Origin of the sequence: Paraburkholderia sp. J67 (assembly GCF_905220265.1) — a bacterium.
Taxonomy (GTDB): domain Bacteria; phylum Pseudomonadota; class Gammaproteobacteria; order Burkholderiales; family Burkholderiaceae; genus Paraburkholderia.
In genome coordinates this window covers 228,658-279,499 of record NZ_CAJMZK010000009.1, presented here as the reverse complement: position 1 = coordinate 279,499, position 50,842 = coordinate 228,658, and the positions used below count along the sequence as shown (strand labels likewise).

At 63.3% G+C, this 50,842-nt stretch carries 47 protein-coding genes (1 of these 47 cut by a window edge); 22 read left to right on the top strand and 25 right to left on the bottom strand.

Features of this window, described 5'->3' with window-relative positions:
• Positions 1–24 precede the first annotated feature (24 nt).
• Positions 25–1,098 carry a sugar ABC transporter substrate-binding protein gene (locus U5782_RS19300; protein ID WP_322045460.1) on the bottom strand — a complete coding sequence of 358 codons (1,074 nt, stop codon included), beginning with the start codon at positions 1,096–1,098 and terminating at the stop codon, positions 25–27.
• A 143-nt stretch (positions 1,099–1,241) separates the two neighbouring features.
• On the opposite strand from U5782_RS19300, the gene U5782_RS19295 reads away from it, so the two are divergent.
• The 4 genes from U5782_RS19295 to groL all read left to right on the top strand — a co-directional run bounded on the left by U5782_RS19295 (position 1,242) and on the right by groL (position 5,213).
• Entirely contained in the window at positions 1,242–2,273 is a 1,032-nt protein-coding gene (locus U5782_RS19295) for a LacI family DNA-binding transcriptional regulator (RefSeq protein ID WP_322045459.1), read from the top strand.
• A gap of 44 nt (positions 2,274–2,317) precedes the next feature.
• Entirely contained in the window at positions 2,318–3,130 is an 813-nt protein-coding gene (locus tag U5782_RS19290) for a hypothetical protein (protein WP_322045458.1), read from the top strand.
• A gap of 132 nt (positions 3,131–3,262) precedes the next feature.
• Positions 3,263–3,553, top strand: a complete 291-nt coding sequence (locus tag U5782_RS19285; RefSeq protein WP_322045457.1) for a co-chaperone GroES — start codon at positions 3,263–3,265, stop codon at positions 3,551–3,553.
• Between the two features lie 31 nt (positions 3,554–3,584).
• Positions 3,585–5,213 (top strand): chaperonin GroEL, encoded by a 1,629-nt coding sequence (groL, locus tag U5782_RS19280; RefSeq protein WP_322045456.1) that lies wholly within the window; start codon positions 3,585–3,587, stop codon positions 5,211–5,213.
• 74 nt (positions 5,214–5,287) lie between these two features.
• Here the strand turns inward: groL and U5782_RS19275 are convergent, their stop codons facing one another.
• The 6 genes from U5782_RS19275 to U5782_RS19250 all read right to left on the bottom strand — a co-directional run bounded on the left by U5782_RS19275 (position 5,288) and on the right by U5782_RS19250 (position 11,444).
• Positions 5,288–6,112 carry a VOC family protein gene (locus U5782_RS19275; RefSeq protein ID WP_322045455.1) on the bottom strand — a complete coding sequence of 275 codons (825 nt, stop codon included), beginning with the start codon at positions 6,110–6,112 and terminating at the stop codon, positions 5,288–5,290.
• Between the two features lie 139 nt (positions 6,113–6,251).
• Entirely contained in the window at positions 6,252–7,124 is an 873-nt protein-coding gene (tauC, locus tag U5782_RS19270) for a taurine ABC transporter permease TauC (protein ID WP_322045454.1), read from the bottom strand.
• A gap of 1 nt (position 7,125) precedes the next feature.
• Entirely contained in the window at positions 7,126–7,908 is a 783-nt protein-coding gene (locus U5782_RS19265; RefSeq protein WP_322045453.1) for a taurine ABC transporter ATP-binding protein, read from the bottom strand.
• Between the two features lie 51 nt (positions 7,909–7,959).
• Positions 7,960–8,961, bottom strand: a complete 1,002-nt coding sequence (gene tauA / locus U5782_RS19260) for a taurine ABC transporter substrate-binding protein (RefSeq protein ID WP_322045452.1) — start codon at positions 8,959–8,961, stop codon at positions 7,960–7,962.
• 115 nt (positions 8,962–9,076) lie between these two features.
• Entirely contained in the window at positions 9,077–10,234 is a 1,158-nt protein-coding gene (locus tag U5782_RS19255) for a porin (RefSeq protein ID WP_322045451.1), read from the bottom strand.
• Between the two features lie 235 nt (positions 10,235–10,469).
• Positions 10,470–11,444, bottom strand: a complete 975-nt coding sequence (locus tag U5782_RS19250) for a choline sulfate utilization transcriptional regulator (RefSeq protein ID WP_415914366.1) — start codon at positions 11,442–11,444, stop codon at positions 10,470–10,472.
• Positions 11,445–11,597: 153 nt separating this feature from the next.
• Here U5782_RS19250 and betC point away from each other — a divergent pair, with 153 nt between their 5' ends.
• Complete coding sequence (gene betC, locus U5782_RS19245; RefSeq protein WP_322045450.1) at positions 11,598–13,133, top strand: choline-sulfatase; 1,536 nt, start codon at positions 11,598–11,600, stop codon at positions 13,131–13,133.
• Between the two features lie 7 nt (positions 13,134–13,140).
• Here betC and U5782_RS19240 read toward each other — a convergent pair whose 3' ends face one another.
• The 4 genes from U5782_RS19240 to U5782_RS19225 all read right to left on the bottom strand — a co-directional run bounded on the left by U5782_RS19240 (position 13,141) and on the right by U5782_RS19225 (position 16,818).
• The gene (locus tag U5782_RS19240; protein WP_322045449.1) at positions 13,141–14,154 is read right to left on the bottom strand and encodes a sulfonate ABC transporter substrate-binding protein; all 1,014 of its coding nucleotides are present in this window, start codon (positions 14,152–14,154) and stop codon (positions 13,141–13,143) included.
• Between the two features lie 160 nt (positions 14,155–14,314).
• The gene (locus U5782_RS19235; RefSeq protein WP_322045448.1) at positions 14,315–14,848 is read right to left on the bottom strand and encodes a methylated-DNA--[protein]-cysteine S-methyltransferase; all 534 of its coding nucleotides are present in this window, start codon (positions 14,846–14,848) and stop codon (positions 14,315–14,317) included.
• 39 nt (positions 14,849–14,887) lie between these two features.
• The gene (locus U5782_RS19230) at positions 14,888–15,274 is read right to left on the bottom strand and encodes a VOC family protein (protein ID WP_322045475.1); all 387 of its coding nucleotides are present in this window, start codon (positions 15,272–15,274) and stop codon (positions 14,888–14,890) included.
• 302 nt (positions 15,275–15,576) lie between these two features.
• The gene (locus U5782_RS19225) at positions 15,577–16,818 is read right to left on the bottom strand and encodes a cystathionine gamma-synthase family protein (protein ID WP_322045447.1); all 1,242 of its coding nucleotides are present in this window, start codon (positions 16,816–16,818) and stop codon (positions 15,577–15,579) included.
• A gap of 260 nt (positions 16,819–17,078) precedes the next feature.
• Between U5782_RS19225 and U5782_RS19220 the strand changes: the two genes are divergently transcribed.
• The 3 genes from U5782_RS19220 (at position 17,079) to U5782_RS19210 (ending at position 21,458) form a co-directional block, all read left to right on the top strand.
• Entirely contained in the window at positions 17,079–18,173 is a 1,095-nt protein-coding gene (locus tag U5782_RS19220; protein ID WP_322045446.1) for a hypothetical protein, read from the top strand.
• A gap of 127 nt (positions 18,174–18,300) precedes the next feature.
• Complete coding sequence (locus U5782_RS19215) at positions 18,301–20,739, top strand: TonB-dependent siderophore receptor (protein ID WP_322045445.1); 2,439 nt, start codon at positions 18,301–18,303, stop codon at positions 20,737–20,739.
• A 38-nt stretch (positions 20,740–20,777) separates the two neighbouring features.
• A complete protein-coding gene (locus tag U5782_RS19210; RefSeq protein WP_322045444.1) occupies positions 20,778–21,458 on the top strand; it encodes a Fe2+-dependent dioxygenase in 681 nt (226 codons plus the stop codon).
• A gap of 18 nt (positions 21,459–21,476) precedes the next feature.
• Here U5782_RS19210 and U5782_RS19205 read toward each other — a convergent pair whose 3' ends face one another.
• The 3 genes from U5782_RS19205 to U5782_RS19195 form a co-directional block, all read right to left on the bottom strand.
• Positions 21,477–22,769: a HAMP domain-containing sensor histidine kinase gene (locus tag U5782_RS19205; protein WP_322045443.1), complete on the bottom strand. Its 1,293-nt coding sequence runs from the start codon at positions 22,767–22,769 to the stop codon at positions 21,477–21,479.
• The gene (locus tag U5782_RS19200; protein ID WP_322045442.1) at positions 22,759–23,448 is read right to left on the bottom strand and encodes a response regulator transcription factor; all 690 of its coding nucleotides are present in this window, start codon (positions 23,446–23,448) and stop codon (positions 22,759–22,761) included. The genes U5782_RS19205 and U5782_RS19200 overlap by 11 nt, the downstream gene beginning before the upstream one ends.
• Before the next feature lie 312 nt (positions 23,449–23,760).
• Positions 23,761–25,161, bottom strand: coding sequence for a DHA2 family efflux MFS transporter permease subunit (locus tag U5782_RS19195; protein WP_322045441.1), 1,401 nt, complete (start codon positions 25,159–25,161; stop codon positions 23,761–23,763).
• A gap of 195 nt (positions 25,162–25,356) precedes the next feature.
• Here U5782_RS19195 and U5782_RS19190 point away from each other — a divergent pair, with 195 nt between their 5' ends.
• Entirely contained in the window at positions 25,357–26,574 is a 1,218-nt protein-coding gene (locus tag U5782_RS19190; RefSeq protein ID WP_322045440.1) for an SfnB family sulfur acquisition oxidoreductase, read from the top strand.
• An 80-nt stretch (positions 26,575–26,654) separates the two neighbouring features.
• Here the strand turns inward: U5782_RS19190 and U5782_RS19185 are convergent, their stop codons facing one another.
• Both U5782_RS19185 and U5782_RS19180 read right to left on the bottom strand, forming a co-directional pair.
• Complete coding sequence (locus tag U5782_RS19185; RefSeq protein ID WP_322045439.1) at positions 26,655–27,674, bottom strand: sulfate ABC transporter substrate-binding protein; 1,020 nt, start codon at positions 27,672–27,674, stop codon at positions 26,655–26,657.
• A 254-nt stretch (positions 27,675–27,928) separates the two neighbouring features.
• Complete coding sequence (locus tag U5782_RS19180; protein ID WP_322045438.1) at positions 27,929–28,753, bottom strand: phosphate/phosphite/phosphonate ABC transporter substrate-binding protein; 825 nt, start codon at positions 28,751–28,753, stop codon at positions 27,929–27,931.
• Positions 28,754–28,800: 47 nt separating this feature from the next.
• Between U5782_RS19180 and U5782_RS19175 the strand changes: the two genes are divergently transcribed.
• Positions 28,801–29,799, top strand: a complete 999-nt coding sequence (locus U5782_RS19175; RefSeq protein WP_322045437.1) for a fatty acid desaturase — start codon at positions 28,801–28,803, stop codon at positions 29,797–29,799.
• Between the two features lie 12 nt (positions 29,800–29,811).
• Here U5782_RS19175 and U5782_RS19170 read toward each other — a convergent pair whose 3' ends face one another.
• The 3 genes from U5782_RS19170 to U5782_RS19160 all read right to left on the bottom strand — a co-directional run bounded on the left by U5782_RS19170 (position 29,812) and on the right by U5782_RS19160 (position 34,037).
• The gene (locus U5782_RS19170) at positions 29,812–31,293 is read right to left on the bottom strand and encodes an APC family permease (RefSeq protein WP_322045436.1); all 1,482 of its coding nucleotides are present in this window, start codon (positions 31,291–31,293) and stop codon (positions 29,812–29,814) included.
• A gap of 72 nt (positions 31,294–31,365) precedes the next feature.
• Positions 31,366–32,787 carry an LLM class flavin-dependent oxidoreductase gene (locus U5782_RS19165; RefSeq protein WP_322045435.1) on the bottom strand — a complete coding sequence of 474 codons (1,422 nt, stop codon included), beginning with the start codon at positions 32,785–32,787 and terminating at the stop codon, positions 31,366–31,368.
• Positions 32,788–32,792: 5 nt separating this feature from the next.
• Complete coding sequence (locus tag U5782_RS19160; RefSeq protein WP_322045434.1) at positions 32,793–34,037, bottom strand: acyl-CoA dehydrogenase family protein; 1,245 nt, start codon at positions 34,035–34,037, stop codon at positions 32,793–32,795.
• Between the two features lie 297 nt (positions 34,038–34,334).
• Here U5782_RS19160 and U5782_RS19155 point away from each other — a divergent pair, with 297 nt between their 5' ends.
• The 5 genes from U5782_RS19155 to U5782_RS19135 all read left to right on the top strand — a co-directional run bounded on the left by U5782_RS19155 (position 34,335) and on the right by U5782_RS19135 (position 37,978).
• Complete coding sequence (locus U5782_RS19155; RefSeq protein ID WP_322045433.1) at positions 34,335–35,369, top strand: aliphatic sulfonate ABC transporter substrate-binding protein; 1,035 nt, start codon at positions 34,335–34,337, stop codon at positions 35,367–35,369.
• A 12-nt stretch (positions 35,370–35,381) separates the two neighbouring features.
• Positions 35,382–36,263: an ABC transporter permease gene (locus U5782_RS19150; protein ID WP_322045432.1), complete on the top strand. Its 882-nt coding sequence runs from the start codon at positions 35,382–35,384 to the stop codon at positions 36,261–36,263.
• The gene (locus U5782_RS19145) at positions 36,260–37,024 is read left to right on the top strand and encodes an ABC transporter ATP-binding protein (protein WP_322045431.1); all 765 of its coding nucleotides are present in this window, start codon (positions 36,260–36,262) and stop codon (positions 37,022–37,024) included. Before U5782_RS19150 ends, U5782_RS19145 begins: the two co-directional genes overlap by 4 nt.
• Before the next feature lie 216 nt (positions 37,025–37,240).
• On the top strand, positions 37,241–37,492 hold the full coding sequence (locus U5782_RS19140; protein ID WP_322045430.1) for a hypothetical protein: 252 nt from the start codon (positions 37,241–37,243) through the stop codon (positions 37,490–37,492).
• 258 nt (positions 37,493–37,750) lie between these two features.
• Positions 37,751–37,978, top strand: a complete 228-nt coding sequence (locus tag U5782_RS19135) for a hypothetical protein (protein ID WP_322045429.1) — start codon at positions 37,751–37,753, stop codon at positions 37,976–37,978.
• 175 nt (positions 37,979–38,153) lie between these two features.
• Here U5782_RS19135 and U5782_RS19130 read toward each other — a convergent pair whose 3' ends face one another.
• Positions 38,154–38,864 carry a FadR/GntR family transcriptional regulator gene (locus U5782_RS19130; RefSeq protein WP_322045428.1) on the bottom strand — a complete coding sequence of 237 codons (711 nt, stop codon included), beginning with the start codon at positions 38,862–38,864 and terminating at the stop codon, positions 38,154–38,156.
• Positions 38,865–39,177: 313 nt separating this feature from the next.
• Between U5782_RS19130 and U5782_RS19125 the strand changes: the two genes are divergently transcribed.
• The 7 genes from U5782_RS19125 (at position 39,178) to U5782_RS19095 (ending at position 45,346) form a co-directional block, all read left to right on the top strand.
• Positions 39,178–40,512, top strand: coding sequence for a C4-dicarboxylate transporter DctA (locus U5782_RS19125; protein ID WP_415914365.1), 1,335 nt, complete (start codon positions 39,178–39,180; stop codon positions 40,510–40,512).
• Between the two features lie 62 nt (positions 40,513–40,574).
• On the top strand, positions 40,575–41,591 hold the full coding sequence (gene alc / locus U5782_RS19120) for an allantoicase (RefSeq protein WP_322045427.1): 1,017 nt from the start codon (positions 40,575–40,577) through the stop codon (positions 41,589–41,591).
• 13 nt (positions 41,592–41,604) lie between these two features.
• Complete coding sequence (locus U5782_RS19115) at positions 41,605–42,126, top strand: ureidoglycolate lyase (protein WP_322045426.1); 522 nt, start codon at positions 41,605–41,607, stop codon at positions 42,124–42,126.
• A 114-nt stretch (positions 42,127–42,240) separates the two neighbouring features.
• Positions 42,241–42,810: a TetR/AcrR family transcriptional regulator gene (locus U5782_RS19110; RefSeq protein WP_322045425.1), complete on the top strand. Its 570-nt coding sequence runs from the start codon at positions 42,241–42,243 to the stop codon at positions 42,808–42,810.
• 59 nt (positions 42,811–42,869) lie between these two features.
• On the top strand, positions 42,870–43,715 hold the full coding sequence (locus U5782_RS19105) for an SDR family NAD(P)-dependent oxidoreductase (protein ID WP_322045424.1): 846 nt from the start codon (positions 42,870–42,872) through the stop codon (positions 43,713–43,715).
• Between the two features lie 91 nt (positions 43,716–43,806).
• Complete coding sequence (locus tag U5782_RS19100; protein WP_322045423.1) at positions 43,807–44,664, top strand: SDR family NAD(P)-dependent oxidoreductase; 858 nt, start codon at positions 43,807–43,809, stop codon at positions 44,662–44,664.
• Between the two features lie 4 nt (positions 44,665–44,668).
• A complete protein-coding gene (locus U5782_RS19095) occupies positions 44,669–45,346 on the top strand; it encodes an NAD-dependent epimerase/dehydratase family protein (RefSeq protein WP_322045422.1) in 678 nt (225 codons plus the stop codon).
• Positions 45,347–45,350: 4 nt separating this feature from the next.
• Here U5782_RS19095 and U5782_RS19090 read toward each other — a convergent pair whose 3' ends face one another.
• The 5 genes from U5782_RS19090 to U5782_RS19070 all read right to left on the bottom strand — a co-directional run.
• Entirely contained in the window at positions 45,351–46,133 is a 783-nt protein-coding gene (locus tag U5782_RS19090; protein WP_322045421.1) for a substrate-binding domain-containing protein, read from the bottom strand.
• 81 nt (positions 46,134–46,214) lie between these two features.
• Positions 46,215–47,531 (bottom strand): MFS transporter, encoded by a 1,317-nt coding sequence (locus U5782_RS19085; protein ID WP_322045420.1) that lies wholly within the window; start codon positions 47,529–47,531, stop codon positions 46,215–46,217.
• Between the two features lie 60 nt (positions 47,532–47,591).
• A complete protein-coding gene (gene tcuB / locus U5782_RS19080) occupies positions 47,592–48,806 on the bottom strand; it encodes a tricarballylate utilization 4Fe-4S protein TcuB (protein WP_322045419.1) in 1,215 nt (404 codons plus the stop codon).
• Positions 48,793–50,202, bottom strand: a complete 1,410-nt coding sequence (gene tcuA, locus U5782_RS19075) for an FAD-dependent tricarballylate dehydrogenase TcuA (RefSeq protein WP_322045418.1) — start codon at positions 50,200–50,202, stop codon at positions 48,793–48,795. Before tcuA ends, tcuB begins: the two co-directional genes overlap by 14 nt.
• Positions 50,203–50,276: 74 nt before the next feature.
• A protein-coding gene (locus tag U5782_RS19070; protein ID WP_322045417.1) for a LysR substrate-binding domain-containing protein crosses the window boundary here: on the bottom strand, positions 50,277–50,842 show its 3' portion. It continues 376 nt past the right edge of the window; only the last 566 of its 942 coding nucleotides appear in the window; its start codon lies beyond the right edge, outside the window; its stop codon occupies positions 50,277–50,279.

The window sequence follows — 50,842 nt, the reverse complement described above, 5'->3', positions numbered from 1 at the left end:
TGCCAGAACCACGAAAAAAAGCGCTTACCGATAAGACCCAGCAAACTGCTGCACAACAGCAAGATTCTCACGAGTAACAAAGCTAGGCCCAGAACTCACACTAGAACCGGTATACACGGGCTTAAGCCCATACTTATCGAGCCGCGCAGCGACCTTCTTATCGCCCTTGAGCGCAGCGACAATCCGCACAGGATCATGAGTCTTATCGCGTACGGCAATAGCCATAGCGGCCACAGAAAGATAGCCTTGCAAATAAGGCTGCTGATCGATAGCAAAAGCGATCTGCCCAGACTGAATGGCTTTAAGAATATCGGGCGAGAGATCGAAAGTGGCGAGATAGATCTTGCCGGCCTTGCCAGAATCAGCCACACCGCGTAGCACCCCGATCGCCTGATCGGGCCCAAGAGCGAGAATCGCCTGCGTATCCGGATGCGACCGCAGATAAGCGGCCACCTTGCTTTGAATAATGGTGGGATCTTCCCCACTATCCATCGTGGACTTCTTGTAGTCCACCCCAATAGCGTCAGCGAACCCTTTACACCGATCCCACAGCGCCTGAATATCGGCGCCATGATTGACGCACAGGAAGTTGTGCACGCCGGCCGCCTTGGCCCGCTCGCCAGCGGCCTTGCCAGCTTCATACTCAGGCTGTCCCACATGCAGGATTGCCCCAAGCTTCATGCCATCGGTGGGGCCGCCATTGATCGTCATGAGTGGAATATGTTTGGCCTTCACGCCGCCCAAACCCTTCTGGATCATCTCGAAGTTGGGCACTGTGGTAATGACACCCGCGTAGTTGCGCGCGGCAGCCTGCTCGAGAATGCGCACCATGTCGCCCGTATCGCCAGTGGGCGGATTACGGTAATCAACCTGCACGTTGAAATCCTCGCTCGCGTCTCGCATGCCGTTCTTGACGGTATTCCACCAGACGTTCGAATCCGAGCCGTGACTCACCATCACGAAGCGCTCTTCGGCGGCTGCGCTGCCCGCGCCCAAAGCCGTAGCCAGTGTGAGCGCTGCCGTAAGCGCACTGATCGTACTAAAGCGGCTTAGTGCCAGGAACGCGCGCCGTGCCCGGCCAGAATCTGTCTTCTCCATGTTGCTGCCTCCTTTGTGAATGCTCGTGTGCCCAGCGCGTTTTTCTTGCAGCGTCGTGGCGCCAATGACGAATAGAATGTAGTTGATGGAATCCCGGCTCTCAAACGGAATCTTGAGGACTTTTCCTCATCAACGAGGTGCGCATGACAGCGAGAAAAAAGCCCACGATGGAGGACGTCGCCCAGGCGGCGGGCGTGAGCTATGCGACCGTGGAGCGGGTGTTGAATGGGCGCGGCGGCGTCTCGCGCGCGAAAGAGGCAAGCGTGCTGCAAGCGGCGCGCTCGCTCAAGATCGACCGTGCGCTGCATGAGGTCTCGGTGCGCTGGCTGCGTATCGCCATCGTCACGCAGAACCCGGCTTCGCCCTACTATGCGGCGCTTCAGCAAGGGTTCGAGCTGGCGCAGAAGTCGTTCGAGACTTATCGCGTCCTATGCAGCGTGACCTTCTTCGATGACCTCGAACCGCAGTCGCTCGCGAAAGTCATCGAGCGCGCCGCGCAAAAGGCCGATGCGATGATCGTTGTCGCCTATGAGCATCCGCTAGTGGTCGATGCGGTCTCGCGCGTCGCGAAGAAGATGCCTGTGGTGACGCTGGCAAGCGATTTGCCCGATAGCGGGCGGCTCGCGTACGTGGGCATCGACAACCGCTGTGCCGGACGTATCGCAGGCGAGTTGATGGGGCGCTTCGTCGGCCGCGAGGGCGGGCAGATCATGGTGATCGCGGGGCTGCGCACGTATCTCGGCCACGAGGAGCGCGATGGCGCGTTTCGCTCGGTGCTGCGCCGCCGCTTTCCGGCCTGCGAAGTCGTGGCGACCGTCGAGAGTCGCGAGGACGCGCGTTCGACCGAGCGGCTCACGCGCGATGCATTCAAAAAGTATCCCGATCTGCGCGGAATCTACAACATCTCCGTGGGCGATGAGGGCGTCGTGCGCGCGCTCAAGGCCATGAAGCGGGAGCATGAGATCGTCTTGATCGGCCACGAACTCACGCCGGTGAGCCGTGCGCTGCTTATAGAAGGCGTGATGGACGCAGTGCTCGATCAGAGTCCGTTCGTCGAGGCCGTGCGCGCGGTCGAAGTCATACTCGGACACTACAATCGCGGCACGCCTTCCGGGCTGCCATTGCAGACGCCGATTTCGATTTATATGCAGGAAAATCTGCCGATGCAATTTTGATCGGCCATGTTCGTCGTTACAGGATCAGATAAAGGAACGCAGCGATGAAACGTCTTTTCTGCACGCTGGCTGTGAGTCTCTTGATGGCGAATGCGCAGGCCAATCCGCTCGAACAGGGCGATCTCGTGACGTTCCCCACCCGCGAGGGCGTCACGCAAAGCCTTTTCATCGCCACGCCTGCGCAGCAGCCCGCCTGGGTGGTCGTGCTGTTCGGCGGCACGCCGGGCGCTTTGCATCTTGGGGCCGGCGGCGCCACGACGCTCAAGAGCAATTTTCTGATTCGTTCAGCGCAGCACTGGATCGACGCGGGCGACGCCGTCGTGCTGGTCGATACACCGTCCGATCATCCGGAAGGCGTCGATGACGATTTCCGCCACGGCAAGGATTCGTTTGCCGATACCCAGGCAATCCTGAAGATCGTGCGCGAGCGTTTTCCCAACGCGAAGATCGCGCTCGTTGGCACGAGTTCGGGCACGGTCTCGGTGGGCAACGCGCTGGCGCGCGACGCAAAGATCGCCGATGCATTCGTGCTGACATCGCCCGTGACCGTTTCGCGCAAGCACGAAGCGACTATCGCCGATCTCGACGTGGACGGCACGCAAAACCGCGTGCTGGTGGTCTCGAATGTGCGCGATCAATGCCAGGCATCGCCTGCCGATATTGCTAAACGGCTCGCGTCGAATCGCCACTACGAGTACATCGAATTCGATTCGAGCGAAGGTGAAGACAATCGTGCGCAACGCTGTGGCGCCGAGTCACCGCACGGGTTTCTCGGCATCGAACCCGCCGTGCTCAAGGCGATTCAAAATTGGTTGACGACGCAGCGAGCGTCGGCCAGTGCATCTACGCCTCAGTGATATCCATAGCCCGTGATTGATTCATATCGATCTGCCAATCCGTTATTGGAGCGCCGCGCAGCGTCTTTCTATACTCGGTTTCCATCAGCACTCGCATGAGGCGAGTGCCAGAAACCGCCAAGGAATACGCTCATGAGCCTGCGCCCATTGCACGATCGCGTGATCGTCAAACGACTCGATCAGGAAACCCGCACCGCATCGGGCATCGTGATTCCCGATAGCGCCGCCGAAAAACCCGACCAGGGCGAGGTGCTCGCCGTGGGTCCGGGCCGGCGCGACAACGACGGCCGCCGCATTGCGCCCGATCTGAACGTGGGCGATCGCGTGCTGTTCGGCAAATATTCTGGCCAGACCGTCAAGGTCAACGGCGACGAACTCCTCGTACTGCGCGAAGAAGACATCGTCGCAGTCGTCAATCAATAATCCGGCTTAGCGCCTGAGAGAGAAACGCATCATGGCATCCAAAGACATCGTATTTGGCGACATCGCCCGCACGAAACTGATCGAAGGCGTGAACATTCTCGCCGACGCCGTCAAGGTCACGCTCGGTCCCAAGGGCCGCAACGTCGTGCTCGAACGCAGCTTCGGCGCGCCCGTCGTCACCAAGGACGGCGTGTCGGTAGCGAAGGAAGTGGAACTGGCCGACAAGCTTCAGAACATCGGCGCACAGATCGTGAAGGAAGTCGCCTCGAAGACCAGCGACGCGGCTGGCGACGGCACCACCACGGCCACCGTGCTCGCCCAGGCCATCGTGCGCGAAGGGCAGAAGTACGTGGCGGCGGGCCTCAATCCGCTCGATCTGAAGCGCGGTATCGACAAGGCCGTGACGGCTGCGGTCGAGGAACTCAGGAAGATCAGCAAGCCGACCACCACGAGCAAGGAGATCGCCCAGGTGGCGACCATCTCGGCCAACGGCGAAGAGTCGATTGGCCAGCGCATTGCGGAAGCCATCGACCGCGTGGGCAAGGAAGGCGTCATCACAGTGGAAGATGGCAAATCGCTCGCCGATGAACTCGACGTGGTGGAAGGCCTGCAATTCGATCGCGGTTACCTCTCGCCTTACTTCATCAACAATCAGGAAAAGCAGATTGCGGAACTCGACAATCCGTTCATCCTGCTGTTCGACAAGAAGATCTCGAACATCCGCGATCTGCTGCCGGTGCTGGAGCAGGTGGCGAAGGCCGGGCGTCCGCTGCTGCTGATCGCCGAGGATATCGAAGGCGAGGCGCTCGCCACGCTGGTCGTCAACAATATTCGCGGGGTGCTAAAGACCGTTGCGGTGAAGGCACCGGGCTTCGGCGATCGTCGCCGTGCGCTGCTCGAAGATATCGCCATCCTCACGGGTGGCCAGGTGATCGCCGAGGAAACCGGTCTCACGCTCGAAAAGGCCACGCTTGCTGAACTGGGCCAGGCCAAGCGCATCGAGGTGGGCAAGGAGAACACCACGGTGATCGACGGCGCGGGCGAAGCAGTGGCCATCGAGGCGCGCGTCAAGCAGATCCGTCTGCAGATCGAGGAAGCCACTTCCGATTACGACCGCGAAAAGCTTCAGGAGCGCGTGGCGAAACTCGCGGGCGGCGTGGCCGTCATCAAGGTGGGCGGCGCGACTGAAATCGAAGTGAAGGAGAAGAAGGACCGCGTGGACGACGCGCTGCACGCTACGCGCGCGGCCGTGGAAGAAGGCATCGTGCCGGGCGGCGGCGTGGCGCTGATCCGCGTGCGCGGTGCGATTCTCGACCTCAAGGGCAATAACGCCGACCAGACCGCCGGGGTGAAGATCGTGCTGCGGGCGCTCGAAGAACCGCTGCGCCAGATCGTGACCAATGCGGGCGAGGAAGCGAGCGTGGTGGCGGCAAAGGTGGCGGAAGGCACGGGTAATTTCGGCTACGACGCGGCGACCGGGCAGTATGGTGACCTGGTGGAGAAGGGCGTGCTCGACCCGACCAAGGTGACGCGCACGGCGTTGCAGAATGCGGCTTCGGTGGCGGGCTTGCTGCTCACGACCGATGCGACCGTGCACGAGTCGCCGAAGGCAGCGGCTGCGCCCGCAGGCGCGCCGGGTGGGCCGGATCTGGGGTTCTGATCGGGGCTTACCGAAGTGAACAAAAGCCGGGAGGTTTCCCGGCTTTTTTTATTGTGCAGTACGATAAGGCATCCTTATCGTACTGCCAGCTCAAGCCGTGATCCGTGAGTGAGTACGGAAGGCAGCACTCTTGCATTGCTCGCGTGCGAGGTGGCAAGCGTCACGCCGAATAGGCCTTCGCCTTGCGTGGAAAGATGCGCGTAGAGGTCTGAGGTCAGCGCGTTCACGCCATTGGGCGTGCCGGTGTCGTGCGGGGATAGCAGCGTTAGAGTCGTTGTTCCGCTAGAAAAGGTCGCGAGTCGTACCGCGTGGCCGGGTAGCTCAGCCCGGTGAACGCCGAACGGATTGCCATAGAGCGCGCGATAGCGCTCCACACTGGCTTCAAGATCTTTCACGACGATTGCCACACTCGCGATCCCTTGCGCGCCATTCGCATGCCGCTGCGCATCGCCAGCCGCCGAGCGCAGAAATCGTGGCGTGAGATCGCTGCACAGCAAAGGGAGATCGCGCGTGATGGGCAGCGCGCTTTGCCATTCGATACGCGTACCGTCTGGCCGGATGCGTCCGCCGGGAGTCGGGCCTTCGTAATGCAGTCCGCGCGTGCGTGCCGTGTCGATTGAATCCGGCACCGCTTGCGTGAGCAGCGCAAAAGCGCCAAATCCTTTGCCTGAGCTTTGGACGCTGTGCGGCCAGCGCGGCTCGCGTACTGCGCGAGCGTCTGGCAATGAGGCTGTGAGATCGATAAAGCTGCCGTCGGCGAAGCCGATCACCGCATGATGGGTGGTGCCGTCCGCATGGATGCCGCCGCGCTGCACCGTAAAGCCGGTCTCGCTGAAATCGGCAATGGCCTGTTCGAGATCTTCAACGCGAATGACGACGTGGTCGAGCGGCAAGGACATGGTCGGGTCTCTCCAGAAGGGTGAAAGACCAGACTAGATTTCGCCGCGCAAGGAGGCAACGAAGCAATGGTGGGAACGATATGAAGCGAAACGCGCGCGACTTTCACATCGCGCGCGCAAGAGCAATGAGGAGGGAGATTCAGCCTTCAGCGTGCCAAGGCGTCAGCTTGCGTTGCAGTGCGCGCAAACCGAGTTCAAGCACGAGTGCGATGGCGCCGATCAGCAGGATCCCGGCAATCACGACATCGGTGACGAGAAAGCGCGAAGCCGAATACACCATGAAACCCAGACCGCGTGTGGCCGCGATCAACTCGGCCGCGACGAGCGTGGACCAGCCCGCGCCCAGCGCGATGCGCACGCCGGTGAGGATCTCGGGCAGCGCGCTCGGCAGCACCACATGAACGAGCAATTGCAGACGCGTTGCGCCCAGCGATGCAGCCGCCAGCAGCCGGGTTTTCGCCACGCGGCTCGCACCCGATGCGGTCGCGATGGTCAGCGGCGCGAAGATCGTGAGGTAAATCAGTAGCACCTTCGAGAGTTCGCCGATGCCGAACCAGATCACCATCAGCGGCAGATAGGCGAGCGGCGGCACCGGGCGATAGAACTCGATGATGGGGTCGAGTATCCCGCGTGCGATGCGGCTCGTGGCGATGGCGATGCCCGCCGGAATTGCGGTCACCAGCGCGAGCGAAAAAGCCAGCGCGATGCGTGTAAGGCTGGCGGCCAGATGCTGCGTGAGCGTGGCGTCGTCGAAGCCGTCGGTGTAGAGGCGCCCGAGCTTGCGCACGACCGCTTCGGGCGTGGGCAGCAGCACGGGCGGCAGCCATTGCAGATGGCTCGCGAGCCACCAGAGCGCGAGCAGTGAGCCGAGCGTCGCCGCGCTTGCCGCATGGCCTGCGTGAAAGCGCGGGGCGTCGCTGCGCGCGCGTGGTGCGGCGCTGCTGTCATTGGGCGCATTCGTAGTGGCGTCAGGGGCCGAAAGCGTCGCGGCGGTGGTGTCGTTGAACGCCATATCAGGCTCCTTCGGTTTCGCGCATGAGTTGGTCGAGCAACTCCAGATGGATCGCGGTGAATGCGGGATCGCTGCGGATCGAGCGCAGCGATTCGCCTTGCGCGTAACGGCGCGCGAAGTCGAGCCGATGGCGCGCCACCACGCGCCCGGGGCGCGGCGAGAGAATCAGCAATTCGGTCGAGAGCAGCACGGCTTCCTCGATGCTGTGCGTGATGAGGAAGATGCCTTTGCTGGTTTGCTTCCACACATCGAGCAGCAGACTCTGCATACGCTCGCGCGTCAGCGCGTCGAGCGCGCCAAGCGGTTCGTCCATCAGCAGAAAGGCGGGGTCGGCTGCGAGCGCGCGCGCGAGTCCCACGCGCTGACGCATGCCGCCGGAAATCTCGCCGATGCGATGATGCTCGAAGCCGCCGAGCTTCACGAGATCGAGCACCTCGGCCGCGCGTTTCTCGCGTTGAGCACGGCTCGCGCCCTGCATGCGCAGGCCGAACGAGACGTTGTCGATCACGTTGAGCCACGGCATCAGCGCATCGTCCTGGAACACCACGCCGCGGCTCGCGTGCGGCCCGTTCACAACGACGCCGTCGAGCGTCACAGTGCCCGACGTGGGCTGCTGAAACCCGGCGAGCAGCGAGAGCAAGGTGCTCTTGCCGCAACCCGATGCGCCGAGCGCCACGACAATCTCGCCGCTTTGCACCGACACCGACACGTCCTGCAGCGCGGTGAGCGCGCCGCGCGCGCTTTCATAAATGACGCTGACGCGTTCTGCTTTCAGCTCAGCCATATTCGACTCCCCGGGCGCACACGAGGTGCGCCCTTCATGCATTGCATCCAGTTACTTGGCGGCCGCAACGAAACGCGGCGTGATCGCGGCGCTGTAATCGGGCAGCGCCTGATCGATCTTCTTCTGCTCTTCGAGGAAACGCGCCGTTGCGCCCACGGCCTTCGCCGTGCCGCCGCCAAGGAGAGTCGGCGAACGCTGTTGCGCCGCGTCGGGATACTCGTTGCCGGCGAGCAATTGCGGTACGTCGGCGGGGCTCGCACCGGAGAGTTTCGAAATCGCGGCCACCTGCGGGGACGAAGCCGTCCACGCCTTGCCATTCGCACGATAGTCGGAAATCGCGTTGAGCGTCACGCCCACGAACTTCTGCACGAACTCGGGATGCGCCTGTGCGAAGTCCTTGCGCACGGCCCACAGGTCGAACGTGGGTGAACCCCATTTGCCGACCTGCGCCGAATCGACCAGCACGTGGCCGCTTTCCTTCGCCTTGCCGAGCGCGGGGTCCCACGTATAGGCCGCGTCGATTTCGCCGCGCGCCCATGCGGCGACCGTCTCCGTCGGCCCGAGGTTGACGATATGCACCTGATCCGGCTTGATGCCCCAGTGCTTGAGCGCGGCGAGCAGACTGTAGTGCGCCGTGGACACATAGGGCGTAGCGATGGTCTTGCCGATCAGATCCTGCGGCTTGTCGATATGCGCGCCATTACGCACGACGAGCGCTTCCGAGCCGCCCGTGAGCGCGTTGAGCACGACGGCTTCGACCGGCACGCCGCGGCTCACCGCAGCGGCAAACGGGCTCGACCCCACATCGCCGATCTGGATATCGCCCGAAGCCAGCGCGGCGACGATATCGGCGCCCGTGTCGAAGCGACGCCAGTTGATGGTCCAGCCTGTCGCCTTCTCGTAGGCGGCGCTTGCTTGTGCGAGCTTGGCCGGATCGGCGCCATATTGATAGGCGATATTGACGGTTTCCGCGCGGGCAGCCGTGCCGTGCACGACGACGAACGCGAGTGCCGCAGGCGCGGCGATAGTCTGGAGGAGTCGCTTGAGTTTCATGTTCTTTCTGCCCCGGTGTGTCGTTCGATGAGAGATGGTGTCAGCTTAGCGTCGGCGGTGCAGGGCACGAACGAAGCAAACGTGCATTGCATATGCCTGCGCGCGTCAGAACGAATCAGAAGGAATGGCGCATGCCGATACGCACGTCTGTCTGCGTTGTCGTGCTCGATGGCGCGAAACTATAGCCGATCACGGCGTCCACGCCTTGCGAGGCTTTGAGCCAGTCGCCGGAAATATAGACATCGGTGCGTTTGGACAACAGATAGTGCAAGCCCGCCGAAAGCTGGTTCCAGTGATGACCCTCGAAATGGGTGTACTGGTAGCCGCCGATCGCGCTGAATGCCGGGGTGATCTGCCAGTCGGCGCCGCCTTCGGCGACCTGCATATGCGAGCTGTTGCCGAAGGCCTTGATGGTCGTGTAGGTGTAGTTGCCCATCAGCGTGACGGTGCCGATCGCGTAGCTCGTGCCTACGCCGAAGGTGCCCTGGCGGTCCACGGGGAAGCTCGTATTCGCGTAGAGATCCGTGACGGCGCCCGTGGTGGGATTCACGCTGACGGTGGGTTGGCCCAGAAACGTGCGGGTGCCGATCATCGCGTAAGGGTCGAAAGCGTAAATGCCGCTGGGGTTATTCAATTGCGTGTAAGCCGCGCCAATGGTGAAACTGCCGCGCACGAAATGCGCGCCTACGCTATAGGCGCTGTCCTTATGGAAATCGCCGGCGACATTGCCGAACGACCACATGCCGCCGAACGTAAAGCCGCCGAAATCTTTCGAAAGGAATTTGACCGAATTGGGCAGGCGGTCGCCGTTGAAGCGGTCGAAGTCCCCTTGGTGGATCGCGTAGCCGCTGCCCCACGCGGAAATATTGTAGGCGTAGACCATTTCCTCGGTCATGTCGAGCTGGTCGCCGAACGAGAGTGTGCCCCATTGATTCGAGAGGCCCACATAGGCTTGACGGCCGAATTCGGCGCCGCCGAAGCCCAGTTGGCCATTGCCCAGATGAAAGCCGCTTTCCAGCACGAATACGGCGGACAGACCCCCGCCCAGGTCTTCGGTGCCCTTGACGCCCCAGCGATTACCGTAGGAGACGCCGTCGCCGAATTCGACCAGATGCGAGCCGCCGCTATTGCTGACGTAGGTGACACCCGCGTCGAGGATGCCGTAGAGCGTCACGCTGCTTTGTGCGTGAGCGAGCGGTGCGGCGGCGAGCGCGAGCGCGGCGGCGATGCCGCGCAGGGTCGGTGAGGAAGCTATCGTTTTTCTTGTTTGCATGATGTGGGCGCGTGGAGTGGCGAGGATGGCATCGCGCAAGATCGAGACGCCTTATCAGCCGGCGGAATAAGCGTATATCGCCAGGTGATTTGGAATCCGAACTATCGCAGCGTGCCGGGAAGTGACCGAGCCGCCACTATCGCCGACGCACATCGCACCCGTGAAGACACCGCCCCGTTATTCGGTCATAAGACGCGCTTATGCGGGGCGTGCTTCACATCGGCACTTCACATCGTCATACCGTGGCCTCGTTTTCGCACACGCTGAAGAGCCAGCGCCGAAAGCGCTGCACGGCGGGCGCTTCGGGGCGTGCGGGCGGGCGCACGAGGAAGTAGCCGCGTTCGGTGGTCACGGGCGCGTCGAGCAGGCGCACCAGCAAACCTTTGCCGATCAGATCGTCCACGAGCGGCGTCCAGCCCAGCGCCACGCCGTGACCGAGCAGCGCCGCCTGAATGACGAGCGAATAGCTGTTGAAAGTGGCGCTGCTCGCGGATTCGGGCGGCGGAAGACCGTGCGCCGCGAACCACGAATCCCACGCGAGCCAGCGCGCGGGTTGCGGCGCATTCACATGCAGCAACGGCAGCGTGGCCAGATCGTGCGGCTGGGCGATAGCGCGATGCGCGTCGAGAAAGGCGGGCGAGCAGACCGGCGTGACCTGTTCGGCGAACAGGCGCGTGGACGTGCAAGGCTTCCAGTTGCCATCGCCGAATGCAATGGCCACGTCTGCCTGATCGCGCTGCGGATCGTAGGCCGCCTGCGAAGTCACGATATTGACGTCGAGCGTGGGCATCGCATGTTTGAGCGAGGCGAGGCGCGGCATCAGCCAGTAGGCGGCGAAACCCGGATCGGTGAGGATCGTGAGCGCCTTGTCCGCGCGGCTCGTGCGGATGTCGGCCGCGGTCGCGCGGATCGTTTCCAGACTCGTGCGCACAGTATCGAAGAGCCGCTCGCCTTCGGGCGTGAGCGTGACGCCGCGATGGCCGCGCGCAAACAGCGGCGCGCCCAGATCGGCTTCGAGTTGCACGATGCGCTGGCTCACGGCGGGCTGCGTGGTGCCCAGCTCGCGCGCGGCGGCGGTAAAGCTTTTCAGGCGCGCCGCCGATTCGAAGGCGAGCAGCGCCTGCATCGGCGGCAGACGGTCTTGAGCCGTGTCGCGTGCGGTGCGCGAGGGCCGGGCGAGATTCGCGGTCATGTCGATGGCGGTAGTCATGGGGCTGACGAGAAGGCACAAGGGGGCACGCCGTGCTTATGCACTCATAAGCGCGCGAGGGGTTCACGCAGCCGTACCTGCTCGTTAAGGTGCAATGAGTCGGGGTGACGGCGCCGCTGCACCCGCATTCGTTCATTCTATCGACGCCTGAACATGGCTCATATCGCGAAACCGAATATCCTTATCCTCATGGGCGACCAGGTCACGCCCGCCGCGCTGCGCGCCTACGGCAACACGGTCTCGAAGACGCCACGCATCGACGCGCTCGCGCGCGAAGGCGTCGTGTTCGATTCCGCCTATTGCGCGAGTCCATTGTGCGCCCCGTCGCGCTACGCACTGATGGCGGGCAGCCTGCCTTCACGCATCGGCGCATACGACAATGCCGCCGAGTTGCCCGCGCAGACGCTCACGTTCGCGCACTATCTGCGCGAGGCCGGCTATCGCACGGCGCTCTCGGGCAAGATGCACTTCTGCGGACCCGACCAGTTGCATGGCTTCGAAACGCGCCTGACCACGGACATCTATCCCGCCGATTTCGGCTGGGTGCCGGACTGGTCCGAGCCGCAGCGTCGCCAGAGCTGGTATCACAACATGAGTTCGGTGTTCGACGCGGGGCCCTGCGTGCGCACGAACCAACTCGACTTCGACGACGAAGTGGGCTACACGGCGCGCCAGCATCTCTTCGATATCGCCCGCGATCAGGCGAGCGGCAAGGATACGCGGCCCTTCATGATGGTCGCGTCGTTCACGCATCCGCACGATCCGTATGCGATTGCGCGTGAATACTGGGATCGCTATGAGGGCGAAGAGATCGACTTGCCGAAAGTGACGCTCGACTACGAAGAGAGCGACCCGCATTCGCGCCGTTTGCGCGAAGCGTGCGAGATCGACCGCGATCCCATCACGCCGCAACACGTGCGCAACGCACGGCGCGCCTACTACGGCGCGCTCTCGTATCTGGACGATCAGTTCGGCGCGATCCTCGACACGCTGAAGGCAACGGGTCTCGCCGACGACACCATCGTGATCTTCACCACCGATCACGGCGACATGCTGGGCGAGCGCGGCCTCTGGTACAAGATGAGCTTTTTCGAAGGAGCGGCGCGCGTGCCGTTGATCGTCCACGCGCCGGGCCGCTTCGCACCGGCTCGCGTGAGCGCGTCCGTCTCGCACGTCGATCTGCTGCCTACGCTCGTGGAGATGGCGACGGGCGAGCGACGCACCGCATGGCCCGATGCAATCGACGGGCACAGCCTCGTACCGCATCTGCATCGAGAGTCGGCCCACGACGAGGCGATCGGTGAATATCTGGGCGAGGGCGCGATTGCGCCCATCGTGATGATCCGACGCGATCGCTATAAATACGTCTATTCGCCAGCGGACCCCGAACAGCTTTTCGATCTGCGCGATGATCCGCAGGAGTTGCGCAATCTCGCCAGCGATCCCGCTCATGCGCAACAGTGCGCGGAACTACGTGCCGAGGTAGCGCGCCGATGGGATCTCGATGTTCTCCATGAGGCCGTGCTCGCGAGCCAGCGCCGCCGCAGCTTCCATTTTCGCGCCACGCGCCAGGGCCGCATCGAGCATTGGGACTGGCAGCCGAACATGCGCGCGAGCGAGCGCTATATCCGCAGTCATCTCGATCTCGATTCGCTGGAGGAGAACGCGCGATTGCCGCGCGTTCGGTAGGTGAATCTCAGGCCGCGTCCCAGCGCGTCTCGGCCACGACGAGTTTCTTCGGAATCAGCTTGAGATCGGTGAAGGTGTCGGCGATCTGCTGCTGATATGCGAAGGTTGCCGCGTCGATGGGCTGTACGCCGAAGCTCGCGCGCTTGAGCGCGACTTCGAGCGTGCCGGCGTCGAGCCCGACCAGCGGCGACAGTTGTGCAGCCACGCTCGTGATATTGGCGCGCGCATAGGCATCCACGGCGGCGATCTCGTCGAGCAGCGCGTGCACGACCGGCGCATGCGCCGTCGCGAACTTGCGGCCCGCGAGATAGTACTGCGTGTTGCGCACGAGCCCTTCGCCCGTGGCGATGGCGCGCGCATTGGCCTGACGCTCGATAGCGGCGAAGTAAGGGTCCCAGATCGCCCACGCATCCACGCTGCGGCTCGTGAAGGCCGCGCGCGCGTCGGCGGGTGCGAGATAGACGGGTTGGATATCCTCGTAGCGCAGATTCGCTTTCTTGAGCGCTTCGACCAGCAGGTAATGCACGTTCGAGCCGCGATTGAGCGCAACACGCTTGCCGCGCAGATCGGCCACGGTGCGGATCGGCGAATCCTGTTGCACGACGATTGCCTCGGCGCGCGGAGCAGGCGGCTCGCTGCCGATATAGACGAAATCCACGCCGCCCGCCTGCGCAAAAATCGGCGGCGTCTCGCCCACGGCGCCCACATCGACGGCGCCTGCGTTGAGCCCTTCGAGCAATTGCGGGCCGCCCGGAAATTCGAGCCATTGCACCGCGAAGCCCGATGCAGCAAGGCGCTTTTCGAGCGCTTTCTGGGACTTCAGGACCACGAAATTTCCATACTTCTGATAGCCGACGCGCAGTACTTTGCTGTCTTCCGCGCGTGCCGCGCCGCTGCCGAGGGACAGTGCGAGTGCGCCCGCCGTCGCGGTGACGCCACGCAAGGCGCCGGCAGCGCCGGCTTTCAGGAGCAGACGGCGCGTGTCATTCGCGCCAAGGCGGTCGTGCGGAGGGTTCGACATCGTATTGTGGCCTTCGAAAGTAGCGGAAAACGCGTGCATGCACGGCGAACGGGCATGATGCGTGGCGAGTCGCGCGCTGGTCAACGAAATCGCTTCGAAGATTTTCTGCTACGTATTTCGCGTGGGAGAAATAGGCAGGGGAGAGACGATGCCGCTGAGGTCACACTTCCGCGTGAGCACCGTTGCGGCGCTCGTGTTCGAGCAACCAGCGCTTGCGATCGAGCCCACCGCCGTAGCCGGTCAGCGAGCCGTCGCTGCCCACCACGCGATGACAGGGAACGACGATACCAATCGGATTGGCGCCGTTGGCATGCCCCACGGCGCGCACCGACGACGGCCGGCCGATGCGTTGCGCGAGCAGCGTATAGCTGATCGTGCTGCCCTGCGCGATCGAGCGCAGGGCAGCCCAGACTTCGCGCTGAAAAGCGGTGCCGCCCGTGCTGCACGCCAACGTGTCGATCGCGGCGATATCGCCGTCGAAATAGTGCTGCATCGCATGGCTTGCCGGGGAGGGGCGATGGTTTTCCTCCAGCACGACCTCGTAGCCGCGGTATTGCGTGCGCAGCAATCCATGCATGCGGGGCTCGTAGTCGCTCCAGTCGAGCGCGCGCAGGGTGTCTTGCGCGTCGGTCAGGATCAGCATCTGGCCCAGTGGCGTCGCAACGCGTTCCAGCTTGAATTCCAGCGCCTGCATGATGGGCTTACGCTCCTTGTTTGAAGTGCCGGGCGACGTTCAGTTATCGAATGTGCCTTGATATTCAGGCGCGGCGTCGCGGCGGGTATTCATCTCGAACATCACGCCACCCGGTGCCCGGCAGAAAAAGCGCGAGCCTCGGCCGTTGTTGAAGATATCGGTTTCCATCGTCACGCCATCGGTCTTAAAGCGCGTATGCAGCGCCTGCACGGCTTCGAGATCCGGCAGTTCGAAGCCGAGATGGAAATTCTTCGGCCACGTGGGTGCGTCTGGTCCGGCGTAGTCGATTACCACATCATAGCCGGGACGCTTGAGGATAAAGGAGCGATCCCAGGTGCCCGCGATCGTGAAGCCCAGATAACGCTCGAAGAAGGCTGCGGTGGCCTGCGTATCGGCCGAGGGGAAGCTCAGGTGATTGAGCTTCATCGCGTGCGTGATGTCTTGCGTTGCGTCTTTCATTGGCGATCTCTCTTGCTGTGGCGGCGGCCCCATGCCGTGCCCGACCCGTGAAGAAAGATTAAAAGAAGCGTGCGCGTTCGAATACTCGCATTGCGGCCAGACGTGAGATTGCCGGGAAGGTACGCAAAAAGGACGTTAGCGTGGGAGGGACCCGATGGAGAGAACCGGATACTCGCGTTTGCTTCGATGCAAACGATGCGGCAAGGCGGAAAAGAACGGGGCCATTCGCGGTAATCGAATGGCCCCGATTCGTTCAACGTAATCCGAACTTAAGCCGCCAACTTCAACGCCTGCTCAAAATCCGCAATCAGATCGTCGATATCCTCGATACCGGCGGACAAGCGCAGCATGCCATCGGAAATACCCATTGCTTTGCGCGTTTCCGCGCCTGCCTCATAAAAGATCGTCGGCGCGACGGGAATGATCAGCGTGCGCGTGTCGCCAAGTCCGGTCGCCTTGATCGGCAATTCCAGCGCGTTGACGACGTCGATCATGCGATCCGCGTCGAGCAACTCGAACGACAGCAGCCACGACGCGCCCTTGAACAGCTTCTGCGCGACCTCATACTGCGGATGGCTCTTCAGCCCCGGATAAAACACCTTGCCAACGGCCGCATGCCCTTCGAGAAACTGCGCGAGGGCGAGCGCATTGTCGCTGCTTTGCTTCACGCGCAGCGCGAGCGTTTCCGCGCCCAGCGCAATCGCGTGCGCCTGCTCCGACGACAGCGCTGCGCCCATATCGCGCAGGCCCTTCTTGCGGATCTGCAACAACCCCTGATCCTTCGCGGCCGAGCGTCGATAGTCGTCGGCGATGTTCGGGTACGCGCTCCAGTCGAACAGGCCGGTGTCGGTGACCGCGCCGCCGAGCGCGGCGCCGTGGCCTGCGATCGTCTTGGTCAGCGAGTTGATGACGAGGCTCGCGCCCACCGCCTTCGGCTTGAACAGGGCCGCCGAGGTGATCGTGTTATCGACGACATAGGCCAGGCCGCGCTCGCGGCACACTTCGCCGATACCTTGCAGGTCGGGAATCTGCGTGCCCGGATTGGCGATGGTTTCGACGAACACCATGCGCGTATTCGGCTTGATCGCGTTCTTCACGTTCTCGACATCACACGCGTCGACGGTCGTGACTTCGACGCCGAGTGTGCGCAAGGTGCCGAACAGGCTGTTGGTGTTGCCGAATACGTAGCGGCTCGACACCAGATGATCGCCCGCGCGCAGGAGCGTGAGGAAGGTCGCCGTGATCGCGGCCATGCCGGTGCTGAAGCAGATCGAGCCGATGCCTTCTTCCAGGCTCGTGATCTTGCGCTCGAGCGCGGCGGTCGTGGGCGTGCCCTGACGTGCGTAGTTGAAACCGCCCTTTTTCGTGCCCTGGAATACGCCGATCAGATCTTCGACGCGCTCGAAGCCGTATTGCACCGACGTATGGATCGGCTGACGCACGCCGCCGTGCTCGCTGCCCGAGATCCTGTCGCCGTGAACGATGCCCGTGGTAAAGCCTTGCTTGCTCATCCCTTCTCCGCTTTTCAAACCTGCTTTTCAAGTCGATTCCGTGTCGCCGATTATCGCCTGTAACGCCGAGGTCCGCGAAGTCTTCGGTGCAGGCGGGCGGGCAAGGCGCCTGTTCAGGCGATAAGAGCACGTCGTGGGTAGGCATGGCGCTGGAGGGTTTGGCCGCTTAAAATCGTCATTTCGACGTAATTCATTACATGATGCTTTCAACGGGGACGGCATTGCGTGTCAAACACGCAATGCGGAATGTGGTAACTGCGATGGCGACCGCGCTGGCGCTACACGGCACGCTCGCGTGCGCAGAGGCGGTTGAGATTCCGCTGGGTACGCCGGATGGTTTTTCGGCCAATCGTATCGATGCGACCGGCGGTGGCCGCTATTGCATCAGCGGTAGCGTCTACGACGACAGCGGGCCAAGCTGGTCGGCGATGGTCGTCATGGTCGATGCGCAAAGCGGCCGGGTCCTCTGGCGTACGCCCATTCCCTATGCACCCGATCATGTGAGCAATTCGCCCAAGGCATGCGGAAGCGACGGCCATTCGATCTACGCCGTCACCGAGGAAAGCACGCAGAGTGCGGCGACGCTCAATCAAAACGTCGTCGTGTTGAACCGCATTTCGGCCACGGGCAAGCTGGAAAAGCAGCAGCGCCTGAGCGTGGGCTTTGACGAATGGTCCTGGCTCTTTTCCGTGGGGGCGAACGGCATCACGATTGCGGGCGGCACGAGCGGCACGACCCAGATGGGTGGCCCATTCGGCACTTACGTTGCGCAGTTCAATGCGGACCTGACGCAAACCGGCGTCAAGCGGCTGCCGAGTGGGGCGTTTGGCAACGACGCCAGCGCATCGCTCGACGGCGACCGTCTGCTGGTGGCGGGCTCGTTCCTGCCGAACGAGGGCGAGGGGCACGACGGCTATGCGGTGTCGAAAGTGGATATCGACAAGAAGCGCTACCTCTGGTCGACCTACGCACTGCCCGATGCGAAGCTCACGACGAGCGCACTGCTGGCCGGGGACGGCACGATTTACGTGGCTGGATCGGCGCCATCGGGTGCGCTGACGATTACGACGATCGACCGCACGGGCAAGATCGCGTCGACCTTTACGACGAAGTCCAAGGCGTTCTGCCATTTGAAGACGGCGTTGGCGAGTGGTCATACGCTGAAGGTCTTCGGCAACTCGTGCAAGGACGACGCCACGACCGAGCTCCTTTCCGTGGACCTCGCATCCCACGCGGTCAGTCCTGTGCATGCCTTCCATACCGAATTGCAGGCCGGTGGTTTCGACGGCAACAATTGGATCGGTGTGGCGAAAACCCAGGCGCACGGCCTGGCGTTCGTGCGCGGATCGGAATAACGCTGGCGTTACTCGCGGGCCCCGTCGAGGGCCCGCGCCCCCGGCTTCGCGCGTCTTAACATTTTCTTGAGACGCGCTTGCTTACCATTGCAAATCACAATCATTCTTATTTGCATTAGGTGAGTACATGCAGTTGAATCGGGGAACGTCGGGCCGGCCGTCCAGCCTGCTGGTGAATCTATTGGGCGCGGCCTTGGGCTGCGTGGCGCTGCCTGCGGCGCATGCGCAGGCCACGCAGGGGGCGCAGAGCGCGCAGACCACCACCCAGACATCGCAAACTTCCAAAGCCGCTGAGACGGCTCAATCCACCCAATCCACCCAGCCAGTCAAAAGCGGCGAGATCTTGCCCGCCGTCGTCGTGAGCGGCAAGTCCTCGCCGTATCAGACGCAGTTCGTTCAATCGGACCTGTTCACCGCGCCCGTGCTCGACATGGCGCAGAGCGTCTCCATCGTGCCCAAACGCGTGCTGGACGAGCAGCAGGCCCAGAGCCTGCAGGACGTTCTCAAGAACGTGCCGGGCATCACCTTCACCTCGGGCGAGGGCAATCTCGGCTGGGGCGACATGTTCACCATCCGCGGTTTTTCGGGCGAACAGAGCATCACCATCGACGGCATGCGCGACGCGGGCCTCGCCAACCGCTCGGACACCTTCGACGTCGAGCGCGTCGAGGTGTTCAAGGGCACCGGCACGATCGAATCGGGCGTGGCCGCGCCTGGCGGCAGCGTCAACCTGGTCACGAAGGAAGCGCATCTGGGCGATGCGTACCACCTCTCGACGACGCTCGGCTCGGCCCGCTACCGGCGCGTGACCGCCGATCTCGACAAGCAGATCGGCGAGACCTCGGCGCTGCGCCTGAACCTCATGCGCCACACCCAGGATGTCGATGGCCGCGCGATCGTGCATGACGACCGCTGGGGCGTGGCGGGCTCGCTTGCGATGGGCCTTGGTACGCCGACCACGGTCACGCTCGATTATCTGCATCAGCAGGACAACAACGTGCCCGATACCGGCGTGCCGATCGAGCGCGGCACGGGCGGCCAGCGCATGCCGGGCGTGCCGCGCAACGGCTGGTATGGCGACCCCGATCTCTACAAGGACCACGCCACCACCGACCGCGCGAGCATCCGCGTCGAGCACACCTTCAACGACAACCTGCGCATCTCGAACTTCACGCGCTGGGAGCAGACCGACCGCACGACGGTGCTCGCACCCGCACGTTTCAATTCGACGGCGGGCACGTCGTATGGCTACGTCGGCACCGGTGGGCTGGTGACGAGCTCATCGGGCGTGCTCTCGTACAGCGGTTACGGCGCCGATCCCAACCTGTCGCCGCTGGCGGTCCTGCGCGGCAGCAACTACGGCACATCCAAGCGCTACGACATCGTTGCGAACGAAACCAATGTGAACGCGTCGTTCGACACGGGCGGCGTGCATCACGACCTGGTGGTGGGCGCGGAGTTCTATCACGAGCGTTATGGCGATCTGCCGCGCAGCGTGATGGCGCCCTCGACGAATCCGGTCATGGATCTCACCAACGCCTATGGCACGAGCATGAGCGGTGTCGAGACGATGGAAGGCACCACGGGCGACTACGCGGCGGTGAGCGACGGCGGCGTCTATCTGCGCGACACGGTGACGATCACGCCGAAGTGGATCGTCGAAGGCGCGGCGCGCTATGACCGTTTTTCCGTGAAGCAGGTGAGCGGCGCCGCCAACGCGCATAGCGTGGCGCGCAGCAACGATGGCGCGTTTAGCGGTCGTATCGGCGTGACGTACAAGCCTTTGCCGTTCGGCAGCGTCTACGCGAGCTATAGCCGGGCTTCGCAGCCTTCGGCGGTGGGTGCGTCCACCAATAACGTGATCTACGGCGATACCAGCAGCGCCAGCGCGAGCCTCAAGCCGGCCGTCGCGCAGACCTGGGAAGTGGGCTCGAAATGGGATCTGCTGCAGCGGCGTTTGTCCCTGACGGGCGCGCTCTTTCGCACCGAGTTGAGCGATTCGTGGGACTACGGCGATACGACCACGAGCGTGGTGCGCGCGCTGCCGCCTAAACGCGTCGATGGTCTGGAGTTGGGCGTCTCCGGCAACATCACGGACAAATGGTCGGCGTTCGCGGGCTTCGCGGCCATGCGCGGGCGCATCACCAAGGGCGTCAATGCGGGGCAGCGCCCGGCCAATGTGCCGAATGCGACCTTCAATATGTGGACCTCGTATGAAGTAACGCCGAAGTTCACGGTCAGTTACGGCGTGCAGTACGTGGGCACACGCCGCTATACCGACAACGAATACGTCGGTGGCCAGAGCAATAACAGCAGCACGGTGAGCGGCGCGAGCGGTACGCATCCGACCTATGTCTACGATGCCGAGAAAGCCCCGTCGTTCTGGCTGCATTCGCTCGCGGCGCGCTATACGGTCAGCAAGAATCTGTCGCTGAGCCTGAACGTGCAGAACCTGTTCAACACGTTCTACTACTCGGCGATTGGTGCGTCGCTGGATGGCTTCCAGATTTACGGGGTGCCAGGCGCGGGCCGCACGGTCCTGCTCTCCGCCGACGTGCGTTTCTGATCGCGGCGCGCCCGCATGGCAATCAATAGAGTCAAACGATGATCGTGGAAATACCGGGCGTCTTTAGCCCGCAGGAATCGAAGGGGCTGGTCGAGCGTCTGCGCGCTGCGCCGTGGATCGACGGCAAGGTCACGGCGGGCGCACAGTCGCAGCGTGTGAAGCAGAACCGGCAACTGGCCGGCGACGATCCGCTCGCGCGCGAGATTGGCGGCGAGATCGTCGATCGGCTTGCGAAAGATGCGGTGTTCATGTCGGCGGCGCTGCCCAAACGCATTTATCCGCCGCTCTTTAATTGCTATGCGGGTGGCGAGGCGTTCGGTTTTCATATCGACAATGCCGTGCGGGGCATTCGCGCTTCGCGCGAGCGCGTGCGCACGGATCTCTCGGCGACGTTGTTTCTGAGCGATCCGTCGACCTACGACGGCGGCGAACTCGTGATTCGGGATACCTTTGGCGAGCAGCGCGTGAAGCTGCCGGCGGGGCACATGATCCTGTATCCGGGATCGAGCGTGCACAAGGTGGAGCCTGTCACGCGCGGCGAGCGCATCGCCTCGTTTTTCTGGGTCGAAAGCCTCGTGCGTGACGATGCGCAGCGCGCGCTGCTGCTCGATATGGACGTGGCGATCCAGCGGCTCACGCAACAACAGGCCAGTGACGATGCGCTGGTGTCGCTCACTGGTTGCTATCACAACCTGTTGCGGATGTGGGCCGATACGTGATGCGACTGCGTCGCGTATTCAGGTCTTCGAAAGATCGATAAGGAAGCGCGTGCCCTTGCCGGGCGCGGTGTCGAGCGTGACGTGCCAGCCTTGGTGCTCGCAGATGCGCTGGACGAGCGAGAGGCCGAGGCCAAGATTGTTGTGATTCGCGGCGCCGCCGCGCACGAAAGGTGCGAACACGTGCGGTTTTACGGCATCGGCGATACCGGGGCCGTCGTCGGAGACTTCGAACGTGCTCGCACTCGCGCGCACGACGATGCATGTGCCGCTGGCGGCGTGCTGGAGCGCGTTGCGAATCAGGTTCGACAGGACGATGCGCAGCAGCGCGGCCGGGTACAAGGGCGCATGCAGCGTGGCGTCAAGCGGGACGAATTCGCCCTCCATGCGCAGACCCAGTTGCGTCGCGCGCGCAGACCAGTGGGCGATTTCCTCGTGCACGACCGTGGCGATGTTGCTTTGCGCAAAGCCCGTGGCTTCGGCCGAACCGCGCGAGAGCATCAGATAGGCCGCGAGTTGCTGATGAATCTCGCGCGACGCCATGTGCATGCGTTGTAGTTTTGCGCGGTTCGCTTCGGGCAGCGCAGGGTCGTCGAGCAGCAGTTCGCACGAACTCGAAATCACCGTGAGCGGTGTGCGCAATTCGTGGCTTACATCGGCGGTGAAGAGCTTTTCGCGTTGCAGTGCGGCTTCGAGCTGGTTATAGGTGGCGTCGAATGCCGCGGCTAGACGGCCGATTTCGTTCTCGGGATAGGCGTGGGCAAGGCGCGTTTGCGGCGGCTGTTCGGGGCGCGTGACGACCTGTTCCGCGAGCCGCGTGAGCGGGCGCAGAAAGCGGCGCGTGACGGCGCCGCCCAACAGGAAGGCGACCAGCAGGCCACCGCCTACGCTGCACACCGTTACCCAGTGCGAATGCGCGCGGCGTTCCTCGAATGCGGTGTAGTCGCGCAGCAGCATATAGCGCACGCCGTCGCGGTCGTCGGCCATGATGTGCCAGTCGCGATCGTCATGCTCGATGCGCGTGAAGCCGGGCTCCACCTGGCGTAGCCAGCGCGGGAAGGTCTCGCCGCCGGGCTCGCCGTGGAAGAAGCGCTCGGGCCGGCCCACGTCCTTGCCGGAGAGAAACTCGCCGCGCACGCGCTCGAGCGCCATGCCCATGTCGATCTGCTGAAGATGCGTTTCGAGCCTGTTGACGGTCCACATCGACACGAGCGAGAGCAACCCGCCCACCAGCACGGCCAGCACGAGATACGTGAGCACGAATTCGCGTGCAAGTGTGCGCGGGGCGCGTGCTGCGCTGGCGTCAGGCGTCATGAGACTCGGGCGCGCGCAATTGATAACCGACGCCGTGCACCGTCTGCAACAGCGCATCGGCGAAGGGTTTATCGATTACCTGGCGCAACTGATGAATATGCGTACGCAGACTGTCGCTATCGGGCGGCGAATCGAGCCAGAGCGCTTCTTCAAGTTTGCTGCGCGAGACCACGGCGGGACTCGCTTTCATCAGCAACTTCAGCAGCGTCATGGGCGCGGGCGGCAGACGCAGCGACTGGCCCGCGCGCGTGAGTTCGCGCGTGTCGATATCGAGCACGAGATCGCCCACCTGGAGCGTGCGTGCGATCGCGCGGCTGCGCGGGCGCTGCATCAGCGCCTTGACACGCGCGCCGAGTTCCGCGAGCGCGAAGGGCTTGATGAGGTAATCGTCGGCGCCCGCGTGAAAGCCCGTGAGGCGGTCGTCGAGCGTGTCGCGCGCCGTCACCATGATGAGCGGGGTTTCGCAGCCCGCGTCTTCGCGCAGGCGGCGGCACAGCTCGTAACCGTCGAGGCGCGGCAGGGCGAGGTCGAGAATGATGACGTCGAATTCGCCTTGCGCGGCAAGCGTATAACCGTGCATGCCGTCCATTGCGCAATCGACGATGTAATTTCGCGCGCCAAGATAACTGGCGATATTGCTGAGAATGTCAGGATCGTCTTCGATCGCAAGAATACGCATGATTGACCGGAAAAGACCCGTGATTGAATACGACGCGCGATTTTAACATCGGCGATCGTTTTGATTCTTATTTAGCGGAAATATCCCTGCTTTTAAAGCAGGCATCCTGATTAATGAATAAATGTAGGGACTCGTTTTTTTGCACGGACGGGGCGGCAGGCGATTATCGGTTGAGTCATTATTTTTATCGACATATTGCAACTAACTGCCAGCCATCCTCCACTCGCTCGAACCATGCGATCCCTACCAGGATCGCATGGCATCAACCTGGCACCGCAAACCGTAGACGGCTAACAGAATCCCGCCCTTTTTTCAGCGTGGTGGCGTTTGTTCGATTCGCACTGGCAGCCAAAGCGTCGATGCAAAGCACAGCGCGTGCAGCAACGCGAGCGCGACGAAGGCGGCCAGAAACTGCGATGGTTGTGCGCTCGATGCATGGCCCATCGTCATGGCGAGCGCTATCGACACCAGCGTCGTGGCAAAGGGGCCACCGATGCGTTGCGCGATATTGAGCGCCGTGTTGGCGACTGGCATGCGCGCCTTCGGAAGCGATGCATAAGCTGCCGCGATGGACGGCACGCTGATCGTGCCTTGTCCGAGGCCAGCGGCGAAAAGGCTCACCACGGCCCACATCGGCGAGTAGGCGCCCATCGCCATCCAGACGAACGCAAGCGTGCCGAGCAGCGCCAGCAACGCGCCACCCGCCGCGACTGGACGACAGCCGAAGCGATCGGTCAGTACGCCGAGGAGTGCAAACGAAGCCATCATGCCGACACCGATGGCAGCCACAAGCCAGCCCGCCTGCGCGGCGGACAGCCCGCACCCCACGATCAGAAACAGCGGTACGGCCAGTTGCCGTCCGAACAGCATGCCGTTGGCGCAGAACTGCGTGAAGGCGGCGACACGGAAGGTGCGTCCCGAGAAAATCCGTACGTCGATCAATGCGGCTTCGCCTAGCCGTCGCGAATGCCAGACGAAGGCTGCGAGCAGCGCGACGCCTGCGCCCAGGCACGCCACGCCGCCGGGACGCGACACCCCCTGCAAGCCAGAGACCAGTGCGACGAGCCCCGGCGAAACCAGCGCGAAGCCCGCGAGATCGAACGGGCGGCGCCGCAAAGACGCGGTATCGCGCGGCAGCATGCGTGCGGCCAGTCCCACGCCGATCACGCCGATGGGCACGTTGACAAAAAAGAGCCACGGCCACGACGCGTGCGCGAGTATCGCGCCGGCCAGAACCGGACCCACGATAGGCCCGAGCAGGATCGGCAAGGTCGTATAGCCCATCACGCGCTGCATATTCTGGCCGCCAACGCGCCCGATCATCATCTGCGCCATGGGCGCCAGTACGCCCGCCACAAGCCCTTGAATGAGCCGCGCGGCGATCAGCATGACGATACCGTGCGCGATGCCGCACAGCACGGAAGCAAAGGTGAACCCGGCGAAGCAGAACAGATAGAGGCGTTTCGCACCCACGCGGTCCACGAGCCAGCCGTTGAGCGGCAGCATGAGCGCCATTGCCAGCAGGTAGCCGCTTACGATCCATTGCGTCATCGCGATGGGTGCGCCCAGCGCATGGCCGATCGTCGACAGCGACACGTTCACGAGCGTCGCATCCATCTGCGCCATGAACGAGCCAATCGAGACGACGAGCGCGACTTTCCACACGCGCGCGTCAATGTGCGAGGGGGATTCAGCGGGCCGTTCCAGATCCATTGCTGGACCATCCTCCAGATAGCGTTTGCCAATAAAAGACTATAACCGGGACGGAACATTCTGCGGCCCGGTCGTGAGTGCGATCGCCCACGGCGTCATCGCCACGATAGGGAATATCCATTTGCCAATCGCTCGTTTGGCGCGTGCGGCGTTCGTTGCTAGATTGTCCGCACCTTCATTGATGCGGAGAAAATCATGGCAGAGACCGGAGAGCAGGGCCAGCACGCGGGCGTACGCGTGATCGCCGACGACCGCGAGGCGATTGCCGTCGCGCGTGAACTCGCCGCGCGTCTCGTCCAGGGCGCTGCCGAACGCGACCGTGAACGGCGTCTGCCGCGCGAGGAGATCGAATGGTTCTCGCAGTCGGGCCTCTGGGGCATCACCGTGCCGAAGGCTTACGGTGGCGCGGGCGCTTCGTTCGTCACGCTCACCGAAGTCATCAAGATCATTTCCGCAGCCGATTCGTCGCTCGGTCAGTTGCCGCAAAATCACTTCGGACTGGTCGATGTCATCACGCTCACGGGTACCGAAGAGCAAAAGCGCTACTTCTTCGCCGAGGTGCTGGCGGGCAAGCGCTTTGGCAACGGCTTCTCCGAAAAGGGCACGAAAAACGTGCTCGATCTGAAAACGCGCGTGATTCGCGACGGCGACGAGTACGTGGTCAACGGCACCAAATTCTATTCGACCGGCGCGCTGTTCGCGCATTACGTGCCGGTGCTCGGCCTCGACGATGAGCGGCGCGGCTGGCTCGCCTATATTCCGCAGGGCACGCCGGGGCTGACGATCACCGACGACTGGTCGGGCTTCGGACAGCGCACCACGGCAAGCGGCACGGTGACGCTGGACAACGTACGCGTGGGCGCATCGCATGTGCTGCCCGCGTATCGCGTCTCGGATCTGCCGACGCTCAACGGCCCGGTTTCGCAGATCATTCAGGCCGCCATCGACGCAGGTATCGCGCAGGCCGCCATCGACGATACGCTGGCCTTCGTGCGCGAACGCTCGCGGCCGTGGGTGGATAGCGGCGTCGAGCGCGCGAGCGACGATCCCTTGACGGTGCGCGAGATCGGCCGTGTGGTTATCCAGTTGCATGCGGCTGAGGCTCTGCTCGAACGCGCGGCCAAGGTGCTCGATGACATTGCCGCGCAAGACAGCGTAAGCGAGGACGATGTCGCGCGTGCCTCGGTAGCGGTAGGCGAAGCGAAGGTGTTGACCACCGAAGCGGCGCTATTGAGCGGTGAAAAACTCTTCGAACTGGCGGGCACGCAATCGACGCTCGCCGCGCACAATCTCGACCGCCACTGGCGCAACGCGCGCACTCATACGCTGCACGATCCGGTGCGCTGGAAATATCACCTCGTCGGCAATTATTATCTGAACGGCGCGAAGCCTGCGCGGCACGCCTGGAACTAAGCCTTCTTTACAGGCCTGGAATAGCAAAACGGGACGGGCGCTTATGCACCCGTCCCGTTTTTTCGTTCATTCACGCGGGATTACTTGCGATCCGCGTAGATCTGGTCGAACGTGCCGCCATCGGCGAAATGCGTGGCCTGCGCCTTCTGCCAGCTACCGAAGACCTGCTCGACCGTGAAGGTCTTGAGCGACTTGAACTCGTCGGCGTGCTTCGCGAGCACCGTCTTGTCGCGCGGACGCAGATGGTGTTGCGCGATGATTTCCTGCGCCGCCGGCGTATACAGATACGCGAGATAGGCCTGCGCTTCCTTGCGCGTGCCGCGCTTGTCCACCACCTTGTCCACCACGGCGACGGGCGGTTCGGCCAGCAGGCTCGACGAAGGATAAACGGCTTCGAAGTCCTTTGCGTTGGCGCCCGTTTCGATCAAGCCCACTTCGTTTTCGAAGGTGACCAGCACGTCGCCGATCTCGCGTTGCGTGAACGTGGTCGTCGCGCCGCGTCCGCCTGCGTCGAGCACCGGCACGTTCTTCAGCAGCGCGCGCTCGAAGTCGAGTGCCTGCGCGTCGCTTGCGCCTTGCAGCTTGCGATAGCCCCACGCGGCCAGATACGCGTAACGGCCGTTGCCCGAGGTCTTGGGATTCGCGATCACGACCTGCACGCCGGGCTTGACCAGATCGTCCCAATCCTTGATGTGCTTCGGATTGCCCTTGCGCACGAGAAACACCATCGTGGTGGTGTAAGGTGCGCTCGCATCGGGCAGGCGTGCGCGCCAGTCGGCGGGCACGAACTGGCCGCGCTCGGCAAGCAGATCGATGTCGTTGGGCTGGTTCATGGTGACGACATCGGCCTGAAGACCTTGCAGGACCGACAGCGCCTGTGCGCTCGATGCGCCGTGCGATTGACGGATCGAGATCGTTTCGCCGCTCTTTTGCTTGTAGTCGGCGATGAAGCTTGCGTTGATGTCCTTGTAGAGTTCGCGCGTGACGTCGTACGAAACGTTGAGCAGCGAGACATCCGCATGCGCGAGTGGCGCGGCGAAGGCAGCGCTGGCGACGATGCCCGCGCCGATGAGGCGGACGGTGCGCCCGATTGCTGTCATGGTGGTCCCCGAGTGGTCTGTTGGAAGCGATGGATGATCTGGCGGCGCTGCCGCGTGGACCTTACATTTTATCGACGGTGGGCAAAGGCCTTATATCGATCGCTGCGTTGCTTTCCCGTATGGGCGATAAGGAGGCCGAAAACACCGCGTGGCGGGCCTGCGTGGGCAGCCGTTATATCGATCTGCCGAATCGTTATTGGAGCCGTGCGCGCCGCGTTTTTATACTGCCCAGACAACGTGACGGCTTGAGTTCATCACGCCAGTTCCGGATAGCCGAGTGCGCGGGCCTCGTCGGCGAATTGCTCGATGCGTGCGTAGTCGGCGGGCGCGAGACGCACGAAGCCGCGCAAACGCAGTGTTCCGGCGCGAGCCGCGTCGGCGGCGCAGGCGCGATCGAGTGCATCGCGCAGCAAGGCTGTGTGTTCTAGCGGTAAAGCACGCGAGGCGACGAAGGGCAGACCGGGCGCAGCAGCGCTCATGCCGATCGTGCGCACGTTGCGCAGCAGTTCAGGTAACGCATCGCGCACGTAGGCGAGCGTTACGCAATCGATTGCGGCCACCTCCGCTTCGCCCGCGCCCAATGCGCGCAACGCGTTGAGGTGCGAGCCGACCCACGATACCGACGAGAAGAAGCGGCCCGCGTGCGCATGCGGCGCGACCGCATGGCGCAAGGCGTTCATGCCGCTGTGCGAGTCGGGGCCATTGCAGGCGGCGCGCAGGCCGCGGCAGGCGGCGAGCATCACCGCGCCTTCGTCCCACGCGCGCGCCGAGACGACTAACGCGCTGCGATAGAACACGCCTTCGCAGCCATCGGCGTCGAAGGCGGGCGTGGCGAGCAGATGAACGGCATCGGCGACGCCCAGCATGCGGTACGGAAAGCCGCAGGTCTGGGACAGCAGCAGGTCTGGGCGGCGCCAAAGTGCCAGCAGGTCGTCGGGCGTTTCCGTGGGCAGATCCACCTCGCGTGGGCCGCCCGCCTGCGCGAAGGCGTCGAGCGTGTCGCGCAATAGTCCGCGCCACAGCGCATCGTGCTGCGGCGTGACGTTGTACATCGGCAGGGCGGCGATCCAGCGGCTCATCGTGACAGTGTAGACAATAGCGGGCGAGCGTGCCCGCGCAGGAAATCATGGCTGAATATTTCGATGCCGGGCATGCGCGCGATATCGCCGCGCTGGAAGCGGGCCTGGCGGCCCGTACCGAGTGGCCCACGTGGCTATTGATCGCGGCGGTCTATGGCGGCTGGGTGGGCACGGTGCTGATGGTGCGCAGTCATGTGTTGTCGCTGGCCGCCGCAATGCCGCTTTTCATTCTGCTCTGCGCGTGGCATATGTCGATGCAGCATGAACTGCTGCACGGTCACCCTACACGCCAGGCATGGCTAAACAAATTGCTGGGGTATCCGCCGCTGGCGATCTGGTTCCCCTATACGCTCTATCGCGACACGCATCTCGACCATCATCGCGACGAAGCGCTTACGTTGCCAGGCCTCGACCCCGAAAGCAACTATGTGCCTGCCGAGCAGTGGCAAGCCTGGCCCGCGTGGCGTCGTGCCTTGTGGCAGGCGCGCAAGCGCTTCGTGGGCCGCATGCTCGTTGGGCCGCCGATGAGCGCGGCGGCCGTGCTCGCCGCCGCATGGCGTGCTTTGCGTCACGCCGATCGCCGCTATGCGCCGATGTGGATCGCGCACGGGATCAGCGTGGCCGTATTGCTGTTCGTGCTCGATGTGTGGGCCGGCGTGCCGTGGTGGTACTACCTGCTAGCCGTCACGTGGCCCGCGCTGTCGATCGCGACGATTCGCTCACTGTACGAGCATCGCGCCGCGCCGGAGCCGAAGGCGCGCATCGCCATCAACGAAGCGGGCTTCGTCATGCGCCTGCTGTTCCTCAACAACAACTACCATCTCGTGCATCACGATCTGCCAGCGTTGCCGTGGTATTGCCTGCCCGGCGCATATCGTTTGCGCCGCGAGGACTACGCGCACAAGTGCGGGCACTTCGTGATTCGCGGCGGCTATGGCGAATTGCTGCGCCGCTACGCATGGCGGGCGACCGATGCCGTCGTCCATCCTTTCGGAGCGGTCAACGATACGCACGACGTGAAGGACGCAGCGCGCATCGCAGCGTGACGGTTCTTGCGGTTAAGCTGCCGTTGCGGTCTGTGCCTGCGTGACCGGCGCGAAGTGGCCGCTCTGCGTGGTGTCGTCGTCGGAGAATTCGGCTTCGATATCGCGCAGACGATGCGGCGCGACCAGGCGCAGCGCCACGAACCACGCAATGCCCGCGGCCAGCAGCGCGGCAAACACATAAGGCAGCACGGCATAAGCACCAGGTGCCGCGGGATAGATGCTGCCGACGAACGGAATGCCGATCAGCACGACGGCCACAACGCTGATCACGACATGCAGGGGCTTGAGTTCGCCGCGGCGGCGCAGAAAGACGGGCGCCGCCACTGCCACGATCACATAAGTCAACAGGAAGCCGAACGTGGCAATGGTGCTGAGATAGCCGTAGGCATCGAAGAGCGACGTGCCGTGCAACTGGAACGCCACACCTACGACAAGCGAAATCAGCGTGATCAGCGTCACGGCCACGTGCGGCGTGGCGTTGCCCGCGTGCGCGCGGCCGGTGGCCGAATGCAGCAACCCTTGACGTGCGAAGGTGTAGAGCAGTCGCGCAGCCGCATTGATCGACGAGAAGAACGCCGCGAAGAAGCTGAGCGCCACACCCGCGTCGATCAGCACGCCGAGCACGCCAAGGTGGATGCCGTGCGCCACGGCCGAGAGCGGAGCGTTGGCCTGGTCGAGCGGCGTGGCCGCGCCCTGGAACAGCGCGACGAGGCCATACGAGGCGGCAAGGAACAGCGCCGCCGGTCCGAGAATGCTCACGATCACCGCGCGCGGAATCAGGCGGAACGGTTCGCGCGCCTCGACGCCCAGCGCCGTGACGCTCTCGAAACCCGTGAAGCTGAAGAATGCCAGCACCATGCCAAGACGCAGTTGGTCCGGCTTGACTGCAACGAGTGTCAACTGATTCGGATCGACCCAGCGGTGATGCAGGAACAGCGCCGCACCGATCACGACCAGGATCAGCGCGACCGTGCTCAATTCGATCCAGAGCGTGGCGCGCGTCGACAGGCGGATATCGCGCCAGGTGATCAGCCATGCGCCGATCGTCACGGCCAGCGTGATGACGACCGATGCCACGAGGCCCGTGCCCGCCGCGCTGACGCCGATGTCCTTGAACAGGACGACGACTTCGTTGACAGTGCCTTGCAGGATGCCCGCCGCGCCGATGCCATAGGCAATCAGCAACGACCAGCCTGCAATGACGCCCCAGATGGGACCGAGTCCGCGCGCGGCATAGGTGTAGAGCGCGCCGGGCGACGCCGTGCGCTTGGCGAATTGCGTAATGCTCCACGAGGCGAACAACAGGCCGATGGTGGCGAGCAGGTAGGCGAGCCAGGTGCCGTTGCCCGCTGTGGCGAACACGGCCGGAATCAGCAGGCCGGCTCCGCCGGCAGCGCCAACGAGGCCGATGGATTGCGCAATCAATTCGGATAGCGAAAGATAACCGCGGCGCAACGCGCCGCCGTCTCGCGCCTGGGCGGCGAGTTCGGTCATGGTGAAGGTCCTGAAGAGGTACTTGAAAAGAGAGCGTCCCGCGCCGCTTCGTGCAGCGCGGGACAGATGGCGTCAGGCCGTTTCTGCGGTTTCCGTGGCGGGTGTTGCCGTGGCAGCCGCTTCGCGTTTCACGCGTTCGATGTCGCGATACTGCGCGGCGGGATGTTCGTCGGGCAGCCTGGCGCTGTTGCCGAAGAGCTTTTCTCGCAGCGTGCCCGGAGCGTACTCGCGCGGGTAGACGCCGCGCCGCTGCAATTCGGGCACCAGATGCTGCACCACGTCCTCGAAGGTTTCATGCGCGATTGCGTAGGCCAGATTGAAGCCGTCGACGTCGGTATGCTCCACCCATTGCTGGAGAATGTCCGCCACCGTCGACGGCGAGCCCACGAACACCGGCCCCAGGCCACCCACGCCGCCCCAGCGCGCCAGTTCCTCGATGGTCCACGCCTTGTCGCCGCCCGCCAGATGTTCGACGGCGGAGACGATGGCATTGGTCTCTACGCGGCGCACCGTATCGGTCGGCAGGTACTGGCCGAAGTCGATGCCGGTCCAGCCGGACATGAACACGAGCGAGCCATCGTAGGAGACGTGGCGCTGGTACTCCTCGAACTTCGCCTGGGCTTTCTCGTCGGTTTCGTCGACGATGACCGTGACGAGGTTGTAGATCAGTAACTTGCGCGGGTCGCGGCCCGCGAGCGTGGCCTGGCGGCGCACCTCAGCAACATAGTCGCGCAGCAGCGTTTGCGTGGGCGCGGCGACGAATACGCATTCGGCGTGCTGGGCCGCGAAGGTCTTGCCGGGACCGGACGCGCCCGCCTGGAACAGCACCGGCGTGCGTTGCGGCGACGGCTCGCACAGGTGATAACCAGGCACTTCGAAGTATTTGCCCTTGTGGCCGATTTCGTGGACCTTTTCCGGATGCGTGAAGACGCCTTTCTCGCGGTCGCGTACGACTGCGCCATCTTCCCAGCTTCCTTCGAAGAGCTTGTAAAGCACTTCGATATATTCGGCCGCGACTTCGTAGCGGTTGTTGTGATCGGCGAGACCGCCCTGGCCCACGTTCTTCGCACCGCTTTCGAGGTATGAGGTCACCACGTTCCAGGCGAGACGACCCTTGGTGTGATGATCGGCCGTGGAAAGACGTCGTGCGAAGGTGTAGGGGTGCTCGAAACTCGTCGAGGCCGTGATGCCGATGCCCAGGTGCTCGGTCGCCAGCGCGAGCGGCGCGGCAAGCTGGAGCGGATCGTTGACGGGAATCTGCGCGGCCTGGTGCAGCGCGTGATAGTTGCTGCCCTTGTAGACGTCGTAATAGCCGATCACGTCGGCGATAAAGATCGCATCGAAGATGCCGCGTTCGAGAATCTTCGCGAGATCGGTCCAGTATTCGAGGTCCTTGTACTGCCACGAACGGTCGCGCGGATGGCGCCACAAGCCAGGCGACTGATGGCCGACGCAGTTCATTTCGAAAGCGTTGAAGCGGATAGTTTTGCTCATGGTATTCACTTGCTCCCACGGCCGGGGCCGTTGCCGATCTGCCAGACGAAGGGCGGTTCCGTGTCGTTGATGGCCCAGTCGCCCACGATGCGCGCCTTGTAGACGAGCGGATTGTGCGACGACACCGCGCGCGCATTGCGCCAGTGGCGGTCGAGTCCGAGCCGCTTGCTGATGGCCGACGCGCCGAGCGCGTCGAACAGATGTGTTGCTGCGCGCAGCGCGAGTTCCGAGGTCACGATCTGGCTTTGTGCCGAGGCGATTTCCGCTTCGACATTGGCGGCGTGTTCAACTTCGTCGTTGCCGCCGAAGCGGGCCACGTAGGCACGCTGCGCCGGTTCGGCCGATTGCAGCGCCACCGCTTCAGCGGCATAGGCCCACGAGGCGATTTCGCCTACGACCTGCTGGATCTGCGCATCCTCGCTTACATGCGGCGCATTACCGTGGCTATAGACGCGTGTGCGATTGCGTACCGACGTAGCCGCGTCGCGCTTCACCGCTTCGGCGATGCCCGCCAGTGTGGCGACGTGAAAGAGTTGATAGAACGCGGTCTGATATTTGAAGCGGCGCGAGAAGTCGATCACGTTGCGTGCTTCGACCACGGCATCCTTGAAAACCGTGGTGCCGCTACCCGTCGTGGTCTGGCCGAAACCGTCCCAGTCGTCCTCGCGCACGACGCCCGCCTGCTGTGTGCTCACGGCGGCGATCACGTCGCTGCCGTCTTCCTCGCGTTGCGCGTAGACGTCGATCCAGTCGGCGTAGATGCTGCCCGTACTGTAGTACTTCGAACCATTGAGCAGAAAGCGGCCGTCGCGCTGCGAGACTTTCGTATTCGTCTGGCCCACGGCGACGTTGCCGATTTCCGACCATGCGCTGCCGACGATCTGGCCGCTCACGAATCGGTCGAACCAGGCGCGTTGATCGGCATCGGCAGGGGCGTTGAGCCAGTCTTCCACAAAGGCGAAATGCGCGCGCAGCGCCTGGGGCAGATTCGAATCGGCGGCGGCCAGTTCGATCAGCAGGCGGAACAGTTGCGGGATCGACGCACCCGCGCCGCCATGTTGCACGGGAATGCGTACCGCGCCGAATCCCGCGGCCTTGAGTGCGGCAATGGCTTCGTGCGGCAGGATGCGTTCGCGGTCGCGCTCGGCCGCGCCGCGCGCGATCTCGGCGAAGAGCGGCCGGAATCGGGCCGCGAGAGTGTCGTAATCGGTGCCCGTGGACAGTGCGATGTCGGGTCGGGATGTACTCATGCTGTCTTCCTCTTTACTGTCTTCGTCGATGGAGGCGCAACGGGCAGGGCCACGAACGGCCTCCGATGGCGTGAACGATGAGTATAAAAAGGCGCGCAGCGGCGTTCCAATAACGGATTCTCGAAACGATATCGGTGCAATGGATTAGCGCAAGCGATGTTGCAGCGTGGCGCGAATATCGGTTTCTCTGCTTTCCATGTGAGCGAATCTTGGTTCTGCTCCAGCGCGGAATTTTCTAAGCTTGGAGATTACGCGGCCATGCTGCCCAATACGCTACGCATAACAAGGGGAAACCAGATGCAAGATCAAACGACCAAACTGTCGCTATGGCGTCGAATTGCGGCGCCGCTGCGTGGATGGCGCAAGCTCGCCGCGCTCGCACTCGTCACGGCACCGGCTGTTTCGGCGTGGGCCGCGGGCGCAGCGCCCACTGAAATCAAGCTCGACTACGCCTACTATTCGCCGGAAAGCCTGGTGATCAAACGCAACGGCTGGCTGGAGCAGGCCTTCGCGCCGGATCATACGCAGGTGCGCTGGGTGCTGAGCCTCGGCAGCAATCGGGCGCTGGAGTACCTCAATAGCGGCGCGATCGACATCGGCTCGACGGCAGGGCTCGCGGCAGTGCTGGCCAAGGCCAACGGCAATCCGATCAAGACTGTCTATATCTTTTCGCGGCCAGAATGGACTGCGCTGGTCGTGAGCAAGGATTCGCCGATCAAGACGCTGGCCGATCTCAAGGGCAAGAAAATCGCCGCCACCAAGGGCACCGATCCGTATCTCTTCACGCTGCGCGCGCTGCACACGGCGGGTCTCACGCGTGATGACGTGGAAATCGTCAATCTTCAGCATCCCGACGGCCGCACGGCGCTCGTCAATGGCCAGGTGGACGCCTGGGCGGGACTCGATCCGCATATGGCGGCTGCACAGATCGATAACGGTGCGCGTCTGCTGTATCGCAACGTCGATTTCAATACCTGGGGATTCCTGAATGTTCGGGAAGATTTCCTCAAGCAGTATCCCGATGCCGTGACGCGCGTGCTCAAGGTCTACGAACGTGCGCGCGTCTGGATTGGCGCGCATCCGGACGAAGCCACACAGATCGTGGCGGAGGACTCGAAGGTCTCGCTCGCGGTCGCGAAGCTGCAACTGAGCCGCAACGACTTCAGCCAGCCGGAGCCGGGCGCCACGCAAATCAAGGCGCTCGAAGCCGCGGCGCCCATCCTCACGCAGGAGCAACTCGTGAAACCCGGCACCGATCTGAACCACGTGATCGAAGCGCTGATCGATACGCAAGCGGCGCAACCGGCGCTGGCCTCGGCGCAGCGTCCGTAACGGAGCCGGCCGATGGGAACCGATCAAACCGCCGTGCGCACGCTACGGCCCGCACGGGTTAGCGAGACCGATGCGCGCGCGCTGCCGGAACCGGTTGCGCACACGCCTGCGCCTGCGCCCGCGCTCTCGGGCGCCTGGCGCATCGCCGGTGCGTTGCTGCCGGTCGCGTTTTTGCTCGCGGTGGAAGGACTGGTGCGTGCGCACGTGTTGCCCGATAACCTCGTGCCCGCACCATCGTCGATCGCCGAGGCGCTCTGGCAACTGGGCGCCGAACATCTGCTGCGCCATATCGCGGCCAGTACGGCGCGCGTGGCGGCGGGCTTTGGCATCGGTGCGTTATTGGCTATTGCGATCGGCGCGGCGATGGGGCTGAGCCGCCGGCTCGACGCCTTGCTCGACCCCAGTTTTCAGGCGCTGCGTGCGATTCCGTCGCTTGCCTGGGTGCCGGTGCTGCTGCTGTGGATGGGCATCGACGAAGCGCCGAAAATCACGCTCGTCGCAATCGGCGCGTTTTTTCCTGTGCATCTGAGCGTGGTGTCCGGCATCCGCAACGTGGACCGCAAGCTCGTGGAACTGGGCGCGATCTATCGCTTGCCGTCGTGGCGGCTCTTTCTGCGTATCCTCCTGCCCGCCGCGCTACCGCAGATCTTCACGGGGCTGCGTATGGGACTGGCCGTCTCGTGGATGTTTGTCGTGGCCGCCGAATTGATCGCGGCAACGCGCGGGCTCGGCTATTTGCTCAGCGACGGACGCGAGACGGGGCGGCCCGATATCGTATTCGGCGCCATTATTCTGCTGGGTCTGCTCGGCAAACTGACCGATAGCGCCCTGCGTGCGCTCGAAGCGCGCGTGCTGGCGTGGCGCGATACCGCCGTGGAAGGAGAGTCCGCATGACGCACGCTGCATTACTCGACGTCGACATTCGCGCCAAGCGCTATGGAGATCGGGCGATTCTCGACGGCCTGCGCCTCACGCTGGCGCCTGGAAAGATCACGGCGCTGCTCGGGCCGAGCGGTTGCGGCAAGAGCACGTTGCTGCGTATCGTGGCGGGCCTCGATCGAGATTTCACAGGCACGGTGTCACTCGATGGTGTGACGCAGCGCGGGCCGTCGCCGCTTGCGGGCGTCATTTTTCAGGAGCCGCGCTTGTTGCCGTGGCTGCATGTGGCCGAGAACATCACGTTTCCCGAGCGCGCACGCGGCGCGGCACTTGTGCGTGCGCACGCGTTGCTCGTAGAAGTCGGCTTGCGCGCCGATGATGGCGCACGTTGGCCCAAGCATCTCTCGGGCGGCATGGCGCAGCGGGTGGCGATTGCGCGCGGCCTGTTTGCGCAACCGCGCTTGCTGCTGCTCGACGAACCGTTCAGCGCGGTTGATGCGATGACGCGCATGCGCTTGCAGCAACTGCTGTTGACGATCGTAGAGGCGCATCGCATGGCCGCGCTGGTCGTCACGCACGACATCGACGAGGCGCTTTATCTCGCCGATCGTATCGTCTTGCTGGAGCCTGCGAGTGGTGAAGCGGGGCGGCCCGCCAGTCGCGAGTTCGATGTGGAGATGCACCGTCCACGGCGGCGCGAGGAACTGGCCGGACATCCGTTGCGCGCGATCCTGCTCGATCGACTTGAAGCATCGGTCGCGGCAGTTTCGCCGTAAGGGAACCAGGCTTTCATCCCAAAAAAACACGGTAATACCAGCGTTTCATGAATGAGTGGATGGTCGCGTAATCCCGTAATTGTGGGTTACCAAAGAGCGCGCGAAGGCGGTCAGCGCGAGCGAGGCGAGGGCCGTTACTTCAGCACGCGGACGTCGGCGCCTCGTGTGCATCGCCCGCGACCCGTTACGATCCCCTTTCAAATAACAGGAAACGCCATGAAACTCGCAACCGTGTTTGTCGCGTCTGGTCTGGCCGCCGCTGCTGTGACCGCCTTCGCTGCACCGACTAATCGCTACCCGAACCTGGAGCAGGCGCAACAGTTGATCGACCAGAGCTACGCTCACATCGAGACCGCGCGCAAAGACAATCACGACGACTTTGGCGGTCATGCGTCGCGCGCCGAAGAACTGCTCCGTCAAGCCAAGGGCGAGCTTGATCAGGCCGCGATGTACCGCGATCGTCATTGATGACGCGACACGGCGTTCTGGCTGTGCCGGAACGCTGTCTATGTCCGGCATTGCGCGGTAAATGGCCAGGCACGCAATCATTCAAACAAGCCGTGATGCAATAAATCTCGCGGCGTGCCATAGAAAATGAAAGGTAAAGAAAGGGTGGGGCGTGAATGATCCTGCCAATTACGCTAAATATGAAACAAAACGCATATTCAATTGACCGAATGCCGAGCTAAGCGATATCGTCATACTTTTGACACTTATTGTAATACCTTGGCTTCTGCAGAATATGAAACCACCCATCCGTTGCATGTGGACGTGGATGGAGTGAGTTATACCGGGACTTATCGGGTGATGACGGGTAGCGTCATCGTCTATTTCGAAAACGAGATCAAGTTCGCGACATTCGGCGCGAACCGTCCAGAGGTGATCGCACGTTGGCTGCTCACCGATCTATGCCGTAAGGCCGAATCGCGCAAGCGCAAAGCCGTCAGGAAATAAACCATGCTCGATGCCCGACGCTGATCGGGCGGCACGGGCAAAAATATCTCGCCGCAATAAGCGACAAGCCAATTGCCGATATTCCGATTTACCAGCCTTTATATCGCGAATATTAGTTCGGAATCCATATAATTTAGACGGAGCGTCATGGCGCGAAGCCGTGCCTCACGCCTGCTCAACCCTGATCGGCCCCCGAACCCTCGGGCACCGGAAAGTGAACCCCGGCGCGCTGTGCGGCGGCGGTGATATGTGCCTCGATCGCCTGGCCTGCGGTGGCCGGATGGCGCGTCTTGAGCGCGGCCACGATGGCGCTGTGTTCGCGGTATGTCGAAAGCACGAGCTCGCGCCGGTAAAACGGCATGCGCTGGCTCTCCTTCATGATGTCGGCGCTGCTGCGCAGGATCGATTCGATCGCGGCATTGCCCGCGAGACTCAAGATGCGCATGTGAAAGTCGAAGTCGAGTTGCGATGCTTCGTCGAGTTCGTCGCAACTGAGCGCCTCGTGCAGCGCTTCGAGATTCGCTTCGAACCAGACCACATCCGCATCGCTGATCGCGAGCGCCGCCATGCGCGCGGCGAAGCCTTCGAGCGCATAGCGCATCTGATAGGTGTCCGGCAGCGAGGTCTGATCGGCGAATCGCCACGGATGAGCGCTGGCGGCCTGCGCGCTCGTCACATACACCCCCTTGCCAGCGCGAATCGTCAGCATGCCGAGCGCCTCCAGCGTCGACAGCGCCTCGCGCAGCGACGCGCGGCTGATCTCCAGTTCCTCGGAAAGCTGGCGCTGTGCCGGGAGCAGGCTGCCGACCGGGTACACGCCACCCTCGATCCGTTCGCGGATCGTGGCGATGGCGGCGTCGGTGACGGTATGCGGAAGGTTCTTCATCGGATGGCGGGGGCTCGCGTGGTCTGACCGGTATTGTAGTCCGGCCCCGGCGGTGAGACGCGCAAAAGCACGACGAACGGGGGGAGCGGGGCAAACGCGGACGGGCAGCGCCGGCGTTTTGCCTTCATCCGATCAATCCGGGCAAGGGTAAACACTTTTTTTTGACGCCTTGACTCCACTATATCGGCTTTCTACTATCCACCATAACAACACTGGTCAGACCAGTCGGAACAGTTGATCCCTCCCTTGCGGGCCTTGCATGGGGCGGGGCTGGGCGCCACAGCGCCCGGTCCCTTCGACCAAGGAGAAAGTCGTGACGAAGTTCTTCAATTCGCTGTTTGGGCGGGTGGTGATCGCCCTGGTGCTGGGCATAGTCGTCGGTGCGGTGTTTCCCCATTTCGCCCAGTCGCTGCGGCCGCTCGGCGACGGCTTTCTCAAGCTCATCAAGATGGTGATCGGGCCGATCGTGTTTTGCGTGGTCGTGAGCGGTATGGCGCATGCGGGCGATCTGCGCAAGGTGGGCCGCGTGGGTCTGAAGTCGGTGATCTACTTCGAAGCGATGACGACCGTGGCGCTCGTGATCGGCGCGGTGCTCGCGTATGTCACGCGTCCGGGCGCGGGCATGAACGTGAATCTGCATTCGCTCGACGCCGCCTCGCTCGCCACCTACACCGAGAACGCCAAGAGCCTCAAGGACACCGCCGGGTTCCTGCTGAAGATCATTCCCGATACGGCGTTCGACGCGTTCGCGAAAGGCGACATTCTCCAGATTCTCGTGTTCTCCGTGCTGTTCGGCAGCGCGCTCTCGCTGCTCGGCCCGAAGGCGCAGCGCGTGAATGCGCTAGTCGATGAACTCGCGCAAGTGTTCTTCCGCGTCATGGGCTTCATCATCAAGCTCGCGCCGTTCGGCGTGCTGGGAGCGATCGCCTTCACGACAGGCACGTACGGCGTGGCCTCGCTCAAACAGCTCGGCTTGCTGGTGATCGTGTTCTACGCGAGCTGCATCGTGTTCGTCGCGGTGGTGCTGGGCGTGGTGATGCGCCTCGCCGGGTTCAACGTCTTCAAGCTGATCCGCTATCTGCGCGAGGAACTGTCGATCGTGCTCGGCACGGCTTCTTCGGATGCGGTGCTGCCGCAGGTCATGCGCAAGCTCGAATTCATGGGCGTGAAGGACTCCACCGTCGGCCTCGTGATTCCGACCGGCTACTCGTTCAACCTCGACGGCTTCTCGATCTATCTCACGCTGGCCGTGATCTTCATCGCCCAGGCGACCAACACGCCGCTCTCGCTGCATGACCTGATCGTGGTGGTACTGGTCTCGCTCGTCACGTCGAAAGGTGCGCACGGCATTCCCGGCTCGGCGATCGTGATTCTCGCCGCGACGCTCTCCGCGATTCCCGCCATTCCCGTGCTCGGCCTCGTGCTGATCCTGCCGGTGGACTGGTTCGTCGGCATCGCTCGCGCACTCACGAACCTGATCGGCAACTGTGTGGCGACGGTGGTCGTCGCAGTCTGGGAGCACGACATCGACAAGGCGCGCGCCAAACACGTGCTCAATCTCGACGAAGGCTTTCTTTATGTGCCGGGTAGCGAAGCCGAAGTCGCCGTGCATGACGGCGTGCTGGGCGGCAACGCGGCACATGCTTGAGCGCCTCAGCATCGCGCACAATTGATTCGAATAACTGATTATCTGATTTGAAGGAGACGAACATGGCTATCCCGACGCTCGATCCCAACGCTCCGGCCTTCACGCGCCGTTACATGAATCTCGCGGATGACCGCCTTGGCGCACGCGCGATCGTCGCGAGCGACGAGTTTTTTGCGCCCAAGGAACGCATGCTGGAGTCCCAGCCCGCAGTCTTCATCCCCGGCAAATACGACGATCACGGCAAGTGGATGGACGGCTGGGAAACGCGCCGCAAGCGCACCACGGGCCACGATTATTGCGTGGTGCGGCTGGCCCGGCCCGGCGTGATTTACGGCGTCGATCTCGATACGAGCCACTTCACCGGCAACTTCCCGCCGGCCGCCTCGATCGAGGCGTGCTACGCGGAGAGCGGCGACGAAGCGCCGCCCGAGAACGCCGACTGGCAAACCGTCGTTCCCGCGACGACGCTGCAAGGCAACCAGCATCACTACATCGAAGTGAGCGACACGCGCGCGTTCACCCATTTGCGCGTGAATCTCTATCCCGATGGCGGGCTCGCGCGTCTGCGTGTGTATGGCCAGCCCAGGCGCGACTGGAACAACGTGGAGAAGGGCAGTCTCGTCGATCTCGCGGCAGTCGAGAACGGCGCGTATCTCGTGGCGGCGAACAATCAACACTTCGGCATGGCGTCGACCCTGCTGATGCCGGGGCGCGGTGTGAACATGGGCGACGGCTGGGAAACGCGCCGCCGCCGCGAGCCGGGCAACGACTGGGCGATCGTGGCGCTGGCGCGGCCGGGCATCATCCGCAAGATCGAAGTCGATACGGCGCATTTCAAGGGCAATTATCCCGACCGCTGCTCGCTGCAAGCCGCGACCGTGACGGGCGGCACCGACGACTCGCTCGTCACGCAGGCGATGTTCTGGCCGGTGCTGCTCGGCGAGCAGAAGCTGGAAATGGACAAGCAGCATGTGTTCGAAACCGGCCTGGCCGCGCTGGGCCCGGTCACGCATGTGCGCTTCAACATTTTCCCGGACGGCGGCGTGTCGCGCCTGCGTCTGTGGGGCGAACTCGTCTGAGTGGAGGACGGCGATGGCTACCGCACTTGCCCTGCAACTGGAACCGCTCACGCGTGAAGCGTTCGCGCCGTTCGGCGATGTGATCGAACTCGACGGCGCGCGGCATTTTCCGATCAACGGCGGCACGACCGAGCGCTTTCATGATCTCGCCTCCATCGACGTGTGCGAGGCGGGCGGCCGTCCGCTCGTCAACGTGTTCCGCGCGCAACCGCGCACGTGGCCCGTGGCGATCGCGATGATGGAGCGGCATCCGCTCGGCAGTCAGGCGTTCGTTCCGCTCGGGCACACGCGCTACGCCGTGGTGGTCGCGCCCGCGGGCGAACTCGATTCGTCGCGCCTGCGGGCGTTCTGGGTCGACGGCACCCAGGGCGTCAACTACGCGAAGGGTGTCTGGCACCATCCTTTGCTCGCCTTCGATCGGGTCAGCGATTTTCTCGTCGTCGATCGTGGCGGCGCGCAACCGAATTGCGACGAGGAGGATCTGGATCTCGTGCTGGAACTGCATGCACCGGCGGGCGCAGGCGTCGTTCGCTAGCATTTGTCGTGGTCGGGTGGGCCTGCGACATTGCAGGCAACCCGACCGCTTGCATTTCTTCAAAACGCCAATATAATTGAGTGCCTACTCACTCTATTTTGCTGCGACCACGTTATGGCACGTCCTTTGAGCCCCGAAAAACGCGATGCCCTGTTGCAATCGGCAACGCAGGCCGTGGCCGATCAGGGCGTGATGGCCACGACGTCGAGCATTGCCCGGGGTGCGGGCGTGGCCGAAGGCACCTTGTTCACCTACTTCGAGAACAAGGAAGTGCTGTTCCAGGAGGTCTATCTGCACCTCAAGCAAAGTCTCGCGGATACCGTGATGCCCGACTATCCGCACGACGCGGACTACCGGCAACGCATGGAGCACGTTTTCCAGCGCTATGTGGGCTGGGGCCTGGCCAACGCGGCCGGACGGGTTGCCGTCGCGCGGCTGGCGGCTTCGGGCCAATTGCTGGACGAAACCCGCGCGCAGGGTATGGAGGCGTTTCTCGCGATCCCCCGGATGATGGAGGATGGCGTGCGCGATGGCGTGCTGGTGGACGCGCCGGTCGCCTTTCTTTCGTCCGTGATCGAGCACATCGCCGACACGACGATCGAATACGTGGACAAGTTTCCCAAGGAAGCCGAGCGTCATCGGCAACTGGGTTTTCGCGTGCTTTGGCGCGCCATCACGTCGTAAAAATTTTGCTATTTAGTTGAGTGCGTAAGTGCTCATTTATTTGGAAGGAGCATTTCATCATGTCTAGCCAGAAGTGGTTCATCACCGGCGCCTCCGGCGGCCTGGGTCTCGCCCTCACCGAAGCCGTGCTGGCGGCGGGGCATCGGGTGATCGCCGCGGTGCGCCGCGTCGACGCGCTGCGCGCGCTCAAGCAGAAGCATCCGGATTTGCTGGAAGTGGAGGCGCTCGATGTGACCGATCGCGAGCAGGTGCAAGCCGTTGTGGCGCGCCATGCCGATGTCGATGTCGTCGTCAACAATGCGGGCGGCGCGGTTATCGGTGCGATGGAGGAAATGAGCGAGGCCGAAATTGCGCAACAGTTCGCGCTAAATCTGCTCGCGCCCATCCAGCTCACGCGCGCCTTCCTGCCCGCGTTGCGCGCAAGAAAGCATGGAGTCCTGATCTATATCAGCAGCATGGGAGGACGTGCCTGTTTCCCGAGCGGTTCGATGTATCACGCCGCCAAGTTCGGTCTCGAAGGCTTTGCCGAATCGGTCAGCCAGGAAATCGCAGAGTTCGGCATCAAGACGATCATCATCGAACCGGGATCGATCAAGACGGACTTCGTGGCCAATATCCGCTGGACTCAGGAACTCGCCGACTATCAGGTCGGCGTGGTCGGCCAGCTTCGCCAGCAGATCAAGGCGGTGGGCGACGACCAGGCGTCGGGCGACCCCGTGAAAATGGCCGAAGCCATCTATGCGATCAGCCAGATGCCGCAGCCGCCGCTGCGAACGGTGCTCGGCGGGGATGCCTACGCAGTGCTGGAAGCGGGCTATGCGCAGAGCCTCGCGAATCTGAAGGCACAGAAGGCACTCGCCGAATCCGTGATGCTGGCGGGTAAAGCCGGGTTCAATCCGCAGTGAGCGGGGCGATCAACCTGTGTCTGCGGGCGAGACCGGATGGACTGGAGATCGCCCGTCATTCTTTGTCGGTGTATTTCAAAGGCTAACTATCATGTCGAAAGTCTGGTTGATTACGGGCGCGTCCCGAGGTTTGGGCCGCGCGATTACGGAAGCCGCGTTGCAGGACGGCGGCAAGGTGCTGGCGAGCGCGCGCGACACGGCGGCCTTCGCCGAATTGCAGGCGCGCTACGGCGAGCGCCTCGCCCCGTTCGCACTCGATGTCACGAACGAAGCGCAGGCCAAGGCGGCCGTGTCGGAGGCGGCGCGTCTCTTCGGCCGCCTGGACGTGTTGGTCAATAACGCGGGCTATGGCCACATCGAACCGTTCGAGCATACGAGCGCCGACGATTTCCGCGCGCAGATCGAGACGAATCTCTTTGGCGTGGTGAACCTCACGCGTGCAGCCATCCCGGTCATGCGCGCCCAGGGCGGCGGCACTATCTTCCAGGTGTCGTCGGCTGGCGGGCGTGTCAGCAGTCCGGGGCTGTCCGCTTATCAGGCCGCCAAATGGGCCGTGGGCGGGTTCAGCGACGTGGTGGGAAAGGAAGTGGCGCCTTTCGGCATTCGCATCTGTACGCTGGAACCGGGCGGCATGCGCACCGGGTGGGGGCATGAGGCGCGCGCAACGGTTCAGGATTTACCGCAGGACTACCAGGCATCGATGGGCGAGTTCAAGGAGCTCATCGACGCTTACGTCGGCCACGAAGTGGGTGACCCGCAGCGCATCGCGCAGCTGACGGTGGCGCTCGCTTCGCGCGCGAACGTTCCTGCGCGCCTCGTGCTAGGCTCGGATGCCTGGCAGGTTGTCGAAGCCGAGGAAGCAGCACGCCACGCGGCGATGCAGCGCTGGAAACCCGTCACCCTCGCAGCCGATTTCGGCGCGGCATCGCCTGAGTGGCCTTCGGAGTAACGCTATGCGTATTGTCTTGTTCGGTGCGACGGGCATGGTCGGCCAGGGTGTGCTGCGCGCCTGCCTGAAAGCGCGGGACGTCAGCGAAATCATCGTCGTTGGCCGGCGCGCGCCGCCGGGCTACGACGATGCGCGGATCAAGACCGTCATCGTCGCCGACCTCGATCGCTTCAATGCGGCCGATGTGATCTTCGCAAGGGTCGATGCGTGCTTCTTCTGCATCGGTGTCACGTCGTTTCGCATGTCCGAGGCGGCGTACCGCGCTGTGACCTATGACATGACGCTTCACGTCGCGCAGCAACTGCTGGCGCGCAGTCCAGGCATGACGATGGTGTATGTCTCGGGCGCGGGCGCGGACAGCAGCGAACAGGGCAAGACGATGTGGGCGCGCATCCGGGGGCAAACGGAAAACGCCTTGCAGCGCATGCCGTTTGGTCAGGTGGCCATTTTCCGGCCATCCGCGATCATTCCCGAAGACGGGATTCAATCGCGCACCACCAGTTACCGATGGATGTATCGCGTGCTCAAACCGCTGTTGGTGCTGATGCGGCGCGTGGCGCCGGCCAGCGTGCTGACGACCGGCATTGTCGGCGACGCCATGCTGAACGCCGTTCGTCATGGCGTGCCGCAACCGGTCCTCGATCCGGCCGCGATCGATCGACTGGCGGCCACGCCCGCATGACGGTTCAATGCGTCGTGACGGAATCGAGACCCGTTGCCTGCACGTCGGGCTGCGCGGCGGGCGACGCCATGTAGTCGAGCAGCGCCTTCGCCTCCTTCGGATGCGGCGCATTCACGGGAATGCCAGCCGCGTAACGCGTGACGGACTGGACCGATTCAGGAATCTTGCCGACGAAGCTCGCGCCCTTCACCGGCAACAGTTCGCTCACCTGCTGGAAGCCGATTTCGTAGTCGCCGTTCGCCACGACCGAGGCCACGGGAATGCGCGGAATCATCTTCGCTTTCGGCTTGACCTGATCTTCGATCCCGAGCTTCTTGAATAGCTCGCGTTCGATATAGACACCGCTCGCGCTATCGGAGTAAGCAATCGACTTTGCATGCAGCAGCGTTTGCTTGAGCGCCTCGACCGAACCGATATCGGGCTTCGGCGCGCCGTCGCGCACCACCATGCCGATGCGTGAATCCGCAAGCTCGACCCGGGAGTCCGCTCGTACCTTGCCGTCGTGGATCAGAGCGTCGAGCGCGTAGCCGACCATGATGACGACATCCGCTGCTTCGCCGCGCGCGAGGCGGTTTGGAATGGCTTCGGGCGACTGGCCCATCGACGGCCCGAGCGTGGTGTCGAACGTGTTGCCCGTCGCGGCCGTGAACTTGGGGCCGAGTACCTTGTAGGCCGCCGTGAAGCCGCCCGAGGTCATGACGTGGAGTGCTTCGGCGTGGGCGTTGGCAGCGAGCGTGGTGCTGGCGGCCAGGGTCAGCGCGCACAGTTTGAGCAGAATGGATTTCATGTTCGTGTCGTTGCGTGTGCAAGCAAGCTGGGAAGGGGACGCGCTACAGCATACCGTCTGCGTGACGCCGATGCACCTTCTTCAGGCAGGTGAAGCGGAGCGCCGCGTACTGCTGTTTCGCCGGTACAACGCGAGCGTGGCGGCCAGTCCGCAGACCGCCGCGAAGCTGAGCCAGTAACCCGGCGCGGCTTTATCGCCCGTCGCTTCGATCAGGTAAGTCGAGACCGCCGGCGTAAAGCCGCCGAATAGTGCGGTCGCCAGGCTAAAGGCCAGCGAGAATCCTGCCACGCGGACTTCGATGGGCATGATTTCCGCGAGCGCGGCAACCATTGCGCCGTTGTACATGCCGAAGAAAAACGATAGCCAGAGCAGCACGACGAGCATGCGCCCGAAGCTCGGTGCGGCGCACAACCAATGCAGCGCCGGATACGACGTGCAAATGGCCAGCGCCGAGATCGCGATCAGGATCGGCTTGCGTCCGACACGGTCGGAGATCGCCCCGCCGATCGGCAGCCAGATGAAGTTGGAGATGCCCACGCATACCGTCACGATCAGGCTATCGGCGGTGCTCAGTTTCAGGACGGTCTTGCCGAAGGTCGGCGTGTAGACGGTAATGAGGTAGAACGTGGTCGTTGTCATCGCAACTAGTAGCATGCCTGCAAACACCGTCCGCCAGTTTTGCAGCATCATGCGCCAGACTTCGCGTGCGCCGGGATGGCGCGGCCGGGCCTCGAATTCCGCGGTTTCCTTGAGCGTGCGCCGCAGCAGAAAGAGGATCGGCACGATGGCGCAGCCAACGAAGAAGGGGATGCGCCATCCCCACGCGCCAATCTGCTGCGCCGTCAGCCAGTGATTGAGCAGATAGCCGAGCGCGGCTGCCACGACGATCGCGACCTGCTGGCTGGCCGATTGCCAACTGGTGTAAAAGCCACGGTGCCCGGGCGTTGCCATTTCCGCGAGATAAACCGACACGCCGCCCAGTTCCGCACCCGCCGAGAAACCTTGCAGCAGTCGCCCGATCAGCACCAGCACGGGCGCGAGCAGACCGATGGTTTCATAGGCCGGCACACAGGCGATCAGCACGGTGCCGCTCGCCATGATGGCGAGCGTGACGATCAACCCTTTGCGGCGACCCACCTGGTCGATGTACGCCCCAAGCACTATCGCGCCGAGCGGTCGCATCAGGAAGCCCGCGCCGAACACCGCGAAGGTCAGCATCAGCGAAGCGAACTCGCTGCTCGTCGGAAAGAAAATGCGCGAGATGTAGGTCGCGTAAAAACCGAAGAGGAAGAAGTCGAACTGTTCGAGGAAGTTTCCGCTGGTGACGCGAACGACCGCACCGAGTTTCGACGATTGCGCATGAGTGCCACCTCGCGCGGCAGGCGTTGAGGATTGCATGGGGTGTCTCCGGGGATTTTTTATGGAACAACGAGGTGGCGATTCGACATGCTTCGCGGCTCAATCCGAACCGGTCTGCAAGGTGTTCGCCTGATGCTTTTCGATCGACGACTTGAGCAACGCCGCGCAGCGGAAGATGCCATGCGCGAACTTGCCGTAAGGCAGTGTGGCGAAGAGCGCCATGACCACGCCAAGATGCACGGCGAGTAGCCAGGGCATGGTCGTGGTATCGCGCCAGGTGAGCAGGCTCAGGCCGGTCGCGCTCGTGAGCAGCAAGAGCGCGATGAAGCCGCGATCCATCGGGCGTTGTTTCGGATCGCCATGATTGGGGTTGCGGCGCAGGTTGAGCCAAAGTAGTCCAGCCGGTCCGATCAGCAAGCCGATGCCGCCCGCTGTGCCGAGCAAAACCGGCACGCTCAGGAAGGGGTACGGTGCGTGGAGCTTTAGCACGTAGTCGTAGACCGTCGCAACGGCTGTGGCAGCGAAGCACAGCATGAAGCCGTAGAACGTGAAGTGGTGGAAGCGGCGGCGCGCGAGCGTGAAGGCATCGTTCGATTCGTTGCAGCCGTCGCCGTGGCCGCCGTCCAGATAGGTCAGCGTGAGCGCGTTCTTCGTTGCTTCGGCAACAGCCGGCGCGGTGGCCGCGCCCGGCGATACATCGCGCCAGAACCGTGTGACGCCCACGCCGAGCGCCAGCACCGCGAAGGCGAATACGGCGCCGAACATCGTCGCGAGCAGGTCGTGCGGAAACACGGCGTAGAAGTTGCCAGCGAGCGACTGCGTGAGCAGCGAGCCCTTGAGCGCAATACCCAGCAGCAGAAACAGCGCCAGCCCGATGGCGAGTGCGAGCGCGACGGTCAAGCCGTTGCGCTTGTAGAGCACGCCCATCTTCGAGGGCCATGCGTATTCCGCGTAGGTTTCGGCGCGTACCTGCGCCATCGCCTTCGGCACATTCACCGCGAATTCGTGCGGCGGCGCGTACTGGCATGCGTGATAGCATGCCCCGCAGTTGTGGCACAGATTGGCGAGGTAGTTGACGTCGGCTTTGCCGAATTCCAGGCGCCGCGTCATCGCGGGGAACACTGCACAGTAGCCTTCGCAGTAGCGGCACGCGTTGCAGATCTGCATCTGGCGCGCGACTTCGGCCTCGTTCGCGGTGAGGGGGAGCACGCGGATCACGGTGCTTCCGGGCGCGCTCGTGAACGTGCGGCGCGCGGCAGGCGTAGGCGAAGCGAGATCCTGCGCCTCGCGAGTCAGGGCTTCAAGCTTCTGCACGTTGTGCTCCATGTTGTCGGTTGGCGGCGCGTGCGGCCTGGGTGCCGGCGATGCGTCCGAACGCAGTGCCGATCGACATGCCGACGCCCGCCGTATAGCCTTTACCGAGCACGTTGCCCGCCATCATCTCGCCCGCGACAAAGAGGTTGTCGCTCGGTTGCGCGTTGAAATGCACTTGTGCCTTGTCGTTGACCTTGAGCCCAAGGTAGGTGAACGTGATGCCCGGGCGCAGCGCGTAGCCATAAAACGGCGGTGTATCGATGGGGCGCGCCCAGTGGGTTTTGGCCGGTGAGAGATGCTCGGTATGGCAGTCGTCGAGCGCTGTGTGATCGAAGGTGCCAACCCGACATGCGGCGTTGTATTGCGTGATCGTCTCGACAAACGCGGCTTCCGGCAGCTTCAGCCGTCGCGCCAGTTCCGGTAGCGAATCGGCTTTTTCCCCTGGAAACACGGGCGGCATGAAGCGGCCGATTGCCTTCGAGTCGATGATCGAATAGCCGATCTGTCCCGGCTGATGCGCGACCAGTCGACCCCAGATGGCATAGCGCTTCGGCCAGAAGTCTTCACCTTCGTCGTAAAAGCGCTGAGCGTCGCGATTCACAACGACGCCCAGCGACACGCAGTCGATCCGCGTGCAGATGCCGCCGTCGTAGAGCGGCGCGCGGGCGTCGATGGCAACGCAATGCGATTGCGAAGGATCGCCGATCGCATCTGCGCCCGCGTCGATCATGTGCTTGAGCAGCACGCCCTGATTGAAGCGCGTGCCGCGAATGAGGAAGTTGTCGGCCGGCCATTCACCGCGCTCGTTTTGTCCCCACGCCTCGCGCAGCCATTCGCGGTTCGATTCGAAGCCGCCCGCAGCGAGCACACAGGTGCGCGCCTCGAAGCGTTGGGTGCCGCTGCGCGCGGCGACGAAACGGGAGCCGTCGAGTTCGATCGAATCGACCGGCGTGTCATAGCGAATCTGCACGCCGAGGGCTTCGGCGCTGCGGTAGTAGGCGTTGACGAGCGCTTTGCCGCCGCCCATGAAAAAGGCGTTGGTGCGGGCCACATGGAGCGCGCCGGATAAGGGCGGCTGAAAGCGCACGCCGTGCTTGCGCATCCACGGACGGCAAGTGGACGAGGCACGAATCACGAGCCGCGCGAGCGCTTCGTTCGTGATGCCGCCTGTGACCTTGAGCAGATCCTGCCAGTATTCTTCCTCCGGATAGGCATCGACCAGCACGTCCTGCGGGGCATCGTGCATGCAGCGCAGGTTGCGCGTGTGCTGGGAATTGCCGCCGCGCCATGCGCGTGGTGCCGATTCGAGTAGAAGGACCGAGGCGCCAGCTTCGCGCGCCATCAATGCGGCGCACAGCGCGGCATTGCCTCCACCGATAACGAGAACGTCGACCATCTGGGTTGTCTCCTTTGAGACGAACTCTAGTGATCGAGCGTCGGCGCCGCCATCAGGGAGGCGGCAAGAGGTCTTCAGTTTTTGTGAAGGGTCGCCTCGCGCAACGTCGCGCCAGGCCAGCGGCCAGCCTGTACGATCTCGCGTGCGACATCGGCCAGCACGACACGCGCCGCGAGGCCTGCGGGCGAGAGTTCGTCGTCCGAGACGCTCACGATCAGGTTCGGCCGCGAGGCTTCCTTGTCGCCGATCCGCACGCTCGCGAGCGCTTCGTTTTCCGGTCTCGCGAGCGGTGCGCCTGGCTGGATGGTGGCGCCAAGGCCCGCGCGCACGGCGTCCATCAGCAAGGCAAGACCATCGAGTTCGGCGACGATATTGGGCTGGTAGCCGGTGCGCTTGAACACGGCATCGAGCAGCGAGCGCAAACCATGCGAGCCACTCGGCAGAATCAGCGGCAGGTCGCCGAGCTTCGCGATGCGTGTTTGCGCGCCTTGCGGCATGGCGGGCAGCGTGGGCGCGCCGATCACGAATAGCCGCTCGTCGAGCAAGGGCATGACGCTCCAGCGCTGCGCGGGCGCTTCGTGGAACAGGATCGCCAGGTCGATCTGCCGTGCGCCGAGCATCGGCGCGAGGTAGCCGGACA

What these genes read in the sequence shown, in the direction of transcription:
- U5782_RS19300 (WP_322045460.1), bottom strand. Translation starts at nt 1,098, where the DNA reads ATGGAGAAGACAGATTCTGGCCGGGCACGGCGCGCGTTCCTGGCACTA.
- U5782_RS19295 (WP_322045459.1), top strand. Translation starts at nt 1,242, where the DNA reads ATGACAGCGAGAAAAAAGCCCACGATGGAGGACGTCGCCCAGGCGGCG.
- U5782_RS19290 (WP_322045458.1), top strand. Translation starts at nt 2,318, where the DNA reads ATGAAACGTCTTTTCTGCACGCTGGCTGTGAGTCTCTTGATGGCGAAT.
- U5782_RS19285 (WP_322045457.1), top strand. Translation starts at nt 3,263, where the DNA reads ATGAGCCTGCGCCCATTGCACGATCGCGTGATCGTCAAACGACTCGAT.
- groL (WP_322045456.1), top strand. Translation starts at nt 3,585, where the DNA reads ATGGCATCCAAAGACATCGTATTTGGCGACATCGCCCGCACGAAACTG.
- U5782_RS19275 (WP_322045455.1), bottom strand. Translation starts at nt 6,112, where the DNA reads ATGTCCTTGCCGCTCGACCACGTCGTCATTCGCGTTGAAGATCTCGAA.
- tauC (WP_322045454.1), bottom strand. Translation starts at nt 7,124, where the DNA reads ATGGCGTTCAACGACACCACCGCCGCGACGCTTTCGGCCCCTGACGCC.
- U5782_RS19265 (WP_322045453.1), bottom strand. Translation starts at nt 7,908, where the DNA reads ATGGCTGAGCTGAAAGCAGAACGCGTCAGCGTCATTTATGAAAGCGCG.
- tauA (WP_322045452.1), bottom strand. Translation starts at nt 8,961, where the DNA reads ATGAAACTCAAGCGACTCCTCCAGACTATCGCCGCGCCTGCGGCACTC.
- U5782_RS19255 (WP_322045451.1), bottom strand. Translation starts at nt 10,234, where the DNA reads ATGCAAACAAGAAAAACGATAGCTTCCTCACCGACCCTGCGCGGCATC.
- U5782_RS19250 (WP_415914366.1), bottom strand. Translation starts at nt 11,444, where the DNA reads ATGACTACCGCCATCGACATGACCGCGAATCTCGCCCGGCCCTCGCGC.
- betC (WP_322045450.1), top strand. Translation starts at nt 11,598, where the DNA reads ATGGCTCATATCGCGAAACCGAATATCCTTATCCTCATGGGCGACCAG.
- U5782_RS19240 (WP_322045449.1), bottom strand. Translation starts at nt 14,154, where the DNA reads ATGTCGAACCCTCCGCACGACCGCCTTGGCGCGAATGACACGCGCCGT.
- U5782_RS19235 (WP_322045448.1), bottom strand. Translation starts at nt 14,848, where the DNA reads ATGCAGGCGCTGGAATTCAAGCTGGAACGCGTTGCGACGCCACTGGGC.
- U5782_RS19230 (WP_322045475.1), bottom strand. Translation starts at nt 15,274, where the DNA reads ATGAAGCTCAATCACCTGAGCTTCCCCTCGGCCGATACGCAGGCCACC.
- U5782_RS19225 (WP_322045447.1), bottom strand. Translation starts at nt 16,818, where the DNA reads ATGAGCAAGCAAGGCTTTACCACGGGCATCGTTCACGGCGACAGGATC.
- U5782_RS19220 (WP_322045446.1), top strand. Translation starts at nt 17,079, where the DNA reads ATGGCGACCGCGCTGGCGCTACACGGCACGCTCGCGTGCGCAGAGGCG.
- U5782_RS19215 (WP_322045445.1), top strand. Translation starts at nt 18,301, where the DNA reads ATGCAGTTGAATCGGGGAACGTCGGGCCGGCCGTCCAGCCTGCTGGTG.
- U5782_RS19210 (WP_322045444.1), top strand. Translation starts at nt 20,778, where the DNA reads ATGATCGTGGAAATACCGGGCGTCTTTAGCCCGCAGGAATCGAAGGGG.
- U5782_RS19205 (WP_322045443.1), bottom strand. Translation starts at nt 22,769, where the DNA reads ATGACGCCTGACGCCAGCGCAGCACGCGCCCCGCGCACACTTGCACGC.
- U5782_RS19200 (WP_322045442.1), bottom strand. Translation starts at nt 23,448, where the DNA reads ATGCGTATTCTTGCGATCGAAGACGATCCTGACATTCTCAGCAATATC.
- U5782_RS19195 (WP_322045441.1), bottom strand. Translation starts at nt 25,161, where the DNA reads ATGGATCTGGAACGGCCCGCTGAATCCCCCTCGCACATTGACGCGCGC.
- U5782_RS19190 (WP_322045440.1), top strand. Translation starts at nt 25,357, where the DNA reads ATGGCAGAGACCGGAGAGCAGGGCCAGCACGCGGGCGTACGCGTGATC.
- U5782_RS19185 (WP_322045439.1), bottom strand. Translation starts at nt 27,674, where the DNA reads ATGACAGCAATCGGGCGCACCGTCCGCCTCATCGGCGCGGGCATCGTC.
- U5782_RS19180 (WP_322045438.1), bottom strand. Translation starts at nt 28,753, where the DNA reads ATGAGCCGCTGGATCGCCGCCCTGCCGATGTACAACGTCACGCCGCAG.
- U5782_RS19175 (WP_322045437.1), top strand. Translation starts at nt 28,801, where the DNA reads ATGGCTGAATATTTCGATGCCGGGCATGCGCGCGATATCGCCGCGCTG.
- U5782_RS19170 (WP_322045436.1), bottom strand. Translation starts at nt 31,293, where the DNA reads ATGACCGAACTCGCCGCCCAGGCGCGAGACGGCGGCGCGTTGCGCCGC.
- U5782_RS19165 (WP_322045435.1), bottom strand. Translation starts at nt 32,787, where the DNA reads ATGAGCAAAACTATCCGCTTCAACGCTTTCGAAATGAACTGCGTCGGC.
- U5782_RS19160 (WP_322045434.1), bottom strand. Translation starts at nt 34,037, where the DNA reads ATGAGTACATCCCGACCCGACATCGCACTGTCCACGGGCACCGATTAC.
- U5782_RS19155 (WP_322045433.1), top strand. Translation starts at nt 34,335, where the DNA reads ATGCAAGATCAAACGACCAAACTGTCGCTATGGCGTCGAATTGCGGCG.
- U5782_RS19150 (WP_322045432.1), top strand. Translation starts at nt 35,382, where the DNA reads ATGGGAACCGATCAAACCGCCGTGCGCACGCTACGGCCCGCACGGGTT.
- U5782_RS19145 (WP_322045431.1), top strand. Translation starts at nt 36,260, where the DNA reads ATGACGCACGCTGCATTACTCGACGTCGACATTCGCGCCAAGCGCTAT.
- U5782_RS19140 (WP_322045430.1), top strand. Translation starts at nt 37,241, where the DNA reads ATGAAACTCGCAACCGTGTTTGTCGCGTCTGGTCTGGCCGCCGCTGCT.
- U5782_RS19130 (WP_322045428.1), bottom strand. Translation starts at nt 38,864, where the DNA reads ATGAAGAACCTTCCGCATACCGTCACCGACGCCGCCATCGCCACGATC.
- alc (WP_322045427.1), top strand. Translation starts at nt 40,575, where the DNA reads ATGGCTATCCCGACGCTCGATCCCAACGCTCCGGCCTTCACGCGCCGT.
- U5782_RS19115 (WP_322045426.1), top strand. Translation starts at nt 41,605, where the DNA reads ATGGCTACCGCACTTGCCCTGCAACTGGAACCGCTCACGCGTGAAGCG.
- U5782_RS19110 (WP_322045425.1), top strand. Translation starts at nt 42,241, where the DNA reads ATGGCACGTCCTTTGAGCCCCGAAAAACGCGATGCCCTGTTGCAATCG.
- U5782_RS19105 (WP_322045424.1), top strand. Translation starts at nt 42,870, where the DNA reads ATGTCTAGCCAGAAGTGGTTCATCACCGGCGCCTCCGGCGGCCTGGGT.
- U5782_RS19100 (WP_322045423.1), top strand. Translation starts at nt 43,807, where the DNA reads ATGTCGAAAGTCTGGTTGATTACGGGCGCGTCCCGAGGTTTGGGCCGC.
- U5782_RS19095 (WP_322045422.1), top strand. Translation starts at nt 44,669, where the DNA reads ATGCGTATTGTCTTGTTCGGTGCGACGGGCATGGTCGGCCAGGGTGTG.
- U5782_RS19090 (WP_322045421.1), bottom strand. Translation starts at nt 46,133, where the DNA reads ATGAAATCCATTCTGCTCAAACTGTGCGCGCTGACCCTGGCCGCCAGC.
- U5782_RS19085 (WP_322045420.1), bottom strand. Translation starts at nt 47,531, where the DNA reads ATGCAATCCTCAACGCCTGCCGCGCGAGGTGGCACTCATGCGCAATCG.
- tcuA (WP_322045418.1), bottom strand. Translation starts at nt 50,202, where the DNA reads ATGGTCGACGTTCTCGTTATCGGTGGAGGCAATGCCGCGCTGTGCGCC.